Annotated in this window: 45 protein-coding genes and 1 tRNA gene (2 of these 46 cut by a window edge); 26 read left to right on the forward strand and 20 right to left on the reverse strand. The window is 61.4% G+C overall.

Annotation, left to right across the window (positions count from 1 at the left end):
* The 5 genes in view from EN885_RS01820 to EN885_RS01840 are tightly spaced (at most 56 nt apart) and all read right to left on the reverse strand, a layout consistent with a single transcriptional unit that may run on beyond the window.
* Positions 1–1172 carry the 5' portion of an ABC transporter substrate-binding protein gene (locus EN885_RS01820; protein WP_128242498.1) on the reverse strand. It extends 328 nt beyond the left edge of the window, so only the first 1172 of its 1500 coding nucleotides appear in the window; it begins with the start codon at positions 1170–1172; its stop codon lies off the left edge, out of view.
* Between the two features lie 49 nt (positions 1173–1221).
* A complete protein-coding gene (locus tag EN885_RS01825; RefSeq protein WP_128242427.1) occupies positions 1222–2898 on the reverse strand; it encodes an ABC transporter ATP-binding protein in 1677 nt (558 codons plus the stop codon).
* The gene (locus EN885_RS01830) at positions 2895–3680 is read right to left on the reverse strand and encodes an ABC transporter permease (RefSeq protein ID WP_245492990.1); all 786 of its coding nucleotides are present in this window, start codon (positions 3678–3680) and stop codon (positions 2895–2897) included. The genes EN885_RS01825 and EN885_RS01830 overlap by 4 nt, the downstream gene beginning before the upstream one ends.
* A gap of 56 nt (positions 3681–3736) precedes the next feature.
* Complete coding sequence (locus tag EN885_RS01835; protein ID WP_128242429.1) at positions 3737–4675, reverse strand: ABC transporter permease; 939 nt, start codon at positions 4673–4675, stop codon at positions 3737–3739.
* Positions 4676–4726: 51 nt separating this feature from the next.
* Positions 4727–5617: a proline iminopeptidase-family hydrolase gene (locus EN885_RS01840; protein ID WP_128242430.1), complete on the reverse strand. Its 891-nt coding sequence runs from the start codon at positions 5615–5617 to the stop codon at positions 4727–4729.
* A gap of 116 nt (positions 5618–5733) precedes the next feature.
* Here EN885_RS01840 and EN885_RS01845 point away from each other — a divergent pair, with 116 nt between their 5' ends.
* Entirely contained in the window at positions 5734–6495 is a 762-nt protein-coding gene (locus tag EN885_RS01845; protein ID WP_128242431.1) for a LuxR family transcriptional regulator, read from the forward strand.
* 54 nt (positions 6496–6549) lie between these two features.
* On the forward strand, positions 6550–7473 hold the full coding sequence (locus EN885_RS01850; RefSeq protein WP_128242499.1) for a proline iminopeptidase-family hydrolase: 924 nt from the start codon (positions 6550–6552) through the stop codon (positions 7471–7473).
* Between the two features lie 835 nt (positions 7474–8308).
* On the opposite strand, the gene EN885_RS01855 is transcribed toward EN885_RS01850, so the two are convergent.
* The 3 genes from EN885_RS01855 to EN885_RS01870 all read right to left on the reverse strand — a co-directional run bounded on the left by EN885_RS01855 (position 8309) and on the right by EN885_RS01870 (position 12394).
* The gene (locus EN885_RS01855; protein ID WP_128242500.1) at positions 8309–8752 is read right to left on the reverse strand and encodes a CopG family transcriptional regulator; all 444 of its coding nucleotides are present in this window, start codon (positions 8750–8752) and stop codon (positions 8309–8311) included.
* Between the two features lie 4 nt (positions 8753–8756).
* The gene (locus EN885_RS01860) at positions 8757–10748 is read right to left on the reverse strand and encodes a conjugal transfer protein TraG (RefSeq protein WP_128242432.1); all 1992 of its coding nucleotides are present in this window, start codon (positions 10746–10748) and stop codon (positions 8757–8759) included.
* Between the two features lie 212 nt (positions 10749–10960).
* Entirely contained in the window at positions 10961–12394 is a 1434-nt protein-coding gene (locus EN885_RS01870) for a site-specific integrase (RefSeq protein ID WP_164897758.1), read from the reverse strand.
* A 913-nt stretch (positions 12395–13307) separates the two neighbouring features.
* Here EN885_RS01870 and EN885_RS01875 point away from each other — a divergent pair.
* The 12 genes from EN885_RS01875 (at position 13308) to EN885_RS01935 (ending at position 29633) form a co-directional block, all read left to right on the forward strand.
* The gene (locus tag EN885_RS01875) at positions 13308–15431 is read left to right on the forward strand and encodes a ParB/RepB/Spo0J family partition protein (RefSeq protein ID WP_128335155.1); all 2124 of its coding nucleotides are present in this window, start codon (positions 13308–13310) and stop codon (positions 15429–15431) included.
* Between the two features lie 358 nt (positions 15432–15789).
* On the forward strand, positions 15790–20148 hold the full coding sequence (locus EN885_RS01880) for a strawberry notch family protein (RefSeq protein WP_128242434.1): 4359 nt from the start codon (positions 15790–15792) through the stop codon (positions 20146–20148).
* Positions 20148–21194, forward strand: coding sequence for a toprim domain-containing protein (locus tag EN885_RS01885; RefSeq protein WP_128242435.1), 1047 nt, complete (start codon positions 20148–20150; stop codon positions 21192–21194). The genes EN885_RS01880 and EN885_RS01885 overlap by 1 nt, the downstream gene beginning before the upstream one ends.
* 311 nt (positions 21195–21505) lie before the next feature.
* On the forward strand, positions 21506–22441 hold the full coding sequence (locus EN885_RS01890; protein WP_128242436.1) for a DUF2493 domain-containing protein: 936 nt from the start codon (positions 21506–21508) through the stop codon (positions 22439–22441).
* A gap of 817 nt (positions 22442–23258) precedes the next feature.
* Positions 23259–23591 carry a DUF736 domain-containing protein gene (locus EN885_RS01900; RefSeq protein WP_128242437.1) on the forward strand — a complete coding sequence of 111 codons (333 nt, stop codon included), beginning with the start codon at positions 23259–23261 and terminating at the stop codon, positions 23589–23591.
* Between the two features lie 350 nt (positions 23592–23941).
* Positions 23942–24619 (forward strand): DUF2285 domain-containing protein, encoded by a 678-nt coding sequence (locus EN885_RS01905; RefSeq protein ID WP_164897759.1) that lies wholly within the window; start codon positions 23942–23944, stop codon positions 24617–24619.
* A 136-nt stretch (positions 24620–24755) separates the two neighbouring features.
* Positions 24756–25046 (forward strand): helix-turn-helix domain-containing protein, encoded by a 291-nt coding sequence (locus tag EN885_RS01910; protein ID WP_128242439.1) that lies wholly within the window; start codon positions 24756–24758, stop codon positions 25044–25046.
* A 17-nt stretch (positions 25047–25063) separates the two neighbouring features.
* Complete coding sequence (locus EN885_RS01915; RefSeq protein ID WP_128242440.1) at positions 25064–25711, forward strand: DUF2840 domain-containing protein; 648 nt, start codon at positions 25064–25066, stop codon at positions 25709–25711.
* The gene (locus EN885_RS01920) at positions 25708–26268 is read left to right on the forward strand and encodes a S26 family signal peptidase (RefSeq protein ID WP_128242441.1); all 561 of its coding nucleotides are present in this window, start codon (positions 25708–25710) and stop codon (positions 26266–26268) included. Before EN885_RS01915 ends, EN885_RS01920 begins: the two co-directional genes overlap by 4 nt.
* A 45-nt stretch (positions 26269–26313) precedes the next feature.
* Positions 26314–26634, forward strand: coding sequence for a DUF736 domain-containing protein (locus EN885_RS01925; RefSeq protein WP_128242442.1), 321 nt, complete (start codon positions 26314–26316; stop codon positions 26632–26634).
* A 10-nt stretch (positions 26635–26644) separates the two neighbouring features.
* A complete protein-coding gene (locus EN885_RS01930; RefSeq protein ID WP_245492982.1) occupies positions 26645–27523 on the forward strand; it encodes a lytic transglycosylase domain-containing protein in 879 nt (292 codons plus the stop codon).
* A gap of 367 nt (positions 27524–27890) precedes the next feature.
* Positions 27891–29633, forward strand: coding sequence for a VirD2 family relaxase/mobilization nuclease (locus EN885_RS01935; protein WP_128242443.1), 1743 nt, complete (start codon positions 27891–27893; stop codon positions 29631–29633).
* 180 nt (positions 29634–29813) lie between these two features.
* On the opposite strand, the gene ppdK is transcribed toward EN885_RS01935, so the two are convergent.
* Positions 29814–32492: a pyruvate, phosphate dikinase gene (gene ppdK / locus EN885_RS01940; protein ID WP_128242444.1), complete on the reverse strand. Its 2679-nt coding sequence runs from the start codon at positions 32490–32492 to the stop codon at positions 29814–29816.
* Positions 32493–32702: 210 nt separating this feature from the next.
* Here ppdK and EN885_RS01945 point away from each other — a divergent pair, with 210 nt between their 5' ends.
* The 4 genes from EN885_RS01945 to EN885_RS01960 all read left to right on the forward strand — a co-directional run bounded on the left by EN885_RS01945 (position 32703) and on the right by EN885_RS01960 (position 36448).
* Complete coding sequence (locus EN885_RS01945; RefSeq protein ID WP_126103203.1) at positions 32703–33047, forward strand: VOC family protein; 345 nt, start codon at positions 32703–32705, stop codon at positions 33045–33047.
* 145 nt (positions 33048–33192) lie between these two features.
* A tRNA-Gln gene (locus EN885_RS01950) sits at positions 33193–33267 on the forward strand.
* Between the two features lie 232 nt (positions 33268–33499).
* Positions 33500–34651, forward strand: coding sequence for a nucleotidyltransferase family protein (locus EN885_RS01955; protein WP_128242445.1), 1152 nt, complete (start codon positions 33500–33502; stop codon positions 34649–34651).
* Between the two features lie 117 nt (positions 34652–34768).
* The gene (locus tag EN885_RS01960; RefSeq protein WP_128242446.1) at positions 34769–36448 is read left to right on the forward strand and encodes an ABC transporter ATP-binding protein; all 1680 of its coding nucleotides are present in this window, start codon (positions 34769–34771) and stop codon (positions 36446–36448) included.
* 204 nt (positions 36449–36652) lie between these two features.
* Here the strand turns inward: EN885_RS01960 and EN885_RS01965 are convergent, their stop codons facing one another.
* The 9 genes from EN885_RS01965 to EN885_RS02005 all read right to left on the reverse strand — a co-directional run bounded on the left by EN885_RS01965 (position 36653) and on the right by EN885_RS02005 (position 45525).
* Entirely contained in the window at positions 36653–36931 is a 279-nt protein-coding gene (locus EN885_RS01965) for a PqqD family protein (RefSeq protein WP_128242447.1), read from the reverse strand.
* On the reverse strand, positions 36928–37797 hold the full coding sequence (locus EN885_RS01970; RefSeq protein ID WP_128242448.1) for a hypothetical protein: 870 nt from the start codon (positions 37795–37797) through the stop codon (positions 36928–36930). The genes EN885_RS01965 and EN885_RS01970 overlap by 4 nt, the downstream gene beginning before the upstream one ends.
* The gene (locus EN885_RS01975; protein ID WP_128242449.1) at positions 37794–38924 is read right to left on the reverse strand and encodes a methyltransferase domain-containing protein; all 1131 of its coding nucleotides are present in this window, start codon (positions 38922–38924) and stop codon (positions 37794–37796) included. The genes EN885_RS01970 and EN885_RS01975 overlap by 4 nt, the downstream gene beginning before the upstream one ends.
* Before the next feature lie 13 nt (positions 38925–38937).
* Positions 38938–39357 carry a tail fiber domain-containing protein gene (locus EN885_RS01980; protein WP_126103209.1) on the reverse strand — a complete coding sequence of 140 codons (420 nt, stop codon included), beginning with the start codon at positions 39355–39357 and terminating at the stop codon, positions 38938–38940.
* Between the two features lie 241 nt (positions 39358–39598).
* Positions 39599–41488 carry an asparagine synthase (glutamine-hydrolyzing) gene (gene asnB / locus EN885_RS01985; protein ID WP_128242450.1) on the reverse strand — a complete coding sequence of 630 codons (1890 nt, stop codon included), beginning with the start codon at positions 41486–41488 and terminating at the stop codon, positions 39599–39601.
* Between the two features lie 15 nt (positions 41489–41503).
* Positions 41504–42040 carry a lasso peptide biosynthesis B2 protein gene (locus EN885_RS01990; RefSeq protein WP_206616794.1) on the reverse strand — a complete coding sequence of 179 codons (537 nt, stop codon included), beginning with the start codon at positions 42038–42040 and terminating at the stop codon, positions 41504–41506.
* 258 nt (positions 42041–42298) lie between these two features.
* Positions 42299–44071, reverse strand: a complete 1773-nt coding sequence (locus tag EN885_RS01995; protein WP_128242502.1) for an SLC13 family permease — start codon at positions 44069–44071, stop codon at positions 42299–42301.
* Between the two features lie 173 nt (positions 44072–44244).
* Entirely contained in the window at positions 44245–44481 is a 237-nt protein-coding gene (locus EN885_RS02000; RefSeq protein WP_127205514.1) for a hypothetical protein, read from the reverse strand.
* A 99-nt stretch (positions 44482–44580) separates the two neighbouring features.
* The gene (locus EN885_RS02005; RefSeq protein ID WP_127205515.1) at positions 44581–45525 is read right to left on the reverse strand and encodes a complex I NDUFA9 subunit family protein; all 945 of its coding nucleotides are present in this window, start codon (positions 45523–45525) and stop codon (positions 44581–44583) included.
* 374 nt (positions 45526–45899) lie between these two features.
* Here EN885_RS02005 and EN885_RS02010 point away from each other — a divergent pair, with 374 nt between their 5' ends.
* The 8 genes from EN885_RS02010 (at position 45900) to EN885_RS02045 (ending at position 53055) form a co-directional block, all read left to right on the forward strand.
* On the forward strand, positions 45900–46475 hold the full coding sequence (locus EN885_RS02010; RefSeq protein WP_245492983.1) for a cupin domain-containing protein: 576 nt from the start codon (positions 45900–45902) through the stop codon (positions 46473–46475).
* Positions 46476–46594: 119 nt separating this feature from the next.
* Positions 46595–47533, forward strand: a complete 939-nt coding sequence (locus EN885_RS02015) for a substrate-binding domain-containing protein (RefSeq protein WP_127205517.1) — start codon at positions 46595–46597, stop codon at positions 47531–47533.
* A gap of 74 nt (positions 47534–47607) precedes the next feature.
* Positions 47608–48405: an ATP-binding cassette domain-containing protein gene (locus tag EN885_RS02020; protein WP_126103216.1), complete on the forward strand. Its 798-nt coding sequence runs from the start codon at positions 47608–47610 to the stop codon at positions 48403–48405.
* Entirely contained in the window at positions 48402–49412 is a 1011-nt protein-coding gene (locus EN885_RS02025) for an ABC transporter permease (RefSeq protein WP_128242452.1), read from the forward strand. Before EN885_RS02020 ends, EN885_RS02025 begins: the two co-directional genes overlap by 4 nt.
* 4 nt (positions 49413–49416) lie before the next feature.
* A complete protein-coding gene (locus tag EN885_RS02030) occupies positions 49417–50508 on the forward strand; it encodes a phosphotriesterase (protein ID WP_128242453.1) in 1092 nt (363 codons plus the stop codon).
* Between the two features lie 37 nt (positions 50509–50545).
* Positions 50546–51316: a glutamine amidotransferase gene (locus EN885_RS02035; RefSeq protein WP_128242454.1), complete on the forward strand. Its 771-nt coding sequence runs from the start codon at positions 50546–50548 to the stop codon at positions 51314–51316.
* Between the two features lie 3 nt (positions 51317–51319).
* Positions 51320–52228: a PfkB family carbohydrate kinase gene (locus EN885_RS02040; protein ID WP_128242455.1), complete on the forward strand. Its 909-nt coding sequence runs from the start codon at positions 51320–51322 to the stop codon at positions 52226–52228.
* Complete coding sequence (locus tag EN885_RS02045; protein ID WP_128242456.1) at positions 52225–53055, forward strand: BtpA/SgcQ family protein; 831 nt, start codon at positions 52225–52227, stop codon at positions 53053–53055. Before EN885_RS02040 ends, EN885_RS02045 begins: the two co-directional genes overlap by 4 nt.
* Positions 53056–53133: 78 nt before the next feature.
* Here the strand turns inward: EN885_RS02045 and EN885_RS02050 are convergent, their stop codons facing one another.
* A complete protein-coding gene (locus tag EN885_RS02050; protein ID WP_128242457.1) occupies positions 53134–54120 on the reverse strand; it encodes an NAD-dependent epimerase/dehydratase family protein in 987 nt (328 codons plus the stop codon).
* Positions 54121–54292: 172 nt separating this feature from the next.
* Positions 54293–57671: the 3' portion of a chromosome segregation protein SMC gene (smc, locus tag EN885_RS02055; protein WP_128242458.1), read on the reverse strand. 80 nt of this gene lie beyond the right edge of the window; 3379 of the gene's 3459 nt are visible here — the last part of the coding sequence; its start codon lies off the right edge, out of view; its stop codon occupies positions 54293–54295.

Genomic DNA, 57671 nt, shown 5'->3' on the forward strand with positions numbered 1-57671 from the left:
TCGCCGGCCACCAGCATGTCCCATTCCTGGCTGGGGTCGACCTTCTGTATGTTGACGGTGACGCCGGCTTTGGCGAGCTGCTGCTGCAGCAGTACGGCCGTCTGCTCGACGATCTCGTCGCCGGCGCGCACGACGTAGTTGAGCGTCAGATCCGAAGCCCCGGCGTCGGCCAGCATCTGCTTGGCCTTTTCCGGATCGTAGGGCCGCTTCAGATTGTCGGCGTAGTAATAGAGCGCGCCCTTCGGGATGTAGGAGTTTGCGACCTCGCCGTAGCCGAACGTTACCGTGTCGACAACAGCCTGCTCGTCGATGGCCATGTCGAGGGCCTGCCGCACCTCCTTCTTCGCGAGCGCGCCATGCTCGTGGTTAATCAGCAGGTGATCCTCGCGGGTCGACGGGTCCAGATGGACGGTGAGGTTGGAATCCTTCTGCAGTTCGGCGACGCGCGAGAATGGCACGAAGATCGCGGTGTCGAGCTGGCCGGCCTGCACGTTCAGCATGCGGGTGTTGTCGTCCGGCACGGAGATCCACTCGATGCCATCGAGACTCACACGATCGGCCTCCCAGAAATGCGGGTTTTTCGCCAGGATGACACGGTCGCCGCGCCGCCATTCCGTGATAGTGAAGGCGCCGGAGCCGATAGGCGTTTCGGCATATTTCTCCGGGCCGAGCGTCTCGAAGGCCTTCTTGGAAAGCACTGAGGCGATCGGGAATGCCAGCGTCGCCAGGAATGGCGCGGTCGCCTGCTTGAGTTTGATCGTGACGGTCTTCGGATCGGTTGCCTCGACCGTATCCATCACCTTGAAGGGATCCGCCCACAGCGAGCCCTCGTCGTCCCTGATGCGGGTGAGGCTGAACACCACGTCCTCGGCCGTCAGGTCGGAGCCGTCCGAGAACTTCGCGTCGCGCAGCTTGAGCGTATAGGTGAGGCCGTCCGGGCTGACCTCCCAGCTCTCGGCGAGACCGGGCTCCAGTTCGGTGCCGGTCTTGTCGACGCGGATCAGCACGTCATAGACGTTTGCGAACACCCACAGGTCGATGTTTTGGGCGGTCTTGATCGGATCGAAGGTGGTCGAGTCCTCGCGCCGACCGATCGTCAGTACGCCGGCGGCTTCTGCGAGCGTCGCCCCCAGGGACAGGCTGGTCATAACGGTGACCAAGCCGATGCGCATCCATTTGCTTCTTAACATCCGTATTCCCCTTCTGGTTTGCCTCTGGTTTTCAGTTTGCGACCCCGTCGGCCTGCGCGGTCGCCATCTTCGAGGGAGCAAGCAGCGGCTTGTCCGGATCGATATGCGGAACGGCGGCGATCAGCGCGGCGGTGTAGGCATGCTTCGGCCGGGAGAACACCTCCTCCGACCGACCTTCCTCGACAATCGCGCCGCGGTGCATCACCACTACACGCTGGCAGAGATTACGCACGATGGCGAGATCGTGCGCGATGAATATCAGCGTGAGCGACATACGCTCCACCAGTTCGCGGAACAGCTCCACGATCTGCGCCTGGATGGTGACGTCGAGGGCGGCCACGCATTCGTCCGCGATGATCAGTTTCGGGTCGACGGCAAGCGCGCGAGCTATGCCGGCGCGCTGGCATTGGCCGCCGCTCATCGTGCGCGGCTTGCGGTCGAGGAACGCGCGCCCCAGGCCGACCAGGTCGAGCAGTTCGCCGCAGCGTGCTGGTATTTGCGCGGTCTCGATCTTGCCCTGTACCCGCAGGACCTCCGCCAGCATCTTGCCAACGGTAAGATGAGGGTTGAGGGCGTTGTAGGGGTCCTGGAAAACCATGGCGGTTTGGCGTCGCAGCCTGGCGAGGACTGCGCGACCCGAGGCGATGTCCGCACCATCGAAACGTATCGTGCCTGACGAGACCGGCGTAAGGCCAAGGACGGCGCGCGCCAGAGTGCTCTTGCCGCTTCCGGATTCGCCGACGATGCCGACCGTTTCGCCCGGCATGACACGGAGCGTGACCTCTTTGACGGCATCAACCGCGCCTCGCCGGAACAGGCCGCCGGTGGCGAAGCGTACATGCAGCTTCTCGATGTCGACCAGCGGCACCGCTCCGGGTGCTTGGCGCTTCCCAGTCTTTTCCGGCATGTCCTCCTCCGGCAGCGAGGGATGACTGGCTATCAGCGAACGGGTATAGGCGTGCGCCGGCGCCGCAAGCAGACCGCGCTTCTCTCCAACCTCCACCAATCGACCTTGCCTCATCACCGCGACGCGGTCGCAGACTTGGGCGACGATGCCGAGATCGTGGGTGACCAGGATCACCGAGAGTCCACGCCTCGCGCGGATGTCCATCAGAAGCCGCAGGATCTGCGCCTGTATCGTCACGTCGAGTGCCGTCGTCGGCTCGTCGGCGATCAGGATCCTGGGATTGCTCGATAGCGCCGCGCCGATCATGGCGCGCTGGCGCATGCCGCCGGAGAATTCGTGCGGATAGCTATCGTAATGCCGAGCCGGATTCGGAAACCCGACCTGGGCGAGGATATCCACTGCCGCGGCGCGCGCCGCCCTGGCGTCCAGCCGCTGGTGAAAGCGAATCCCCTCGGTGATTTGGTCGCCGATCCTCATGACCGGGTCGAGATGGCTGCTCGGATTTTGGAAGATCATGCCGATTTCGCCGCCGCGCACGGCGAGCATCTCGGCCTCCGGCGCAGTCGTCAGCTCACGCCCGGAAAGTGTGATCGAGCCGCCGCTGATCCTGAGCCGGCTCGATGGCAGCAGTCTAACGAGGGAGCGGCAGAGAAGGCTCTTGCCCGACCCGCTCTCGCCGACCAGCCCGAGCACTTCTCCCGGAGCGAGGTCGAGCGACACGGCGTCAAGCAGGGTACGCTCCCCGCCGTCACCGTCGTGGACGACCGTCAGGTCGGTGATTTTGAGCAGCGCCGCGATCATTCGTGAACCCCGAACAAATCGGCCAGCCCGTCGCCGATCATGCTAAAGGCAAAGGCGAGCGTCACGATCGAAAGCCCCGGGAACAGCGTGATCCACCACGCGGTGGTGACGAAGGCTTGGCCTTCCGCCACCATCACGCCCCACTCCGCGACTGGCGGCTGGACGCCGAGCCCGAGATAGCTGATGGCCGCGCCATTCAGCAGGACGAGGACCGCGTCGGACATCGCGAAGACGACCGAGCCGGCAGCGGCGTTGGGCAGGAGGTGCCGGAACATGATGCGCGTGCGGCTGAAGCCGAGGCTGACCGCGGCAACCGCGTAGTCGTGGTTCTTGAGCACGAGCATCTGGGCGCGGACGAGCCGCGCGTAGGACACCCAGCCGACGAGGGCCATGGCGATGTAGAAACTGGCCAGGCCCGGCCCCAGGATCGCAATGATCGATAGCATCAATACCAGGAACGGGAAGGCCAGGATGATGTCGACCAGCCGCATGAAGATGGCGTCGACTATCCCGCCGAAGAAGCCGGCTACCGTGCCCAGCGTGGTGCCGATGAGAAAGGGAAAGATGACGCCGATGACGGCGATCTTCAGGTCGATGCGCGTACCCCAGATGACGCGCGAGAGGATGTCGCGGCCGAAATTGTCCGTCCCGAACAGGTGCAGCCAGGACGGCCCCTGGAGCCGTGCTGTCGCGTCCTGTGCGATCGGATCGTAAGGCGCAATCAGCGGCGCGCCGAGCGCCAGGACGACGAACGCGCCAAGCAAAAAGATGCCAGCCGCCAGCGTGCCGCGGCGAGAGCGGCCGCTCCTGCCGAGCGCGGGGGCGGCAAAGGGCTCGCTCACAGCTTTACCCTCGGATCGAGAGCCACCGTGACGATGTCGGCCAGGAAGTTAATCAGCACGGTGGCGCAGGCGAAGACCATCGCCACGCCCTGCACGACCATGTAGTCGCGCGAGAAGATGGCGCGCACCAGCAGCTGGCCCATGCCGGGCAGCGCAAACACGGTCTCCACCACGACGGTGCCGCCTATCAGCCAACCTATGTTTACGGCGAGAAGGTTGACGGTCGGCACGAGCGAATTTGGCAGCACGTGGCGCCAGAACACGATGCTCTCCGGCATGCCGCGCGCGCGTGCGGCAGTCGCCACGTCGGACCTCAAGCCTTCGACCATCGCGGCACGCAAACTGCGCGCCAGAACGGTCGACAGCGACAGCGAGACAGTGAGGCTCGGTAGCACGAGATGCGCAAGCTTTTCAGATAGCGTGTTGCCGTAACCGGACACCGGGAGGATGGCGAGTTCGACGCTGAATAGGATGATCAGCATCAGGCCGAGCCAGAAGGGCGGGAAGCCGATGCCCAAGGTGGAAACGATGCGGATCACCTGGTCCGCCAGCCTGCCGTGATTGCGCGCCGCAATCGCCGCCACCGGCACGGCGATCAATACCGATAGCACCACGCTGCAAAGCACCAACATCAGAGTAGGCTCGATGCGCGTGGCGATCAACTTCAGCACATCGATCTTGTAGAGGATCGAGCGCCCCATCTCGCCGTCCGCGAGGTTGCGCAGGAAGTAGAAATACTGGGCGAGCAGGGGCTCATCGAGGCCGTACTGCGCGCGGATGCGGGCGATCGCTTCCGGGGTGGCGCGGGTGCCGAGCAGAACGCGAGCGGGGTCGCCAGGGATCAGCCGGACAAGGATGAACGTGATGACGCTGATGCCGAACAGCACCGGCAGGAACTGAAGCGGGCGGTATAGAACGAACCTATAGCGGTGCATGGCCCTGAGGGGTTTCCCCCTCCGCTCCCTTCCACCTGCATTCCGCCTGCATCAGCCTGCCTTGTTGCGCGAGAGGAACCCCAAGAGGATCGGATAGTATGCAACCGGGTTCTCGTAGAAGGGCATGTGACTCGCATTCGGGATGATGTGCAACTCCGACTGCGGCAGGCCAAGCTTCATGCGCAGACCACAGGCTGGCGTCAGTTCGTCGTGCTCGCCATGCGTGATCAGCACCGGCACCTTGATCCTGGGCAGGTCGGGCACCCGGTTCCAGTCCTTGAGATTGCCGATGTAGAGAAACTCGTTCGGACCTTGCATGGTCGCGTAGGGTCCCATGTTCCAGTCGTCTAGCGAGCGGCGCACCGGCGCCGGCCATTCGGGCAGGCGGCAGACATGGCGGTAGTTGAGGATCGTCACCGCCGCCATGTATTCCGGATGATCGTAGGTTCCCTGCGCCTCGTGCTTCTGCATCATCGATACGGTCTCGGGTCCCAGCGAGGCGCGCAGGCGTTCCAGTTCCAGCACAAGATGCGGCATGTCGGCGACGGTATCCTCGAGGATCAGCGTCTGCAGGTTCTCCTGGTAGGCAAGCGCATAGTCGATCGCCAGCCAGCCGCCCCAGGAATGACCCAACATGTGGACCTTGCCGAGCCCCAGCCTCTTGCGAACCGTCTCGGTCTCCTCGACGTAGCGCGCGATAGTCCACAACGAGGTGTCCGTCGGCCGGTCGGAGTCGCCGGTGCCAAGCTGGTCGAACGCCACGACCCTGTATCCCTGATCTACCAGGCAGGAGTGCGATTCGCGAAGGTAGTCGCAGGGCAGGCCAGGCCCGCCGTTGAGGCAGAACACCGCCTCGCTGCCGGAGCCGAAGCTGTAGGCGACGACTTTAAAGCCGTCGACGTTTACCTCGATGCGATCGTCGGCCGCCATCTCACGCCACATGATACGCTCCGAATGCACAGCTTTTAGGCATGCTCATATTTTAAGCGAAACGTTGTGAGTGCGTCAGCTATAAGAAGTGATAGGGTGGGTCCGGGAGGGTGTCGACGGAAGAGCTCATGCTGGACGAAATCACCACGATCAGGCGGCGTTTCGCTCGCCATGGCACCCTGGACGGTTGCATCGACGAGGCGTTCGTAGCGATGCGCGGACTCGGCTACGAGGCCTTGATCTACGACTATACGCCCGTGCCTTACGACCTCGACGGCTCGATCATGATCCCGTCGATGCTCAAGCTGCGCAACATCGATGACGACATGTACGACTATTGGTGCGATCGCGGCTACTTCCGCATCGATCCCGTGCAACTCGTCGCCGCGCACAGTTCCAGGCCCTTCGCTTGGAACTACGACGATGGAGCCGACACGGAAATACGCGCGCTACTCAACGAGACGACGGAGCCGGTGGCGCGATATCTGCGAGAGCGCGATCTCACCCGAGGCGTGACGATCCCCATTCATATGCCGCGCGGCGGCTATGCCACGGTCACCGGAGTACGTTTCGGCGCCGGAGAAGATGTTCCGCGCGATCCCGGAAGCATCGCCCAGTTCGGCCTGCTCGCGCATGTTTTCCATGACGCGGCCTATGCCTACTACAACCGCTCGACCCTCAGTCCGCGACTGCCGGCGCTGACCGAGCGTGAGCGCGAGTGTCTCCGCCATTCGGCACATGGCCTCTCTGCCAAGGAGATCGCGCGCATCATCGGGCGCTCGGTTCCCACGGTCGTCATGCACCTCACGGCCGCCGCCAGGAAGCTGGGCGCCAGGAACCGCACGCAGGCCGTCATTCGCGCCGCGCATTTCCGCCTGCTCGACAACTGACGGAGAGACCCTATCACTTTTCATAGCTGCCGCCTCGGGCAGGCTCGCCCTATGATGCCTGCCGCAACGAGGAGAGCCGCCGTGACGGAAGCGAAGGAAGGCCATGTCGCGTTTCGCGGCTACCGCACCTGGTACCGCATCGCCGGCAACCTAGATTCGCCGAGGCTCCCCCTAGTGGTCGCCCATGGGGGACCAGGCTGCACCTACGACTATGTCGACGCTTTCAAGGACATCGCGGTTCTCGATGGCCGGGCCGTGATACACTACGACCAGCTTGGAAATGGCAACTCCACTCGGCTGCCGGAGAAGGGATCGGACTTCTGGACCGTCGACCTGTTCCTAGACGAACTCGATACGGTGTTGCGGTCGCTTGGGATCGAGCAGCGCTACGCCTTCCTTGGCCAGTCTTGGGGCGGTATGCTCGGCGCCGAGCATGCCGTGCGCCGGCCGGAGGGCCTCAAGGCCCTGGTGATCGCCAACTCGCCGGCCAACATGCGCACCTGGGTGTCCGAGGCCAATCGGCTGCGCCGTGAACTGCCTGCCGACGTCCAGGCTACGCTCACACGGCACGAGTGCGCCGGCACGATCACCGATCCTGAATATGTAGCAGCCTCGCGCGTGTTCTACGACCGACATGTCTGCCGGGTCGTGCCATGGCCGCCGGAGGTGGCGCGCACCTTCGCCATCATGGACGAGGACAACACGGTCTACCGCAACATGAACGGCCCTACCGAATTCCACGTCATCGGCACGATGAGGGACTGGACCATCGAGGACCGGCTGCCCCACATCGCGGTGGCGACACTGCTGATTTCGGGCCGCCACGACGAGGCCACGCCCGAGGTAGTCCGACCCTATGTGGAGGGCGTTCCGGGTATTCGATGGGTCCTTTTCGAGCATTCGAGCCACATGCCGCATGTCGAGGAGCGGGAACTCTGCATGCGAACTGTCTCGGACTTCCTCAAGACGCAGGACTGAGGAGCAACCGGCAAGCTTCGGGACGCGGGATGCACCTTTCTCACCTCCCCGAGGTCAGCGCCAGACTTCTCCATCTGATGCGTCGGCTCCAAGGCCTCCACGCGAGGGCAGCGCAATCCTCAACAGGCCGGCTCGAAGCAGTGAGAGATAGTTTGGCGACCACCGCCTCGGGTCCCTCGAACGACGGCTAGCGTAGACCACACAGCGCGCTTCCGGATCGGCACCAAGTGGCACAAGAAGGCTTGAAGGAGCTGAGCCGGCACGCGTCGCGCAGCGGCGCGCGGCGCTCAACATCAAGCCGCATCAAGGATGCCGGATACACGTCAGCAGTCGTGACCATGAACCGGGATTCAGCTAGCCTGTTGCTATCGAGCGGGTTCATATACGTACCCCCACATGAGCATCCGAGCGACCGGATCGAAGAGCTGCTGCTATGAAACGAGAGGCTCGTCCGTTCGCCGGTGCACGACGGACTTGTCGAGTGCCTGCACCTCGCCGCCGCCACCTCTGGCTTGAGGTAAGCTTACCTCGAGCACGTTGTCCTACACGACGCCCGACGTGGTTCTTGAGATCACCGCCCCTCATAACGTTCGGCCTGTTAGCGCGGACGTTTTTTGCCGAGAGCCGTGTGTTCAATCAAATCGTCTGTCTGTCGTTCGCGGTCATCGTCATAGATGGCGACAACGCGCCGTATGCCAGAACTACGTCGCGGATACGGCTTCGCTTAAGGGGGCTTTGGACTTGCGAAACTCGCTTGATGCTATCCTGAAACAGCAGCCAATCACAAAAGGATCTGTCAATTAACAGGCTCAGCTCCTGGGCTTGGCGCTACCATCTACCCCGCTGGCAAATTATCCGAGTCAGCAGGCGGGCCGTCCTCGGCAATCTCCTGCCTGAGTTTTGGCCCTTTGCTCAGTCTGCGGCCAAGTGCGTCGACGAACCCGTCATAGCGCTGCAGTCCCTTGGCGCGGGCTTCAGCCTGAGCGGATTCCGGCAAAGCCGGTGTCGAGCTGAGCCAGAAACGCACGAACAGCGCCAGCGTCTCGATCGCGATCCCGACATCACGCTCGACGCGCTGCACACGTCGGTCGATCTGGTCCAGGCGCCTTGTGATAGCCGCCTCCTTCCGCTCTTCGGCGTCCGGTGAGAAAAAGGAAGCGATTGCAGCCTCGGCTATCAATGACAGGGAGACCTCGCGCCGCGCCGCGTAGTCGGCTAGCGCGTTCATGACATCAGGGTCGAGATAGGCCGAGAGACGTTTTTTCTTTGCGTTCTTCATGGACTCAAAGTTCGATGCCGTCATTGGGATCGAGAGCGGCTTGCCGTGCCGTACGCCGCATGACCTGATCGACCGAGCGCCGACGGACCGCATCATCGTCGGGCTCGTCCCGGTCGAGATCAAATTCGTTGTCGCGCTGTGCTGTTCGCTCCGGCGCGATATCCTCATGTTGGGGAATTTCAGGCTGGCGGCGAATGCCGCCATTTGCCGGATCCTCGTCCTGCCAATCCGTCGAGGGCTGGAGAGGATTATCTTCCAATGCCACGACAACCGTTGCAGCGGTCCAGTCGTCGGGATGTGAAGCCCCTTCAGTGCTTCCGGGTTTCGGCGGCGCCACGACTCTTTCGGCAAGGCGCGGATCGGTGAAGTAGCGTGCTTTCTTTGCCCTGATCGGAAACAGGCCCGACACCATGACGATGGCGTCGGTTGGAGGCAGGTGCATGATCTCGCCGGGTGTCATTAGGGCGCGGGCCGTCTCCTGCCGGGAGACCATCAGGTGTCCGAGCCAAGGCGACAATCTGTGGCCGGCATAATTCTTCATGGCTCGCAATTCGGTTGCGGTTCCAAGCGAGTCGGAAACGCGCTTGGCCGTGCGCTCGTCATTGGTAGCGAAGCTCACGCGTACATGACAGTTGTCGAGGATGGAGTTGTTCGGCCCGTAGGCCTTCTCGATCTGATTGAGCGACTGCGCGATCAGAAAAGACTTGATGCCGTAGCCCGCCATAAAGGCGAGCGCGCTTTCAAAGAAATCGAGACGACCGAGAGCCGGGAATTCATCGAGCATCATCAGCAGCTGCTGTCGTCGCTCCTTCGCATGTAGATCCTCCGTCAGCCTGCGGCCGATCTGATTGAGCACCAATCTGATTAGCGGCTTAGTGCGACTGATATCGGATGGCGGGACAACCAGGTAGAGTGTCGTCGGCTGCTCGCTCTGGACAAGGTCGGCAATCCGCCAGGCGCAGCGTGATGTCACCTTTGCCACGACCGGGTCGCGATAAAGCCCCAGAAAACTCATGGCCGTCGAGAGCACGCCGGATCGTTCATTCTCCGACTTGTTGAGCAGTTCCCGTGCAGCCGATGCCACAACGGGATGCGGACCGCCCTCGCCCAGGTGCCGCGTCAGCATCATGGTGCGCAACGTTGTCTCGATCGGCCGTTGCGGATCGGAAAGGAAGTTGGCGACGCCGGCAAGCGTCTTGTCCCTCTCAGCGTAAAGAACATGCAGGATGGCGCCGACCAGCAGAGCGTGACTGGTCTTCTCCCAGTGGTTTCGACGCTCTAGCGAACCTTCGGGATCGACCAGCACGTCAGCGACGTTCTGGACATCGCGCACTTCCCATTCACCACGGCGGACTTCCAATAGAGGATTGTACGCGGCAGAAGCTGCATTGGTCGGATCGAATAGAACCACGCGGCCGAAGCGCGCTCGCCACCCAGCCGTCAGTTCCCAGTTTTCGCCCTTGATGTCGTGCACGATCGCGGAACCCGGCCATGTCAACAACGACGGAACGACCAGGCCGACACCCTTGCCGCTCCGGGTCGGCGCGAAACACAACACGTGCTCTGGACCGTCGTGCCGCAGATAATCCGCATCGAGCTTGCCTAGCACTACGCCATCTGGACCGATCATGCCTTCGGCCCTGATTTCGTCACGCATCGCCCAGCGCGCCGAGCCGTAGGTTGCCGTATCCTTTGCCTCCCGTGCCCGCCATACCGACATCCCTATAGACACAGCGATCGCGATGAGGCTGCCGCTTCCCGCGATCGCAGCGCCCTCTAGGAACACCTCCGGCGCGTAGGCATCATAGAAAAACCACCACCAGAAAAATGCAGGCGGTGGATAGATGGGCTGTCCTACCAGTTCGAACCATGGTGGACCGAGTTGGCTCTGAAAGCCAAGATGCCATGCCGTCCACTGCGTCGCGCCCCATGTCGTCGACAGCACAATCAGAAAGATAGCAAGAACTTGATCCCATAATACCTTGGTCGCCGGCACTTGTCGTTTCCCCGAACTGATTGATCGGATGCAAACAGAAAAGGGTCGAGTATCCAGATCTGCAAGGCTGACGGAGCGATCAAAAGCAACGGTGCGTAGCCGGAAGTGGAAAGACTTGCCGAATACGATCTCGGATTTCCCTGGGGATCAGATTTGGACGCATCTGTCTCGACCATACGAAGACCAATCTCAGCCTCGTCATAGCCGTCAGCCTAGGTCGAGGATCGTATCCGGCTGTTACCTATGTCTCTGGGTCGGACATGTTTTCTGGTCGGAGTGGCAGGATTTGAACCTGCGACCCCATCGTCCCGAACGATGGAGATTGCCAGTAAAGCCGCAGATTCCTGGGCTCTTTCGTCACCTTCGCTTGCCAATGATCGTGTTTCGTCTTGGTCTTTCTGTGGGGAAGCTGTTGGGCGATGGCCCGGCGTTCGTGCTTTCCTCACCACAGTGAGAACGGTCTTCGGCGCTTTGGTAACAACGTATTTCTGCGTGATCTTCTCGACTGCATCCGCCTGAAAATCGGGGTGGTGGTGACCGTAAGTGTCGATTAGGACATCCACGGTGATGCCGAGAAAGCCCGCCGCCTGCCACACGTCGGCGCCAGCCTGCATCAACCAAGTCGCCGCGGTATGGCGGAAGATGTGCGGTGTGACATCGGGACCGAGGCCAGCGGCTTTTCGCGCCGTCCTAAAGCTCTTGTTGATCGTTTCCACAGGCTTTCCATTCCACTCGACGACAAAATCCTGCGATATCTTGCGGCCTATATTCTCGCTCTTGCCGCGCCCCTTCGTCTTGATATCGAGATCCGTGCACGCCCAGCGACGCAGATGCGTCAGCAGCCGGTTAGGCAGGCGCACGGGCGGCTGGCGCTTCTTGGTCTTCTTGGCACCATCAGCGCGGCGGTAAAAGACGCCGCGGTCGAGATCCACATAACCATGCCCTTCCGTTAGACGGATGGCGGCACCGCAGATCGCGGCCGAGCGCGTCCCCGTATAGAGCGCGACGAGCATGAAGCGGGCGAGATGGCGTCCGGTGCGCCGGCTGCTCTCCTGGCCCTTCCATTTCTGCTTCATGCGCCACGCAGCCCAGATGAGGGCGGCCGCTTCACTGCGCGTCAGCCAGCGCTCGCGTGGCCCAGGCTTCTCAGGCAACGGAATCGTCGGTGCGACTGTCGTATAACCTTCCTTCCAGTAATAGTTGATGGCCGCACGAAGATCCTCAAGTTGACGGCGTGCCGCGGCCTTGGTCGGCCTGGACGCGACGTAGTCACGGCAGAGTTTGCCGTTGATATCGGCGAGCGTTTTTTCGCCAAAGAAATCGAGGATCTTATCCAGCCTGGCCGCCGTCTCTTCTGGCGCGGCATGCTTCGGCGCAACCTCGTCCAGATATACGTTGACCACATCGGCGATCAAGACGTGATCGGCACCACGTCCACGCTCGCGAGCTGGGTGGTATTTGTTGGCGATATGGACCGCGAGCGCCTTTTCATTTTCAATTCCTGGACGGCCTTTTTCGCCGCCGCCAGCGCTGATGAAGGTTGCGCTGTCCCGGACGAACCATCCGGCCTTGTTTCGGAGCGTACCGTTCTTTTTCCAGCTTTCGTCCCTCCAGACGAGGCGTGGCCCTTTCGACGTCCGCGGCATAGTTCCCTCATTCTGGCGATCGCCACCAAGGTGACGTACTCCTTTCCCGCGATTAACTCCGTTTCAAGTCGACCGGCATCGCGTTCCTTGCGCAAGCCCGCAGCGCCCATCGAGCCGTCGGGAAAGGCAATTTGCGCAGCAATCTCAATGCGTAGAGGCGTGGTATCGTCAAATTGGTCTGGGATTTTCAATGCGGAGCCTCAGGCAATCTCAATACTCCGATCGCTTCGCTCGAGAAGAGACGGATCATCTGTATCGTTGAGCGCGCTTCTTCTCTGTCTCGCCGCTCTGGACACCCTGCCACATGAGATTTCTCCTAAATTCAGGGCTGCGAAAAGCGGCACCTGGAGATGCTACGGCAAAGATGCTTCTTTGACCTGCTAATGGGAAAGGTCGCATTCCTAACCATTTGGGAAATGCAGGTTCTACGCCCCTTCTCGCGTCCGAATCTGCGGATCGTCTCGGATCGTTAGACTAGAGGTGTGCCGCACCTGAGTAGGAATGAAGCGCCTTCCTCCGTTCCGAGGCGGTCTTCTTCATCCCCCACGCTGAACCGGACGTGCAATTTTCCAAGCATCCGGCTCTCCATATGCGGCCTACCCTCCTTGGGATGAAAAGCATGCCCACACGACGTCCGGCCGGGCGCATTTTTCCGCTATCAGGATAGTTGAAGCCTTCCTGCGTATCGGCAATCCTGCATCGACGCTCCCATGCACAATCCCTCTTGAGGAACTTGTCTCCCGCTCACTTTTCGCCCCACGCTGCACCGTTTGGGGTCGTACCCTTCAGGGCTGGTCGGCCTCACCCGGAATCCTTGCTTCTGGTTCCGAGAGCTAGAGGGCTGCGCTTGGCCCACTGACGGGTTGGAGGTCGAGAGAGAGGCTCCCGGCCGCCCGTCGCGGAGTACATCCCTATGGCTACTGCCGTTCAGAAGATCACCCTGTCGTCCTCGCGCGACATCCCCTTCAACAAACTGGTGCTTTCCCAGTCCAACATCCGGCGTGTGAAGGCCGGCGTCTCGATCGAGGATCTGGCGTCCTCGATCGCCCGTCGCGGCCTGATCCAGAGCCTCAGTGTCCAGCCCGTCTTCGATGCTGATGGCAACGAAACCGGCATGTTCGAGGTACCGGCGGGTGGGCGGCGCTTCCGCGCACTCGAGCTGCTGGTGAAGAGCAAACGCCTCGCCAAGACCGCGCCCGTCCCATGCATTGTCCGGGACCGTGAGAGCGACATTTTAGCCGAGGAAGTCTCGCTTGCCGAAAATATCGAGCGCGCGCCGCTTCATCCTCTCGATCAATTCCGCTCCTTCCAGGACATGCTGGTCAAAGGCATGACCGAGGAGGAGATCGCCGCGGCGTTCTTCTTGCCCGTCAACGTGGTGAAGCAGCGACTGCGCCTGGCGTCCGTTTCTCCTGCGCTCCTCGACGTTTATGCCGACGACGGCATGACGCTGGAGCAACTCATGGCCTTCACAGTCTCCGGCGACCACGATCGTCAGGCGCAGGTCTGGAATGCGATCAAGGACGCGTGGTCGAAAGAGCCGTACCAGATTCGCCGCATGCTCACCGAGACGACGGTACGCGCCTCCGACAAGCGGGCCGTCTTTCTCGGCGTCGAGGCCTATGTGGCGGCCGGCGGCATCGTCATGCACGACCTGTTCCAGTCCGATGACGGCGGCTGGCTGCAGGACGCGGCATTGCTCGACCGCCTTGTCGCGGAGAAGCTCAAGGCCGACGCCGAAGCAATCGCCGCTGAAGGCTGGAAGTGGATCGAGGTCGCGGTCAGCTTTCCCTTCGACGCCATGCGCGGCTTGCGTGAGGTTTCCGGCACGCCACTCGACCTGACTGCCGAGGAACAGGCAACAATCGAGGCGCTCAACGCCGAGTACGCCAAGCTCGAAGCGGCTTATGAGGATGCCGACGAACTGCCCGACGAGGTGGATCTGCGGCTCGGAGAGATCGAGACCGCGCTCGCGAACTTCGACGAACGCCCGGTACAATTCGATGCGGCCGATATCGCCATCGCCGGCGTCTTCATCAGCATCAACGCCGACGGATCGCTCTCAGTCAATCGCGGCTTTGTTCGGCCCGAGGACGTCCCGGCGGTATCGGTCGACGGCGCGGATGGATCGGAGATTGACGACGGTGGCTCGGTCGATCCTGGCAACCCGACGGTGCAGCGTGCCGTTGTCACCATCGGCGGCCAGATGGTCGGCTCCGAGGAAGACGAAGACAACGCTATCAAGCCGTTGCCGGATCGTCTGGTGACGGAGCTGACGGCCCACCAGACGCTGGCGTTGCGCGATGCTCTCGCCGGCAATCCGCATGTCGCCATGACCGCGCTGCTGCACAAACTGGTCACCGACACCTTTCAGCATCACTCCACGACCGGTTGCCTGGAGGCCTCGGTCCGTCACATCTTCTTGCCCGTCCAGCCGGACGAGTTGAAGAACAGCCCCTCGGCGACGTCGGCGGTCCAACGGCATGAGGCGTGGAAATCGGTCCTGCCGGCCAGTGACGACGGACTCTGGGACTGGATCGCTGCGCTCGACGATAACAGCCGCGCAGCGTTGCTTGCCCATTGCGTCAGCTTCGGCGTCAACGCGCTTTACGAGAAGGCAGATCGCTATGGTGGTGGCGCCGTCTCGGCGCATGGCGTCCAGCAGCGGATAGCCCAAGCTCACCGGTTGGCGCGCGCCGTCGGTCTCGACATGGTAAAGGCAGGTTGGGCGCCGACCGTTGGGAACTATCTCGGTCGCGTCACTAAATCTCGAATTCTCGAGGCGGTGCGCGAGGCGAAGGGTGAACAGGCCTCGCAGCTCATAGACCATCTCAAAAAGGACGACATGGCGAAGGAAGCCGAGCGCCTGCTGGCTGACACCGGCTGGCTGCCCGAACCGCTGCGCCTCGCTGACCTTGATGGCGGCAGTGCCGGCATGGATAGCGCTTCTGCAGCCGAAGGTGATGAGGATTCACTTCCTGAGTTCCTCACAGGCGAGGTCGAAGACAGCGAGCCGCACATGGTCGTCGCTGAATAGATCGCCTCGATCGGAGCGGCTTCGGCCGCTCCGCTTCCGCCTCTGATCACCGACAGACGCCCGCGCCTGCTGCCGCTGGCGTCTCGCTTGGCGCTAGGACGGCCGCAGCACGAATCCGATGCGAACCGGATCAACAGGCCCTCGCTCCGACGATAACGACCGTATTTCCCCCAATGCCATGCCCTTCCGCCCGGTCAGGCGTCTCAGTCGAGAAGCGCGCGGGCCACCCGGCACCGGAAAATAATCCTATCGCCAAGCGATCCCAGAGGAAGAGATCGGCCAGGACGGGTTTGAGCCGGTTCGGTCGAGAGAGAGAGCACCGACGGTTCGTCCCCTCCGCTCTCCCGAGGTTTTTTCCATGCTTGACATATCTGCTTTTGCTGCTGTTCCGGCCTCGCCGCTTCCCTCTGTTTCATCCCCGGTCGTGGATTCCGCCGCCGCCGTCCATCGCGCGGCCCAGCTCCTTCTTCCCCATCTCGAACGCGGCCAGCGCATAGACATCTCGATCCTGCGCGCAGCCATGGAAGCCGCCTTCGGCGCCTCCGATGCATCGGGCGCCTGGGACTGGAAGACAGCCTATGACGCCTGCGAAGTCGCAACCGTGCTGTTCTTGCGCAAGTACGGAAAGTCGCTCTTCCGCAAAGTCGGTTCTTCGGCCAGGGCACTTCCGATGCTCAACAAGGTCGTCGGTCTCTTTCCCACTCACACGCGCCGCACCGAGGAGAGCGAGGCGCTTCAGCAGTTCAGCACCCCCATTCCTCTCGGACTGGCGGCGCTGACGGCTGCGGCGATCACGCCGGCCGACCGGGTGCTGGAGCCTTCCGCCGGCACCGGGTTACTCGCGATCCTCGCCGAGATCGGCGGCGGAGAATTGGTGCTCAACGAACTGGCGGAGACCCGCGCGATACTTCTCTCCCTCCTCTTTCCGGCAATTCCCGTCGCCCGCTTCGACGCGGCACAGATCGATGACCATCTCGATCCCAACATCGTGCCCAGCGTCGTGCTGATGAACCCGCCATTTTCGGTGCTTGCCAACGTCTCTGGCCGCATTGCCGACGCTGCGTTCCGCCATGTCGCATCCGCACTGGCCCGGCTGGCCGATCATGGGCGACTTGTGGCGATCACCGGCGCTAATTTGTCGCCTGAGTTGCCGGCCTGGCGTGAGGCGTTCGTCCGGCTGCAGGAGCGCGGCCGCGTTGTGTTCACCGCAGCGATCGACGGCAGTGTCTACGCCAAGCACGGCACGACCGTCGATACGAGGCTCACCGTCATCGACAAGCTGCCTGTCGACGACCCGGGTACATTTCCGGCATCCCCTGGCATTGCGCCCGACGTCGCCACCCTGATCGCCTGGATCGGCGAGCATGTGCCCGCGCGACTGCCGGTCGCCGCGTCTGCCCTTGTGCCCGCCGTCTCTGCGCCGACCGCCACCGTGCGCACCAAGCGCGGCCATCTCGCGCGATCGGCCGTTTCATCTCCCGCACGCAGCTTCGCCGAGCCGGAAGGCGCCGAGCTTGCCTACGACACCTTGGATTGGACGCCCGCGCAAAGCAGCCGGATCACAGATGCGATATATGAAGAATACGGGTTGCAGACGATCCGCATTCCCGGCGCTCATCCGCATCCGACCAAGCTGGTCCAATCAGCAGCCATGGCCTCGGTCGCACCGCCGAAGCCAAGCTACCGACCCCTCCTTCCCACCAACATCGTCCCCGACGGGCTCTTGTCAGACGCCCAGCTCGAGACAGTCATCTATGCCGGTGAAGCCCATTCGGACTTCCTCGCCGGATCGTGGACAGTCGACGCTACCTACGACCTCGTCTCGGTCGCACGTGAGGATTCAGCGAACGCAGTACGCTTTCGCCGCGGCTTCATGCTCGGCGATGGAACCGGCGCCGGCAAAGGCCGCCAGTCGGCCGGCATCATCTTGGACAACTGGATGCAGGGACGCCGCAAGGCGGTCTGGATCTCCAAATCCGACAAGCTGATCGAGGACGCCCAGCGCGACTGGTCGGCACTCGGCATGGAGCGCCTGCTGGTCACGCCGCTGTCGCGGTTCTCGCAGGGCAAGGACATCCGACTCGATCAAGGCGTCCTATTCACCACCTATGCCACGCTACGCTCCGACGACCGTGGCGAAAAGGTTTCGCGCGTCCAACAGATCGTCGAATGGTTGGGCTCCGACTTCGACGGAGTGATCATTTTCGACGAGAGCCACGCGATGCAGAATGCCGCTGGCGGCAAGGGAGAACGCGGCGATGTCGCTGCCTCGCAGCAGGGACGCGCCGGGCTCCGCCTGCAGCACGCCCTGCCGAACGCCCGCGTCGTCTACGTCTCGGCGACAGGTGCGACCACCGTCCATAATCTCGCCTACGCGCAACGTTTGGGCTTGTGGGGTGGAGAGGATTTCCCGTTCACGACCAGAGCGGAATTCGTCGAGGCGATCGAGGCCGGTGGCGTCGCTGCCATGGAAGTGTTGGCTCGCGATCTTCGCGCACTCGGTCTCTACACCGCCCGGTCGCTCTCCTACGATGGTGTCGAGTACGAGCTGGTCGAGCACCAACTTACCTCCGAGCAGATCCGTATCTACGACGCTTACGCCTGCGCGTTCAGCGTCATCCATAACAATCTCGACGCCGCGATGCGGGCCGCCAATGTCACTGGCGAGACCGGCACGCTGAACCGTCAGGCGAAATCCGCGGCACGTTCGGCTTTCGAGAGCACGAAACAGCGCTTCTTCGGACATCTGCTGACCAGCATGAAGACGCCGACCGTGATCCGCTCGATCGAACGGGACCTGGCTGACGGCCATGCCGCCGTCATCCAGATCGTCTCGACCGGGGAGGCGCTGATGGAACGCCGCCTGGCAGAAATTCCAACCGAGGAATGGAACGACGTCCGGGTCGATATCACGCCGCGCGAATATGTCCTGTCCTATCTTCAGCATGCCTTCCCTGTGCAGCTCTATGAGCCATTCACCGACAGCGAGGGGAATCTGTCGTCACGCCCGGTCTATCGTGACGGCCAGCCCGTGGAGAGCCGCGAGGCCGTTGGCCGTCGCGATCGGTTGATCGAACAGCTCGCCTCTCTCCCGCCTGTTCCCGGAGCACTCGACCAGATCGTCCAGCGCTTCGGCACCGACATCGTGGCGGAAGTGACGGGTCGGTCGCGCCGCATTGTCCGCAAGACCAGCACCAGCGGCATCGATCGCCTTGTCGTCGAGAACCGCGCCGGCTCGGCCAATCTCGCCGAGACACAGGCGTTCATGGATGACCTGAAGCGCATATTAGTGTTTTCTGACGCAGGCGGCACGGGTCGCAGCTATCACGCCGACCTCACGGCGAAGAACCGTCGTCTTCGGGTTCACTATCTGCTCGAACCGGGTTGGAAGGCGGACGCGGCGATCCAAGGCCTCGGCCGTACCAACCGCACGAACCAGGCGCAACCGCCGCTATTCCGTCCGATCGCGACCGACGTGAAGGCAGAGAAGCGCTTCCTCTCGACCATCGCCCGGCGCCTCGACACCCTAGGCGCCATCACACGCGGCCAGCGCCAGACCGGCGGTCAGGGCCTGTTCCGGCCTGAGGACAATCTGGAATCGCACTATGGCCGCGACGCGCTGCGGCAGCTCTATCTGCTGCTGGTGCGCGGCAAGGTCGAAGGCTGCTCGCTCCAGATGTTTGAGGATGCGACTGGCCTCACACTGATGGATTCAACTGGCATCAAGGACGAGTTGCCGCCGATCACGACCTTCCTCAATCGGCTGCTCGCGCTCACCATCGATCTTCAAGCTATCCTTTTCACCGTCTTCGAGCAGTTGCTCAACGCGAAGATCGAAGGCGCCATCGCGACCGGTGTCTACGACCTTGGGCTGGAAACACTGCAGGCGGAAAGCTTCCTCGTCACCGATCGACGCACTATCCATGTCCATGCCGCCACCGGCGCGGAGACACGGCTGCTGACCATCGCGCAACGCGAGAGCAACAAGCCCGTCTCGCTTGCCGACGCGCTTGCGCAGCTTGACGATCCACGCGCCAGGCTGTTGCTCAACGAACGCTCCGGCCGCGCCGCTGTGCAGGTTCCGGTGCCCGCGGTGATGCTCGACGATGGCGAAATCGAACGGCGTGTCCGGTTGATCCGGCCGATGGAGCATCATCATGCCTCGCTGAAGATGATGGCGCAGAGTCACTGGGTCGAGACTGAACAGGCTGCATTTGCTGAGACCTGGAATGCCGAAGTGGCTGCCGTACCGGAGTTCACGGACAGCACCATCCATGTCGTTGCTGGGCTTCTGCTGCCGATCTGGAAACGCCTGCCCAACGAGTCGTCACGGGTCTATCGACTTCAGACCGATTATGGCGAACGTATCATTGGGCGTCGGGTCTCGCCGGCTTGGGCCGCCAGCGCCCTGGCGACGGGCTCTTCTTCGATCACAGCACGCGATGCCTTCACCGGGCTGATCGACGGCCGGACGATACTCGACCTTGCAGAGGGCCTGCAACTTCGGCGAAGCCGCGTCATGGGCGTCAACCGCATCGAACTGTCGGGATTCACCGACACGATGCGCGACCGCCTTTCAGCCTACGGTCTTTTTCACGAGATCATATCCTGGAAGCTGCGCATGTTCGTGCCAACTGATGCATCCGGGCCCACGATCCTCGCCAAGGTGCTGGAGCGCTATCCAATCCAGCGCATCGGCGAGCGGGAGGCTACGTGATGACCCGCCACGACGCGTCCGAACTGGCACAGCGTCTCGGCAAGCAGGCAGAGGCAGTGTGCCGCCATTATCTTTCGAACGGGCATCGTGAGGGTCGTTACTGGCTGGTCGGCGATGTGCGTAACACGCCGGGGCGCTCGATGTTCGTGCGCCTGAAAGGTAGCGAATCCGGCAAAGGCGCCGCCGGCAAATGGACCGACGCCGCCACCGGCGAGCATGGCGATCTCCTCGACGTCATCCGCGAAAGCTGCGGCTTGGTCGACTTCAAGGATGTGACCGACGAGGCACGAACGTTCCTGAGCTTGCCGCATCCGGAGCCGGAACAAACCTCGTCCCGGTCGAAATCCACTCCGGCACCATCGGGATCGCCTGAAGCAGCGCGGCGGCTGCTCGCTGTGTCGCAGCCGATTTCGAGCACAATCGTAGAGACGTATCTACGCAATCGCGGGATTACGTATCTGCACGGAACTGGAAGCCTGCGTTTTCACCCGCACTGTTACTATCGACCGGACGACTATTCGCCCACCGAGAGTTGGCCGGCGATGATCGCGTCCGTTACGGACCTTGACGGTCATCTGACCGGCGCGCATCGCACCTGGCTTGACCTATCCGGCAAGGACAAGGCGCCTATCAGTACACCACGGCGTGCTATGGGTGAGCTCCTCGGGCACGCGGTCCGCTTTGGTGTTCCCGGCGAAGTCATGGCGGCGGGCGAAGGCATCGAGACGATCCTGTCGCTTCGATGCGTTTTGCCCGCCATGTCAATGGCTGCGGCACTTTCGGCAGCCCATCTTGCAGCCATCCTGTTCCCCGACACGCTGAGAAGGCTCTACATCGTGCGCGACGACGATCCAGCCGGCGACGGCGCGCGCGATACTTTGATCGAGCGAGCAAACGCAGTCGGGATCGAGGCGATCGTGCTGTCGCCGGCGTTCGGGGACTTCAATGAGGATCTCCGCACCCTCGGCATCGAGGCTCTCCGGGCGCAGGCTCGGATGCAGGTCGCACCGCAGGACGTCGCACGCTTCATGGCACGGGCGGTATAGACCGGAACGAAGAACGCGTAGCAGGCCCGCTGTCGCAGGCATCTCTCGGATGACCTCAGGTCGGAGAGAACCGCGCCCCGGCCTTCGAGAGGGCGATCGGCCAGCAAACGGCCCGGACCGGCAATGTCTGCGGCCGACTATTTTCCGGCGGCCCTGCGGGCCTTTCCATCGCGAGGCAAAATAGCCGGCCTTAGGCATCCTCCGCTGACGCTTCGGCCCTCCGCTTCGCTGCGGGTGCAGGTCCAGTCCGCCCGCCGGCTTTCGTCGCCATGAAGGCCGCGAGGGTCGCGGTCGAACCGACGGAGCATCCCATGAGCGAGCACGACGACCACGAACCGCACCACGCCTCTTCCCCCACCGATCACCTCCTCACTGAACTTCAGCTCTATGGCTATCGTCCCTTCGCGCACGAACCCGATCCCCGGCCGCTTCCGGAAGGTCACATGGTGGCCGGCGCCGTCGCCGACATCTTCGACGCCCTGATCGTCACCCTGGAAAGCACACGCCTCGAGCCCGACCTGGACGATCTGCTCTGGTCGACCGTCAACGTCTTCCATCGCGCCACCGGCCGGATCGAGCGGGAACTCGACGACAACGAGCAGGCACAGCGCCGCAGCCAACGCGAACAGGACGGCAGCGAGGTGAAATCCGTCGAGCTGGAGCGCCTGACGGCCGAGGGGCAGACGCTGATCGAGCGTCAGAACGCCTTCGAGCTGATGCGCGACCAGGCCGCCGAGCACTACGAGCGTTACACTGGATCAAGCTGGAAACCGCGCAGCGGCTCGATGATCAACCACAACGCGATGACCTCTGCGATGATCGACAGCCGCGATTTTCTGGCTGCGAAAAAGCGTGCCACGAACGAAGTCCTTCTGCCACCCGGCCCGAAGATCGCCTTTACCGGCGGGCTCGACTTCAACGACCACCGCCTGATCTGGGCGAAGCTCGATCAGGTCCACACCAAGCACCCAGACATGGTGCTGATGCATGGTAAGTCGCCGAAGGGCGCCGAGAAGATCGCGTCGCGCTGGGCCGATCATCGCAAGGTACCGCAGATCGGCTTCGCGCCCGACTGGACGAAGCACGCCAAGGCAGCTCCGTTCAAGCGCAACGACGCCATGCTGGACGTGCTTCCGATCGGGGTCATCGTCTTCCCCGGCACGGGCATCCAGGACAATCTCGCCGACAAGGCCAGAAAGCTCGGCATCCCGGTCTTCGACTTCCGCCCGAAAGGCGGCGGCGCGTGAGCGCTGCGTCCTTGCCCCCGTAGTTGGCCAATTCCTGCTCGTTCGTCCGACCGGTCTAGGCACGCATCTCCATCGCGTTCGCTTTGGTCGCGCCCGCCGCGCTACCACTAGGCCCATGGAATCGAGACTCGCTTTCCCGTTGCGGACGCAATCACCCGCGGGTCACGGCACTGATGCGAATGGTGACGCCCGGTCCGACCAGACCGGGACTTGCGCGAGGCTCAACACACCGAGACGACCGGAGCAGACTAGACACTGGATTTGCCCAGCCGCCAGCATCGCCGCGACATTGGCGGGCACAGGATTGACGCGGACGAACCGTTCAGCCCGACCACGGTGAGTCCGTTCATTGCGGCGATAGATGAGGTTCGGTCCACGCACATGCCAAGCTGACGCTGGGCTGTCGGTGTCCAGGTCTTGAGCGCGCCATAAGGTATCAGATTCCGAATTCTCGAATGCCTGTGTAAGGGAGCATCGACGGCGATGCCGTCACAACCGAGATCTCGGCGGTATCGACCGTGTCGCCAAGTTCTCTCTTGATCTCCGTCCGAGCGACCGCTCCAAAACGGCCTCTTCAGTTGGCTGATCTGGCCGAAGGTCGGCTGCGCCTCGATCGCCTATGCCGCAATGGCGCGGACGCGACTTTCTTCCCCTGCGGGCTGCGCCGTCATTCCTCGCGAAACAAGAAACTCGCTCTCGCGCCATCCTCCGCTGACGCTGCGGTCGCAAGCGATGCCGCGTCGATCGCCTGCGGCCCACTGATCGCCATCGAGGCCGCAATGGTGCGGGCTCGGAACAAAGTTCAAGGAGAACTATCATGGCGACTATTGGTACCTTCAAGAAGACCGGCAACAACGAGTTCACCGGCGAAATCGTCACCCTCTCGCTCCAGACCAAGAACGTCCGCGTCGTGCCCGAGGCCAACGGCTCCAGCGACAACGCCCCCAGCCATCGCGTCTTCGTCGGCCGAGTCGAGATCGGCGCCGCCTGGTCTAAGCGCTCCAATGAGGGCCGCGAGTATCTCGGCCTGAAGCTGGACGATCCGAGCTTCACCGCTCCGATCTACGCCAATCTCTTCGATGACGAGGAAGGCGAAGGCTACAGCCTCATCTGGTCCCGCCCTAACGGTCGCCGCAACGGGAGTAAGTAACTCGCGGAGCTTCCGCTCGGCGGGTCCGGGCGGAAGCTTCGCTTTGCTCATCGGTTAACCCAAAATAGCGAGGCTAGTGACGGGCGGTACGCTAACTGATCGCCGTTGCCCGTTCGTCACGCTTTGCTGAATCAGCACAACGGTTTGCCGACTCTCCAACTACCCAACGCCCTCATCGCCCTGAATGTTGATGCCGAAGCCGCAGACGCGGGCACGCGGAGAACTCTGAACGTTGCAGGGTAATTGGACCGATCCGGCAGCCTACGCGCACATGCGCGACTACGAAGCTGCACAGTTCGCTTCCGAATATCTGATCCGGAACGGTGCCTTTGTCGCCGAGTGCAGCCAGCTTGCATCGCGGCACGCAGATTCCGGAGACCTTGTCGGTTCACCCGACTTCGCTGCTCGTTGGGGCGCGCGATTTCACAGTTACAGGTGACGGTCCGCCGGTAGCCGAGAACATCGTCTGGACTGAGCGGGCTTTCCCGCGTGTAATCCGAGCCACGAAGACGCCTGCCTGGGTCGGCCCATCGCACCAGACAGTTCAATTTTCCGAACTCGACAACGCCCGCTTATGGAAGTCGATCGACGAGTTTCAGGTGCTTTGGCCGGCCCGGATATCGAGACATACGCTGATTGCCCAAAGTCGCGGCGGTTCACCTAGCGTTGATGCCATTGTTCTGCCGCTCGACAGCGCTTTTGAGACAAGGCTCGACGCAGCGCGCCAGTTCTGGCGGACACTGAACGGTCGACCACCCGCTCCAGCATACGGCATGCTGCCGCAACAGACCAAGATCAGGCATATCCTCAATTTACGCGCTCATGACGCCCGCCGCGCAGAAGCAGCCTATCGCCGAATTGCAGAGGTTTTGCTTTCCCGCGAACCCGTCGCGCCACGTGATTGGCGCGACCATCACCTCAGGCACAAGGTGCGCGCAATCCTGCGAAGGGCGGATCGCATAGTCGCTGGCGGCTATCGCGACCTTCTCTTCTATCCCCATAGCCGCAGCCGGAAATCCGACCGATGAGGCCGCTTCTTCGGACGGGTAGCAAAAACGCGGCTACCTATCTTTGCCCTCCCCCGCCGTATCTCATTTCGGCCATCGTCCGTATCGCGCGTCCCGGCAGGCCAGGACGACAGCAGAACCGAATGGAGATCGAGCGATGTCGAAGGGTCCCGCGGACGCGCCCAAAAGATACCTGCGGACGAAGGAGGCAGCACCGATCGTCGGTCTTTGCGCTCGCACGCTGGAAAAGCACCGAACCTATGGCACAGGTCCTAAGTATCGCAAAGTCGGCGGCCGTGTGCTGTACGACATCGACGACCTTCACGCCTGGATCGAACTCGGCGCGCGCACCTCCACAAGTGATGCGAATGCGACCTTTGTTCCGCCGGCCAAACCGCATGCCGCCCGCGCACCTGCCTATGCCGGCAGACGCGATCGCATCTCCTGATCTGCGGTGCAAAGACAATGCGGCATGGCTGGACCGATCGGCAGCAGTTTGCTCTGCTTCATGCACACTCCAGTGAGATCGTGCCACACCACACACGGGATCTCATGTCGTGGCCGTTTTTCTCATTAGCCAAATGCTGCCGCATGACCCCGACTGATTTTCGCGTGGGTGAGGCATTGATCCCCGTCGGGGCGACCCCCGAGTTTGCCAGGGCGACCTGGGATGCTGGCATTCCAATCTCAGCCGCATTGCAAATCATCGATGCTGGTGACAGGGAACTCCACACGTCCAGCCTGATGGCGGCACCGCACGAAATCCTTGCTCTCGGCGGTATCTTCACCTTCGTTCCTTGGGCCACGAATGATTTCGGCGGAGTCGCTTCGCGCTTCGACATCCTGCGCGCCGTCACTACCCACGAACGCTATTCGACCGCCGCCTATGTGCGGCCCGGCGCTGACATCCTGCTTGCGGCTATTGGATGGCCGGACGTCGAAATGGTGCTGAAGATTTTCGACGCCGCCGAAGCGATCGGTATCGACGCGATAGAGGTATCATCGGGCCACTGGCGGCATGCCCACCGCCGCCTCGCTGCGCAAGAGACGCCCGGGCCCTACATCCGCCAGCGCCACGAGGCTTGGCTTCTGCTCTGCCGGATCGAGCTATGAGCGCGCGCCGAACGATCATCGCTATGATGCTCGGCGGTGCGACCTTGGTCGCCGCACCAGTTTGGGCAAGCCATCGGCCTCGCTTCATCTGGAACGCATCAGCGAGCGTTCCCATCGGGCTCTACCGGGTTGAGCCGGCCGACAGAATCGACGTTGCCGATATCGCCGTCGTCATGTCGCCCGAACCATTGGCGGACTTCCTCGCCGCGCGCGGATATCTGCCGAAAGGGGTGCCTCTTCTGAAGTACGTGGTGGCACTTGCAGGTGCCTCGGTCTGCCGACAAGACGCAGACATCATTGCTGACGGCGTGACCTTCGGACATGCGCGCGGGCGTGACAGCAGCGGGCGGCCCTTACCCGTCTGGCAGGGCTGCCGCGTGATCGCCGACGACGAAGTCTTTCTCATGAACCGGGACGCGGCCGACAGTTTTGACAGCCGGTATTTCGGTGCGCTGCCGCTCACTTCGATTGTCGGTCGAGCGGTCCCTGTCTGGGTCACCGACGGCACCTCTCCAACGCCGAATGTTTCCAACAATTCCCTTCCCGGCGAGCCGTGAACGCTCGCGTCAATCATCGTCAACGCTCATGAAAGGAGAACCGCAATGGCTCAGATCGGCACCTTCACCCGTAACGATGATGGCTTCTTTGGCAACATCTGCACGCTGACACTTGACACCAAACTGGCCATCCTGCCTGCCGAGAAATCAGATGCCGAAAACGCGCCGGATCATCGGGTCTTCTGCGAAGGCATGGAGATTGGCGCGGCTTGGAATCGCACCGGCGGGAAGGCTGGCGCCTATCTCTCTGTTTCCATAGACGACCCGTCCTTCACGCAGCCGATTCGCGCCAATCTGTTTCAGTCCAATGCTGAGAAAAGCGTCTGGGGCCTGCACTGGAGCCGTCCGTCGAAGCGCGACGAGTGAGGTCGATCTAATGCACAGATTGCGCCGCAGCGAGCCTCTCCAGTCAAACCCTTTGATCGACCAGGCGCATGTCAAACCCTTCGACCCGATTGCCCCTCGGGCAACTGGCGCGCGGAGCGGAGGTCAAGGGCGGCCGTACGATTGCCAATCGCTGCGAACGCTCACCAGCCGGCAATTTGCGGCAAGCAAGTTCGGCTGGCCAAGCCTTTCCCTTGACGGAATTGAGCACGGCGGCAGGCTAGTGGCGCATCGCGACAGCGGTGTGCTCGCTGTCATTCGCCGAGGCATGATGCTGCTGTGCGCATGCGTTATGCTCATCGCTTCTGCATCGGTTGTTTGTGCGGAACCTCCTGCGTATGGTGAGCGGCCGGCGCGCTCTAACGGCAAAACCTCGCCCTGGTCGACGTATATCCGGGAAGCATCGAAACGTTTTGGCATTCCTGAGAAGCTGCTGCGCGCCGTTATGCATGTCGAGAGCTTTGGTGATGTTCGCGCGATGTCGAGCAAGGGCGCGATGAGCTTGATGCAGATCATGCCGGGTACTTGGGAGGAACTGCGCATCAGGTACCGGCTCGGCCGCGATCCTTATCAGCCGCGCGACAATATTCTTGCCGGTGCAGCCTACCTCCGCGAGATGCTCGACCGTTTCGGCAGGAATGGTTTTCTCGCCGCCTACAATGCCGGTCCAATGCGCTATCAAGAGTATCTTACGCGAGGTCGACCGCTGCCACGCGAGACGATCGACTACGTCAGGAAACTCGCTCCGTTGATCAACGGTGCGGTCCCCATTTCGACGCGTGCACGGCAAAGAGCAGGTACAGCGAGCGCACTTCATTCGTCGGTTTTCGCGCACACTGGCCGCATCCGGAATGCCGCGGCATCGCTATGACACGGATGTTGATGATGAAACGATATTCTCAGCGATCCGGTTCGTCCCATGGGGATGCATCTTCTCCGAAAACCGCTGCGAATAGCCTGTTTATCCAGCGCTCTGCCGTGACAGCGCGATGAGCCCAGCATTCTTGGTCAATCGTATTTTGACCTGCTGCGCCGCAGAAAATGCGGTGGGAGGGCTGGCCCCAGGGAATACGGGGAGAGATGGCAGGATAAAGGGCCGCGATGTGCAACTCGGTCATTCGGCTGTTTTTCTTACGGTTTTCGCCTCGCTTTGCGATGTGCGTCGGAATTTGTGATGTGCGTTATCGCCATTTTCTCGATCTCTTCAAGAGACGCCGCACATCGCGGGAAAAGCGGCCATGAACCGGGACGATGATTTTCGTGTCCGGCCTGGCCGCATTCGTTCCCGCGCCGGACAGCGGGCACGGCCATTCATTTTCCAGGCGCTCGCGGCCGCACAGCGGGCCGGCGGACATGTCTCGCGCAAGGGCCAAGTCATCTCCCCACGCGCCTCGACGTTCGGCCGAGGCCGGGCGGCGAGCATCCGTGCCAATCGCCTCATCACCGGGCACTCGCGCGGTGCCGTCGTCAAGGCGCGTGTCGTCCGTCAGTTCAGGAACTCGGCACCTCTCTCTGGCCATCTCAAATATCTCCGACGTGAGGGTGTCACGCGCGACGGCGAGAAGGCGAAGATGTTTGGGCCGGACACGGACGATGCCGACCACGGCGCCTTTGCCGAGCGATGCAAGGACGACCGGCACCATTTCCGTTTCATTGTCTCGCCGGACAATGCCATCGAGTTGGGTGACCTAAGGAGCCTAGCCCGTGACCTCATGGTCGACATGCAGCGCGATCTCGGAACCAAGCTCGACTGGCTCGGCGTCGACCATTGGAACACGGAACATCCGCATATCCATATCGTGGTTCGTGGCGTCGCCGACGATGGTGAGAACCTCGTCATTTCGCGTGACTACATTCGCAAGGGCCTGCGCGACCGGGCAAGCGATATCCTCACCCAGACATTAGGACTTCGAACCGACCAAGGTATCCGTCGGACCGTAGATCGGCAGATCGGCACCGAGCGCTGGACTCAGCTCGACCGCCAGCTAGTTCGCGATGCCAATGACCATGGCGTCATCGATGTGGCGCCGCATCCCGATCGTCAGCCGGAAGAGCTCTTGACCGCCAAGGTTGGACGGCTCCGCAAGCTTGAGAAACTTGGCCTCGCCAACCAGGTCCGCCCCGGCCAATGGGTCATGGTCGCCGAAGCGGAGTCCAGCTTGCGCGCGCTCGGCGATCGTGGCGACATTATCAAACGCGTGCACCGCAGCCTTACTAGCCACGGCATTGACAAAGCAGCGGGCGCGTATGTGTTAGCCGCCGAGGAAATCGACACGTCAGTTATCGGCCGGCTGCTGGAACGCGGCTTGGACGATAAACTGCGTGGCTCGGCTTATGCCATTGTCGACGGTATCGACGGACGTACGCATCACATTCGCTTCCACGATCTCGACGCCACCGGAGACTCCGCGCCGGGCTCAATCGTAGAGTTGCGTCGTTACGAGGGTGCGAAAGGTCGTGGCCGTGTCGCACTCGTCGTCCGCTCGGACCTCTCGATCGAAGAACAGATCCATGCTTCCGGCGCGACCTGGCTCGACCGGCAACTCATCGCGCGCGAGCCATTCGAGCTCGGCGAGGGCGGGTTTGGCAGGGAAGTGAGGCGGGCATTGAAGAGCCGCACCGAGCACTTCGTCAATCAGGGTTTCGCACGGCGCGATGGTCAGCGCATCATCTTCGCTCCCAACTTGATCGAAGCACTGCGCGCTCGCGAAGTGGACTCGCTCGGCGGGCGGCTCGCCGTTGAAACCGGTATGTCATTCACGAAAGCTACCAATGGCGATCATGTGGCCGGCATCTACCGGCGGCGTTTCTCACTCGCTTCCGGCCGTTTCGCGATGATTGATGATGGGCTGGGCTTTAGGCTCGTGCCTTGGTCACCGTCGCTCGAAAAACGCTTCGGCAATCAAGTCTCTGGGGTTGCGCATGCCAATGGGGGCGGCGTGGATTGGAACTTAGGAAGGAAGTGCGGCGTCGGGTTGTGAATCAGCACGATTTACTCAGGCGGTTGGGGAACTTCGCATCAGTGACGAGGCGACAACGGTCGCTGACTTGCGCAGCAGGGCGAACTTTCGCCAGGAGGCGAGCGGCGAGCCACGCTGAACGGCCTTAAGTATAGTTGTTTGTTGGCATGTCCCTCTAAGGCGTAAAATGTTGGGATGAAGTTACCTTCCGCCATTCTTCGCAACCTGCACCGCCGCCTGAGCAGCAGCCAGCCTGGCGATCGGCACGCGGTAGGGCGAGCACGACACATAGTCGAGGCCGACCTTTTCGCAGAAATGGATAGATGCCGGATCACCGCCATGTTCGCCGCAAATGCCGAGCTTGATGTCCGGCCGTGTCGCCCTGCCCTTTTCGGCCGCCATCCGGACCAGTTCGCCGACGCCCTCGATGTCGAGCGACACGAACGGATCCTGCTCAATGATGCCCTTCTGACGATAGGTCTCCAGGAACGAGGCCGCATCGTCGCGTGAGATGCCGAAGGTGGTCTGGGTCAGATCGTTGGTGCCGAAAGAGAAGAATTCGGCCGCCTCGGCGATGACATGGGCGCGGATCGCCGCGCGCGGCAGCTCGATCATCGTGCCGGTAAGATAGGTGATCTTGACGCCGGTTTCCTCCATCACGCTCTTGGCGACGGCATCAATCCGCGCCTTGACGTAGTCGAGTTCCTTCACCAGGCCGACCAGCGGCACCATGATTTCCGGAACCACCAGCGCGCCGGCCTTCCTGCCGGCCTCGACGGCGGCCTCGAAAATGGCGCGCGCCTGCATCTCGGCGATTTCGGGATAGGAAACCGCAAGCCGGCAGCCGCGATGGCCAAGCATCGGATTGAATTCGTGCAGGGCTTCGGTGCGCTGCCGGAGCTTGTCGGGCGACACGTTCATGGCGGCGGCGACTTCGGCCACCTCTTCCTCGGTCTTGGGCAGGAATTCGTGCAGTGGCGGATCGAGCAGCCGGATCGTCACCGGCAGGCCGGCCATGATCTCGAACAGTTCGAGGAAATCCGAGCGCTGCATGGGCAAGAGTTTTGCGAGCGCCGTTCGCCGGCCCTTTTCCGTATCGGCCAGGATCATCTCACGCATGGCGACGATCCGGTCGCCATCGAAGAACATGTGCTCGGTGCGGCAAAGCCCGATGCCTTCGGCGCCGAAGGAACGCGCCATACGCGCGTCGAGCGGCGTTTCGGCGTTGGTGCGCACCTTCATACGGCGCACGGAATCGGCCCATTCCATGATAGCGGCGAAATCGCCCGAGAGCTCCGGCTGCAGCATCGGCACGGCGCCTTTCAGCACCTGGCCGTTACCGCCGTCGATGGTGATGATGTCGCCCTTGCGCAACGTCGACCCCATCGCCATCAGCGTGCCGGCCCTGTAGTCGACGCGCAGCGAGCCCGCGCCCGAAACACAAGGCTTGCCCATGCCGCGCGCGACCACCGCGGCGTGGCTGGTCATGCCGCCACGCGTAGTCAGGATACCTTCTGCCGCATGCATGCCGTGGATGTCTTCGGGACTGGTCTCGATGCGCACGAGGATCGCCTTGCGGCCTTGCGTCTTGAGCTCCTCGGCGTCGTTGGAGGAAAAGACGATCTCGCCGGTGGCAGCACCCGGAGAAGCCGGCAGGCCGATGCCGATCACATCGCGCGTGGCCTCCGGATCGATCGTCGGATGCAGCAATTGATCGAGCGAGGCCGGATCGATGCGGGCCACGGCCTCTTCTTTCGAAATGAGCTTGTCCTGCGCCATTTCGACGGCGATTCTGAGCGCGGCCTTGGCGGTACGCTTGCCGGATCTCGTCTGCAGCATCCATAATTTGCCGCGCTCGATGGTGAATTCGAGATCCTGCATGTCGCGGTAGTGCTTTTCCAGACGGTCGGAAATGGTGACGAAAGACTGGAACGCATCCGGCATCAGCTTCTGCAGCGACGGCTTGTCGGAGCCGGCGGCAATGCGCGCCGCCTCGGTGATGTTTTGCGGTGTGCGGATGCCGGCAACGACATCCTCGCCCTGCGCATTCACCAGGAACTCGCCATAGAGCATCTTTTCGCCGGTCGACGGATTGCGGGTGAAGGCGACGCCAGTGGCCGAAGTCTCGCCCATGTTGCCGAAGACCATGGCCTGGACGTTGACCGCCGTGCCCCAGCTTTCGGGGATGTCATGCAGGCGCCGATAGGTGATGGCGCGGTTGTTCATCCAGCTCGAAAACACGGCGCCGATCGCGCCCCAGAGCTGCTCGTTCGGATCCTGCGGAAACGGCTTACCGAGTTCCTCCTCGACCTTGGCCTTATAGAGTGCAATCACGCCCTGCCATTCGATGGCGGTCAGTTCGGTGTCGAGCTCATGGCCGAGCCCACCTTTCTGGTCTTCGAGGATTTCCTCGAACACCTCATGGTCGAGGCCCATGACGACATCGGAATACATCTGGATGAAACGCCTATAGCTGTCATAGGCAAAGCGCGCATCGCCTGAATCGGCGGCCAGCGCCTCGACCGTCTCGTCGTTCAGACCGAGATTGAGCACGGTGTCCATCATGCCGGGCATGGAAGCGCGGGCACCGGAACGCACCGACACCAAAAGCAATTTCGAGGGATCGCCGAAACGGCGCCCGGTCAGCCGACCGATATGATCGAGGGCGACCGCGACATCCGCTTCCAGCGAGGCCGGATAGCAGCGCTCATTGGCGTAGTAGGCGTTGCAGACCTCCGTGGTGATGGTGAATCCCGGCGGCACGGGCAGGCCCAGGCTGCACATTTCGGCGAGATTAGCACCCTTGCCGCCCAGGAGGTTCCTGTCGCCGGCACGGCCTTCTGCGGCGCCGTCGCCAAAGGTGTAGACCCATTTGGTCATGCTTGCTCTCCGGTTGCAGGAGATTGAAAAGATTGACGAAGCCGAAGTTTCGCCGTGTCGCTACCCGAGCGATATGATGCTGCAGTGCGAAAGGCAAGGCGTCGGCAAAGCCACCCGGCTTCTACAATCGATTAAGAAAAAGCCATGCCAAAAAGACTTGCGGCTTATCGGCCACCAAAGTAGAACATAATAGGAACATGAGGTGGCGCCATGAGACTGACCGGAAAACTCGATTATCTGGAAATGCCGGCAACTGGTGGAACGCTGGACAGGCTGAAGGCTTTCTACAGCGCCGCCTTTTCCTGGTCGTTCACCGACTATGGGCCGACCTATTCGGCCTTTTCGGAAGGTCTTGATGGAGGCTTCCAGGCTGATGCCGGCGAAGCGCCCGCCAAGCCCCTTCCGGTGCTTTATTCCGAGGACCTGGAAAAAATCCTGGGCGCCGTCGAAAATGCCGGCGGCACGATCGTCAAGCCGATCTTTTCGTTCCCTGGTGGCAGGCGGTTCCATTTCGTCGATCCGGCCGGCAACGAAATGGCCGTCTGGGGCGAGTAGACGCCATGGCCTGACAGCAGGGGATAATGTCCGAACTCCTATCTGCGGGAACCGATGGATCAGTTCCGCGCACCGCTATTCTCGGCATTGAGCTTTCCGTCGGCTCGTCCTATAAGGCCGCGCGCAACGGGCATGTTCCCGCTGCTGGGGCGTAGCCAAGTGGTAAGGCATCGGTTTTTGGTACCGACAATCCCAGGTTCGAATCCTGGCGCCCCAGCCATCGCTCACAGGTCCATTCTGGACACATGTGCAGCAGCCACTTCGTAATGCCGGCACGCTACGTCGATGCCAACTTGACAGCCCCGTCGCCAATGCCCATCAGGACCATGTCACGACCAAAGCTTGCGATGAACGCAGCAGCGAACAGATGGCTAGGCCCGAACGAATGACAACAATCTGCCAGAGCGCCGGGCTCAAGGGCGCTGTTGGATCTCTGCAACGGAGCTCTAGTCATGCAGGGAATTGAAGAGCTGCTTTGTGCTACCTTACGTGGCGAAAATCCGACTTGGCCGGAATACGGCGACAATAATTTCGCGGCCCGCTTCATCGAGCGAAGTGCTTATCACGGGGTACAGGCGTTACTTCATCACTATATTGCAGATCGCGAACGCGTTGACATGGGTTGGCCGGAAGTTATCCTGGCTACTTGTCGTCAGCAGGCCACTGCTCAAGCATTGTGGGAGATGCGCCACCAGTACATGCTGAAACAAGTACTGGAGCGGCTAGCGGCTATTGGGATCCATCCAATTCTGTTCAAAGGCACGGCCTTAGCCTACAGTGTCTATCCGACGTCTTTCCTTCGTACAAGAGGTGACACGGACCTCCTCGTACCGTCGGACACGCGTGATCGGGTAGCCAAAGCGTTAGAGACCCTGGGGTTTCGTGAACTGGGAACAAGAGCGGATGTCATCCGCGGCCAGACGAGCTATAGCTGGACAGACCCCGCCTCCAATCAGGAACACACCCTCGATTTGCATTGGCGGATCACCAATTCCACACTCTTGTCAAATCTGTTCTCGTATGAAGAATTGCGCTCCGTGGCCCGGCCACTGCCGAACTTGAGCGCGAATGCCCTCGCAGCTGATCCAGTGCACGCGCTCGTGCTCGCCTGCATGCATCGAGCGGTCCACAAACACGCTTTGTATTATGTCGATGGCGTGGAATATTATGGCGGCGATCGACTGATCTGGCTTTACGATATTCAGCTTCTGTTTTCGATGCTATCGCCGTCACAACGCAATGAGTTTGTGAAATTTGCCGAGCGTAAAGGACTGCGGGCGGCCTGCCTGGACGGCATCGAGGCGACCCGAGCCCGTTTTCATACCACTATACCCGAAGCCATGTCTGGCGCGCTTTCCCGTCCTGGGCCGACAGAAACCGCTTCGTGCTATCTTAGCGGATCCAGGGTGAACCGAATATGGATGGACTTCCAGGCCGCGAGAGGCGTACGGAACAAGTCCGGTTTTCTGGCCGAACTCCTCTTCCCGCCCGCAATTCATATGCGGCAAAAATATCGCCAGGCAAACACATCCTGGCTACCTTGGCTCTACTTACGCCGGGCCACGACCGGGTTTTTAAAGTACTTACACACCCCGAACAGGTGACTGCTATCTGCGGGTATGATCCCGCAAAATCGTAAGAAAATCTACCGCGATTGATGATGCAGCCTGACTATTGGTGCCTGCTCTAGCAGATCATATCGATCTATCTCTTGTGGAACTATGAACAGATTATCGAAAATTAGTGAGACGAACATTCTGCTGAATTTAGCGGCACCTTATCGCCTGGCGTTGGCCGCTGGTCTGGTATTAATGCTATGCGAAAGCGCTGCTTTATTGGTTATGCCTTGGCTTGGTGGCAGGCTTGCTGAAACGTTTCTCCAAGAACGCGCAAGCAGCAGCACGATCGACATTCAGGTACTTTTTCTAGGAGCACTGGCGCTGTTCGCGGTTCAGGCTGTTTTAAAATTCAGCAATATATACCTGATTGGTGGGACGACTACACAAATACTGGCGGACTTGAAAATTCGAATTTACGACCACCTTCAGGCCTTACCGCTTGCTTTCTCCCATCGGCGGCGTCACGGCGATACGCTCGCGCTACTCACCCATGATGTGCACGTCGTGAGCGATTACATCAGCGGCACCGCACTTGCTGCCCTGCCGCTCTTTTTCACCGTCAGTGGGGCATTGGCTTTAATGTTCCGAATTGATTCTCTTCTCGCCATGTCCGCTGCAATCATGATTCCTTTGCTCTATCTCCTGCTTAAAATTTTCGGACGGCGCATGCGGCCATTGGCGCTCCAACTTCAGGAGGAGCACGCCATTGCCATCGCCATTGCTGAGGAAAACCTCGGCATGCTTCCCGCCATCAAGACCTTCACGCGCGAACAGCAAGAATCGCAACGATATCGGAGCCAAATCGAGCGCGTCGTCAGCCTGAGCGCCAAGGAGCGCGCTATCCATGCCGCATTAGGGCCGGGGGTTCAGCTTGTGACGGCGACCGCGGTCGTTCTTATGCTTTGGTTGGCCCAAGGGCAAATTGGCGATGGGGCTCTCACCGTGCCTCAATTGGTTAGTTTTCTCCTCTACGCCCAGGTAATGGCGCGACCCATGGCCGGGCTCGCAGACGTCTATGGACAGACCCAGCGCGCGCGCGGAGCGCTGAGCCGGCTCGCAACAGCCTTGGCCGAAGAGCCTGAGCCGAGCTGGCATGCGGGCAAGCAGATGGGAGAAATAAACGGCAACATCGAATTCCGTGGTGTCACGTTCAGTTACCCGGGGCGTGAGCCTGCACTGAGGTGCCTCGATCTATCTGTCGCCGCGGGCGAGACGATAGCAATCATAGGTCCCAACGGCGCAGGAAAGAGCACGGTGGCGCATTTGCTTATGCGGTTGCATGAGCCTTCCAAGGGAAGCATCTTCATCGACGGCGTGGATATTTCCACGGTTTCCTTGCATAGCCTGCGCAGCCAGATAGGGGTTGTGCCTCAGCACGTGTTACTGTTCAATGCCACCGTCCGCGACAATATCGCATATGGGCGGCCTGAGCCCACACAGGATGAGATTGAGGCTGCAGCACGGTCGGCCCGCGCGCATGATTTCATCATCCAATTGCCGCAGGGTTACCAGACGCCAATCGGCGATCGGGGCGTGCGGCTGTCGGGAGGGCAACAGCAGCGGTTGGCGTTGGCTCGGGCGCTGTTGAAAGATCCGCCGATTCTAATACTCGATGAAGCTACCGCTATGTTCGACCCGGAGGGGGAGCGCGAGTTCTTGCAGGCATGCGTCGATGTGCTGCGACAGAGGACGGTGCTTTTGATAACCCACCGACCTGCGAGCCTGGAGCTAGCTGATCGGGTGTTCAAGCTGGATGATGGCATTATGACAAGCGCCGGGTAAGTCCAGCCGCACCGTCACCCAGGCTGGCTCAACTGCGCCCGGTGCTTCGGATCAGACCTATCGTATCGCGCGCGCGCCTGCGCCGAAGCGCGCCGATCTACGCGTCGCAGCGCGTGAAACAGTAGCGATCATAGACGCGCGGGAAAGAGCACGCTGGCTTAAATTCCATACGAGCGACAAAAATTCAAAGGTTGCTGGATACGCTCATGCCTCTTCAATCTTGACCAGCCCCTGGCGTTCGAGCGTTTGCAACAAGCTGAATACGTCTTTCTCCAAGGGCGCAGGCTCGACCTCGTACTCGTCGAGCATGGTTCGGCAGATTTCACCGATGGTTTTTCCTTCGGACAGTAGTGTCCAGATACGTGCTCCGACCGTGTCCAGCCCAAAATACGTTCCGCTGGCGAGGTCCAGGATCACTGTCTCATTGCCCACCTGTCGCGCCATCACTTGCGCCGGAATCGCCACTCTGTCAGTCAAATTCATGCCTGTTCACCTACCTTAAACGCGTGTTTCACAATGGCCTGCCTGACCCGCGGCAGGTCTTCAAAGCGACGGGGATAATCCAGGCGGTAAAAAATTGGTTGCCCAGCCAGGCTGGATAATTCATCGAAATGGGCGGCAAGCAATTCGTGTGCCTCAATTTCAAGTAAGAAAGAATGCTTCATTAGTTCCATCAGAGCTTCGCGCCCGGTCATACCCTCGAACACCGCTTCCTGCTGAACACCCTCGCCAAGAAAATACACGTGGCGCAAGCGCCGGGGTTGCCCGCAGAAGGCGATCTCATCGCCCGCAAGAAAACGCGCCTTCGATGTGAACTGCACCGGGGGCGCTTTCCGCACACCATCCTTGCCGACCAAGGCCTCCTCACTGTCTTCCCATAAGCGGATCGAAGGATGGCTCGGCATAATCTGAAACCCACCGTCGCAAGGCTCTACTAGCAGCCCGTCATCCGTCAGGAAGCGGAACCCGTCGGTTGCAAAGCTTGCCGCCAGCGTGGACTTGCCTCGGCCTGACTCGCCGATAAATGCGATGCCCTCGCCGCTGATTTCGACCGCGCTGCCGTGCAAAACCAGCTTCCCCTGTTTGCTGAGCGCCAGGGGCAAAACCTGATTCAGATAAAGATGCTGAATGGTCGCGCCGGAGACTCCCTGCACCGGCCATGCTTGGATCTGTCCGCCATCTTGACTCAGCTGGAAATCCGCCAGTTCGGGAAAACGCAGCAGGTAGGCTCCCCCGATGCGGTAGAAATCCGTCCACAAAGTTCCGTCTGGGAAAACCCACTGGTGAAACAAGGTGGCGTCAAGTGGCATTTGAGGGCGGGCGTCCGCCACCTGAAAGTCCACCGTCATTCCGTGTCCTTGCCCAGCACCTGGGCGACAAATCGCGCTGTTTCTTCCACGGAAGGGAACAAGCCGGGGTGTTCGCGCAGCACGGCTTCTTCAACCTGCCTGACCGTCCTTTGACCGTCGCAAAGTCCTAGCACGATCATTCTTGCCTGCCCCTGGCAATTGGGTCGGGGCACATGCGCGGGATTCCGTGTGATGATCTCGGCCGGCGTCCGCAACTCGCCCTGCCAGGTCGAATGGCTGAATTTCCGCCCTCCGGACGCGATTTCAACTTCCCACGCGATAACCGAATCCGTCGGGCGCGCCATCACCTTCGCCCTCACCACATCGCCGGATTTTACCTCGACGGCTTCGCCGATGGGCAGGAAAGCCTGAGAGCGTTTGATTGGACGATCGGCAAGCGGCGAGTTCGTCAACCACACCCCTTCGGCCAACTCACAATCGAACCAGCCGCCGAGTCCGTGCACAACGCCATCGCGCTCTATGCGCAACTCCGCATCCCAGGAGAAAAAGTCCGGATTGTCTTCACGAAAATCGATGCCGCCCAGTTCAGCGGGGGCGCCAAGCAATTCTTCCCGCTGAAGATTGACCGCATACTTGGTGTTGACGGCGTATTGGCCCACCCAATGGAATTCGCTGGGTACGCCCTCTCGTCGCCACCCGTCGGCCAAGCCGTAACTGGTTTCCGATTCCACTGCGGCGAGTTGAAGCCTGAGCCTGGCGGGAATCAATGCCCCCCCTGGCTTCAGGAAACGCCGCCTGGCGTCCGCGAGGTATTCGATGATACCGGCATCAAAGCCGAAGTAGCCGACTTGATCGCAGATCACCACATCAACCCGTTCGGGCAGGTTGGCCCGCGCAGAGTAGTCCCCCATGAAAATCGCCTGGCCACCCCATCCCGCGCGAACGAAGGATTCCCGCGCGACCTCGATCATGGCGGTTGAGTCGATGGCGTAGACACGGGACGCGCCCGCCTGCAAGCACAACAGCCCCAGGATCCCGGTGCCACAACCGAGATCCGTGATGTAATCCCCATGTTTGACGACTTGGGCGACAGCGGACTTGAACTGTTCAAGCCTTACCGAATCGGCGACATACCCCAAGTGTTCCTGCAGCGCGGAACTCGACATTCCCCCGCAAGGCTCAGTGAATAGAGGAGTGCCGTATCCTCAGCATCCCGTAGTCCACCCTCTTGTAACCGTCAGGATGAACGCTTACGGCTTCCGGCATCACCGTCTCGACCTCGTCGGCCATTACACCAAACTGCCTGCCAAGGCCCCACTGCTCGCGGTATTCAGGCTTGTAGTCGAACAGATAGAGGCCGATTCCAAGCGAATGGGTGCCAATACGGACGACGTTCTCTTTGGCGCGCGGGTCGGACACCATACTCATACCGGCGGGGCCCCCATCTAGCCCGCTTCCGGTACCGCCTCTTGTTATCGCGCTTACGGAACCGTAGATCTGCAGTGTGGGAGTCGAATAGGGCGCCTTGTTTACCTCAGCAGCTTTGTTTTCAACGGTGAGGTGGGATGGCGTCTGCTGGTCGTTCAGATTGCTTTTCATTAACTCGGCCCTTTACGCTGACTGGGAAATCTCTCAGGAAACCGTCAGATGAACTATCTGGACGTTCTCGGTGGCTTTTGAACAAGATCGTACCTTGCCACCAAGCGAAAACGGGCGCAACCCTGACGGGCAGCATTCGTCGAAAATTTAACCGATGTGACGATCAAGTTATCTAACGGTACGCTACACGGCTTCAACGATACGTTACATGGCATCGATTAACAGTACGTTATATGACCCATTAACAGTCCCCTATATACGTTACATGACATCCATAAATTCCCCACAAAATCCATTTCGGCATGCCGGCCTGCGGATTGTCTCGATAAGCCCGGAATAGCCGGGCCATCCCGTCCCGATCAACCCAGGTGCTACGCTCATCGGGAATCGTCTCGGTCAATATGGCTTGCATCCGGTCCAGATGCTCACGGAGCACTATTGAAAATTCTGCCTTGCTTTTCCGTTCGAGAATCCGCTTCGGCAGGAGATTCTTCAAAGCCTGGATATGGATATATTTGGTTCTGTCTCCACGCAGACGCAGCCTCTCGGGTAGCGAAAACGCATACTGAACGAGTTTGGGGTCGTCGAGCGGGTATCGCATTTCGATCCCGCAATGGGCGCTCATGCAATCAAGGTCCTCCATCGCCTGGGCATCATAAGCATCGTATAGAGCCTCAAGTAGCGCCCTCTGGCCGACGCTGCGCACTCGCCGATGGTGTGATGGGGGAATAAGCTCGCGACGCATCCGGATCACTTCCCCCATCCGCGGCGAGAGCCAGTAGCAGGCTTTGCTGGTCCCGCTCCCGCGCATCCTACGAACCAGGCGGCGGAGACCCTCCTGGAGAGCGATTGGCAGTAGCGGGAAAAACCCCTGCCGTATGAGCCAACTCACCGCCTGTCGCGCGCCGAATGCCGTCGCGTCGGTTTTGAGGCAGTCATAGAGCGTACGCAAATGCACTTGCGCCAGTGCCTCTGCGTAATACGCCCGGGAACCTTCCAGCCATTGATCTCCTCCGTGACCGCCTAGCGTCACGCGGCTCCCGTGCGCAACGGTTTGCTGCCATAGGCCAGCCTGCATTGACAGGTTCGGAAACCCCGGAAACTGCCGGCCGGACCGGGCGCGTTCCGCAAACCATGAAAGAGGCATCCTGGAAGGGGGAGTCTCATGAATCCGGAGCCCTAAATACCCGCCCACGGCCCGTGCGTAGGGGAGTTCGCTGGCATCGCCTTCCTCCTCCGTGAAGCCAAGCGTGTAGCCATTTATGCCGTGCGTGAGCAGTCTGTTCGAGCGGCGCAGGTGTTCCGCCACACAAAACACCGCCGAGGAGTCGAGCCCGCCGCTCACCTCAATGGCGACCGGCCGATGCGACCGGGATGAACGCCTGACGCACTCGAACAGTAATTCGCGATAATGCTCAATGTATTCTTCGTCCTTGCGAAACGGCAACATCGCCCAAAGATTCGGTTCCCAGTATTGTTCGAGTCGCGGCCCCTGGTTCCCGGCTACCATTTGATGTGCTGCAATCAAGCGCAGGATACCGTTCCATAGAGTCTCGTCCCTGGAATACCATTCCGCCGCCAGCATTTCGGCCAACATGCCTTCATTGGGTTCCTGCTTCACCCAAGGCAGCGCAAGGATCGCTTTCAACTCTGAGGCGAAGGCCAGTGATTTGCCGTCCCAATGGTAATAGAAAGACTTGTTGCCCATGCGGTCGCGGGCGCAAAAGGCCTCTTGTCGCCGCGCATCCCAGATTACCAGTGCGAAATCGCCGTCGATATGCGGCAAACATTCCCGCCCCCAAATCTGGTAGGCTCTCAGCACCAGTTCAGCATCCGAGCGATCTCGAAGTACGGCGCCGCGCCCCAGCAGTTCCCCCCGCAGTTCCTCCCAGTTGTCCACCCGCCCGTCCATGACCAGGACAAGGCTTGCATCCTCATTCGTCAGCGGCTGGGTTTCTTCCAGCGACTCTGGCGTGGTGCGAAGCATGCATTGGCCGAGCCCGATGGAGCCCTTCACCCAATGGTGGATGCCATCCGGGCCCCGGTGCGCCATGGCCGTGGTCATTTTTTCCACTAACCCGGGTTCGACCGGCTTACCGTCAAAATGAATTATCCCGGCGATGCCGCTCATATCATCCCCATGGCATCAACCAAAATTGCGCTTGAATGCGGCAAAGCGCTCGCCAACATCGACCGTATCGTTAAGAACCTTGCCCCGGTATTCGACCCAGGCATGGGCTTCAAATTTGCCATCAGCCTTACGCGTGCCGATGCGCAGTTCTCCTTCGATGCCTTGCCGGCGCAGCAAAAACCAAAGCGTCATTGAGCGCTTCAGGCAGTTGCCGGAATAGGAACCACGATACGCGGCGATGGATACCAGACGAGCGGTCTCTTGTGCCTGCCCATAAAAATCGGTCTCCCCGCCCATTGATTGAAGCCGGTCGGGGTTGCAAACCGCAACCGGAACGTTTGAAGGCGGCGGCGATTCACGAAGCGTGAGTGACGGATTTGCAACTCCCCTCACGCTTCGAAGGTCGCAAATCCAGATCAGTATAATTCTTGCACGTCGGAAACCAAACATCTGCAATACCATTGCAGTGAATGGCAGCAGCAACATTGCAGCGATCACTGTCCTGCGTTGTGCGGCCTTGAGGGCCAGAAATTTTTTCAATCGATTGGTCACTAGCGCCTGCGTTCGGTTGATAACTGATCTGATCGCTACTTGTAACCGCTTGCGCTCGGGTGACTACCCTCTATCGAGATATGCTCATCACGCCATTTGATCGGTCAAGCACACCTCTGGCAGTGTTGTGCTTCCGGTGTGGTTAACAATCCGTCGCCGGCGCGCGAAGTCCATGTTCGCTGTGCTGATGTGCCAACCTTCTCGATTCGGCAGCGAGGGTTGTTTTCGTCGGCCGGCGAAAGGTCGCTGTATCGCATATCAGTCCATTGGCCATACGATCATAAGCATCGGCACAGCAACAATGACGACGAGGAACGACAGCGGCAGTCCCAGACGTGGATAATCGCTGAAACGGTAGCCACCCGGCCCCATGACGAGCGTGTTGCACTGGTGGCCTATCGGGGTGAGAAAATCGCAGCCGGCGCCAATGGCGACTGCCATCAGAAATGCTTCCGGCCTGTAGCCCAGATCGCCGGCAAATTCGGCGGCGATAGGCGCCATGACAAGAACGGTGGCGGCATTGTTGAGGAATGGCGTAACGGCCATGGCGGCGACAAGGATGAGCATCAGCGCGCCGGACGCCGGAAGAATGGTTCCCAATTTGGCAAGCTCGCCGGCAATTACTCCCGTCCCCCCTGTGCTGTGTAGCGAATCGCTCACAGGAATGAGAACGGCGAGCATGAGGAGGATTGGGCCATCCAGCGATTGGTAGACCTCCCGGACCGGGATGACCTTGAAAAGCACCATCCCGACCGCGGCGGCAAAGAAAGCGACGGAGACCGGGAGCAGCCCAAACGCTGTCGCCACAATGGCGAGAGCAAGGATCATTACCGGCACGATCCCCTTGCGGACACTACCAAGCAGGATAGCCCTTTCTGCCAGCGGCAGGCAGCCGAGTTCACGCAGTATCTCGGGTATCGTCGCTGCATTGCCCTGCAGCACGACGACGTCGCCGAGCCTTAGCTCGATTTCGGCCAGCCTGCGGTCGAGGCGCTCGCCGCGACGGCTGACGGCCAGGAGGTTGACGTTGAACCGGTCGTAAAGGGCAAGGCGCTGGGCTGTCCAGCCGATCAAGGAGGAGCTTTCACCGATTACGGCTTCGATGGCTACCATCTCGCTGGTGGTGTCGCCACCGCCGACCCTATTGCCCGTGACGCTGAGCTTGCCCTGGGAGACAAGGCGATCCAGCGCCTCTGGGTCGCCTTCGAGCAGCAGAATGTCGTTCACCTTGAGGACAGCATCGGGCAGCGGCGTCATCCGCATAGTCCGATTGCGCAGAATCGACGTCACGATAGCATCGCCGCCGGAAAGCTTCATGAGGTCTGCGACGGTTTTCCCGAGCACCGTGGAATCGCTGACAATTCGAGCCTCTGTCAGGTAATTCTTGATGTCGATGGCTTCATTCAGCGACCCGCCGAGCTTTTCGCGCACCGGTAACAGCCAATAGAAAAACAGCAGGAAGATCGTTCCGGCGGCGGCCAGGGCAGCTCCAACAGGTGTGAAGTCGAACATCGTGAAGGCGGTTCCGGTCAGTTCCTCCCGCACACGGGACACAACGATATTGGGAGATGTCCCCACCTGCGTCATGAGTCCGCCGAGCAGTGACCCGAACGCCATAGGCATCAGGAATATCGAGGGTGAAATACTCGACCGGCGCGCGAACTGGAAGGCGATCGGAATCATGATAGCGAGCGCACCGATATTCTTAACAAAGGCAGACAGGATCGTGACCACGATCACCAACAGCGCCAGTTGCGACCGAACGCCCGATAAATTCGGAGCAAAGCGCTTGATGGCGACTTCCATGATGCCCGAGCGTGCTATGCCCGCGCTCACCAACAGGGCACTGCCGACAATGACCACGATATCGTCGCTGAACCCGCTGAAGGCTTCGTCAAAAGGCACAATGCCAACCGCGAGTGCAAGCAACAGTGCCGCGGCTGCGACCAGATCATATCGATATCGACCCCAAACGAACGCTGCCATCATCACGAAGGTAACGGCGAACGACAGAATTTGCGGCGTAGTCATGTCTTCGGATGCCCCGCCGCTAATACGGCTGATCAGAACGGCCAATCCGCCCTTTAGTTGCTTTCGCTGATCACGGCTTTGCTAGCACGCTTCTGAATGCTGAACTTCCATGCTTGCCGATAAGCCCGTGCCGAGTCCTGGCTCTTGGGGGCCATGATCCCGGTTGCGTTGCATCATGGTGCGCGATCGGTCAGCGCGCTCGCACCTTCCTCCGCGGCGCAATGGGCGCAACAGTAGATGATGTCATCTTGTTCGACGCCATGTCCGATGATCCGGCATCCGCAATGCGGGCACATCGGAGCGAGTTTCTGGATCGCGCATTCGAAGCTGTCGAACGTATAGGTTTCCTCCGCTAGCTTCACTTCGAAAGCCTTGTCATAGTCATTCCCGCACTGGTCGCATCTGGCCATAGCTCTTTTCCTTCTTCATTGGCTCAAGCTCGACCAACCCGCCGCATCGCGATAGGTTCCCGTCAGGGTCGTAGAGCAGGAGACGAGCGCGCGCCGGCATCACGCGCGCCGTTCGATCAAGCGGATCACCTCGTCGATGTCCCGCGGCTCGATGTCGAGTTCCTTCAGGCCCGGCGCGCCAATTGCTGCCACATTGTCGTGCCGCATAAGATCGACCTGGTTGCGCGTTATGGGCGCGGCCGGAAGGAGTTCCGCGAGGCCAGCCAAGGCGTCCCACGCCGCAAAGGGGACCGGCATCAGCCTGATGTGGGTGTCGAGTTGCCGGGCGACCTCCCGCAGCAGCTCCGTATAGGTGTAGATGCGCGGGCCACCGAATTCGAATATGAATGAACCCTTGTGGTTTCGCCCGTCGATCAGCCGGCTCACTGCTTCCGCGACGTCTGCCACATAGACCGGCTGAAGCCGTGTGCCGCCGTCGCCGAACAGCGGATAGACCGGCAGGAGGCGTATCAGCCTCACAATCGTCGTGAGGAAAACGTCGTCAGGTCCGGTCATGACGGCGGGACGCACAATGAAAGCGCCGGGAAATGCGCTCGCCACGGCAATTTCTCCCTGCCCACGTGCCCGAATATAATTCGAATCCGATTGAGGATCGGAGCCAATCCCCGAAATCTGGACGAACTGGTCGACCTCGCCATCGCGCGACGCGGCGGCGAGATCAGCGGCGGCTTCCACATGCACCCGTTCAAACGTCTGGGCGCCCTGTTCGACATAAAGACTGACAGCATTCACAATGGCCTGTGATCCGGCAATGGCCGAGCCGATCGAGGACGCATCCAATACATCCGCCTCGACGGCTTCGGGCATCATTGCAGTCGAGGAAAAAACTTGGCTTACGCGAGCCGGCTGGCGGGATGCGGCGCGGACCGTAAAACCCCTTTCCAGGAGCCGCTTCACGATCCTTCGCCCGAGAAAGCCTGTTCCGCCGAACACGGTGACGATCCGTTTTGTGTTGAGATCGTCGGGATCCATTTGCCTCGCCATCCCTTCTTCGCGTGCCTGCCGCGAGGATTGTCCTTGGCCGGCGTATGAACCAGCCTCATCGAACGTCAGGACGGTTGGAGAACAACGCAGGAAAGCTTTTTGTTCCAGTCAGCGCTGGTTTGTCGAGGCACGGCCGATATCGCTGTGGCGCCTCGCGCATCACCGTCCGTTCGCCCGTTGGCGAGTGTTTTTGACGCTGAGTTGCTTTATCCGTGTTATCAAAACCTGGTCGCGGCACTGCAGCGTCGAAATTGACAGATCACCACTTGCAAATCGGTCGCCGCTGTCTTTTGCTCGCGCGACAGTTGTCCAATGACTGTTGAATGGTTGGCGAACGGATGAACAAAATCGATCGGCGACGGCCAGAGTCCGAAATGGACGCCACCGTAAATGCTGCGCGGCTTGGAACGCGGTTGCGCCTCGCCCGCCAGACACGTGGCATGACGCTGAAGACGCTGGCGGCAGCTGCCAACTGCTCTGAAAGCCTTTTGTCCAAGATCGAGAACGGCAAGGCTTCGCCATCCCTGCCTATGCTTCACCGCCTGGTCGAAGTTCTCGAGACCAATATCGGCTGGATGTTCGAACAGGTCGACGACGACGAGGCGATCGTGTTTCGCGCAGGCGCGCGGCCATTGATCTCGCTCGACGCGCTAAGGCGCGGCGAGGGTATCTCGCTCGAACGCATTATTCCGTATTCGCCCGGTCACCTGCTGCAGTGCAATATCCATCATATCGAGGCAGACGGCGAGAGCGAAGGTCCCATCCAGCATGTCGGCGAGGAAGTCGGCTATGTGCTCGCCGGCCGGATCAAGCTGATCGTCGATGGCAAGAGCCATGATCTCGCCACTGGCGATGCATTCGTGTTCAGGTCGGAGTTGCCGCACCATTACCGCAACATCGGCAAGGAGAGAGCCAGCATTTTCTGGGTCAACACGCCGGCGACCTTCTGACCTGCGCACGAGTTCAAAGGAGTTGACAATCATTCAAGTCTCTTGAATGTTTGTCTCGTGCCTGTAGCACCAATGGGACCAGCCGAACAGGTTTGGCCCGCAAGCAAGGGGAACCGTAAATGCGTCCGTTCAAACTTCTCGTCCGTTGCGCCGCCGTCATCGCCATTTGCTCGACGGCAATGGGATCGGCGTTCGCCGATACGTTCGCTCTCGTCAACATCAACCAGCAGGCCCTCTTCTTCAACCAGATCAACGAGGGCGCGCAGAAAGCGGCCGACGCCGCCGGCGCCAAGCTGGTCATCTTCAATGCCAACAACGTGCCGAGCGCGCAAAATGACGCGATCGAGAACTACATCACACAGAAAGTCGACGGCATCATTTTGGTCGCCATCGACGTGAACGGCGTCAAGCCTGCAATCACCGCCGCGAAGGCGGCCGGCATCCCCGTGATCGCCATCGACGCGCAGATCCCCGACGGCGACAACGTTGCGTTCATCGGAGTCGACAACGCCAAGGCCGGCGAAGATATCGGCAAGTTCTACGCCGACTATGTGAAGTCCGAGATGGGCGGCACCGCGAAGATCGGTATTGTCGGCGCGCTCAATTCGTTCATCCAGAACCAGCGGCTCGACGGTTTCAAGAAGGCGGTCACGGACAGCGGCTTGGCGATCACGTTCCTCGACACGGTCGACGGCCAGAACGTTCAGGAGACCGCGATGAGCGCTTCGGAGAATTTGATGACCGCCAATCCGGACATGACGACGCTATATGCGACCGGCGAGCCGGCGTTGCTCGGCGCTGTTTCGGCCGTAACCAGCCAAGGCCGCACCGGCGACGTCAAGGTGTTCGGCTGGGACCTGACCAAGCAGGTCATTCAGGGCATTGACGATGGTTGGGTGGCGGCGGTCGTCCAGCAGGATCCAGCCGGTGAAGGCAAGGCCGCTGTCGAAGCATTGACCAAGCTCAAGAAGGGCGAAACGGTCGAGCCGATCATCAATATTCCGGTGACGATCGTGACCAAGGACAATGTCGAGCAATACCGCGCGATGTTCCAGTAAACTGCATCGATGACCGGTCCGCGGCGCCGCTTGAGGCTACGCCGCGGACGCTTTGCAAATCCGGTGGATCCAAGATGAGCAGTGGCGAGACCTATCGGGTGCGGATGAGCGGTATCTCAAAGCGCTACAACGCCATCCAGACGCTCGATGACGTGTCGCTGGTGCTGAGGCCGGGCGAAGTCCTGGGGCTGGTCGGCGACAATGGCGCGGGAAAGTCAACGTTGAGCAAGGTGCTGTCGGGGGCGGTGGTTCCCGATGCCGGCACGATCGAGATCGATGGCATGCCGGTGACCTTCAACTCGCCAGCAGACTCGCGCGCAGCGCGCGTCGAGATGGTCTATCAGGATCTGTCACTCTGCGACACGGTCGATGTCGCCGGCAATCTCTTTCTCGGCCGCGAGCCGCGCCGCCGCATCGCCGGCATTTCCTTTCTCGACAAGAAGCGCATGCACGAGCAAACGCGCCAGATGCTCGACCGACTCGGCATCGTTATCGCCGACACGCGGCTCAAGGTCGAAAACCTGTCCGGCGGACAGCGGCAGTCGATCGCGATCGGCCGCGCCGCCTCGTTCGAGCCGTCCGTGCTGATTATGGATGAGCCAACGGCAGCGCTTGCCGTCGCCGAGGTCGAGGCTGTGCTGGACCTGATCCGCACCGTGAGCGCCCGCGGCGTCAGCGTCATTCTGATCACCCACCGCCTGCAGGATCTGTTCCTCGTATGCGACCGCATTCAGGTCATGTACGAAGGACGCAACGTCGCCGAGCGGCTGATCGGCGAAACCAATATCGAGGATGTCGTCAACCTGATCGTGGGCCGCAAGTTCAACGCTCGTTCCGCCAACAACGCCCATCGCGATGGAGCATCAGCATGAGCGAGGTGACTTCGACCCACTCCGCTCAGTCTCGGAGGGTCCGCGAAGGCACATGGCGAGATGCGGTGCTCGCCAATGGCAGTGTCGTGTCGATTGCGCTGTTCTTTCTGGCCGTTTGCGTCATCTTCTCGGTGGCGACGGACGCCTTTTTGACGTCGCCCAATCTGCTGAACATCCTGCGTCAGTCGGCGCCATTGCTGATCGTCGCCGCAGCGATGACCTTCGTCATCACCACGGGTGGCATCGACCTTTCGGTCGGCTCCGTGCTGGCACTGGTGGCAACGTTGTCGGCAACACTGCTGCAGCTGGGCTTGCCATGGCCTGTGGTCATCATCGCCATGCTTGCGCTGGGCGCCTTGCTTGGCGCGATACAAGGCTATTTCGTGGCTTATGAGGGCATCCCGGCCTTCATCGTCACGCTTGCCGGGCTTTCGGTGATCCGTGGCGTGGCGCTGCTGATCACCGGCGGCTACTCCATCCCTATCGAGCCGGGAAGCCCTTTCACGGTGCTGGGCCGCGCCTGGCTCCTTGGCGTGCCGGCGCCGGCGCTGATCGCGCTGGCGATCCTCGCGATCGCCTATATCGCCTTCAACGAGACGCCGTTCGGCCGCTACGTGACCGGCATCGGCGCCAACGCCGAAGCGGTTAGGCGCGCCGGCGTGAACACGCGGCTGACGACGCTTTTCGTTTACGTGATCTCCGCCGCCTCGGCAGCACTTGCGGGGATCATCATTGCTGCCCGGCTCGGATCCGGGTCCTCGAATGCCGGGCAAGGCTTTGAGCTCGAGGTGATCGCTGCCGTCGTGCTTGGCGGCACCAGCCTGTTCGGCGGCCGCGGAACGATCGTCGGCACGGTGCTCGGCGCGCTTACCGTGGCCGTCATCGGCAACGGCCTGATCCTGGCGCATCTGTCGCCCTTCCTGACGCCGATCGTGACCGGAACGATCATCCTGATCGCCATCTGGCTGAACTTCCGCCTGTTCCGCGGCGCCGTGCGGAGCCGTTGAGCCCATGAGTGATCTCTTCGATGACGCGGCTCCCAGGCAGCGGCTGGCGATCGGGGTCGAAACCGGCCATGTGATGACCGTGCTCGGCCCCGTTCCGGTCGAAGAAATGGGCATTACGCTGATGCACGAGCACATATTGCTCGACGGCGCGCGCACCTGGAAATGTCCCTGTCATCCCGACGACCTGGCGCTCGCCGAGCAGCCGGTTAACATCGAGATCATCGGCGAATTGCGCATGAACCCTTACGTCAACCGCGACAATGTTTCGCTCGACGACAGTGATCTCGCGCTATCGGAGCTGCAGCGCTATCGTGCGCTCGGCGGGCACACCGTCGTCGACGCGACCAATATCGGCATCGGCCGCGAGCCGGAAAAACTCGCCCGCATCGGCCGCATGTCCGGACTGAAGATCGTCATGGGCACCGGCTTCTATCTTGAGCACACCCATCCCGAATGGCTGAAGACCATGGATGTCGACGCAGTGACCGAGTTCATCGTCGACGACGTCGGCGGCGGCGAGACGCAGCCGCCGATCCTGGCCGGCCTGATCGGCGAGGTCGGCGTCAGCAAGGATTTTACCGCCGAGGAACGAAAGTCGCTGCGCGCTTCGGCGCGGGCCTCGCGCATCACGGGCGTGCCACTATCGATCCACCTGCCGGGCTGGGAGCGGCTGGCGCACGAGGTCCTCGATGTCGTCGAGGCCGAGGGCGCCGATCTCCGCCACACCGTGCTGTGCCATATGAATCCGAGCCACAACGATCTCGACTACCAGACAAGCCTCGCCCGGCGCGGCGCGTTCCTTGAATACGATATGATCGGCATGGACTATTATTATGCCGATCAGGACGCCCAATCGCCCTCCGACGAAGAGAACGCGCGAGCAATTGCGGCACTTATCGAGGCCGGCTTCGGCGACCGCCTGCTGTTGTCGCAGGATGTGTTCCTCAAGATCATGCTGACCCGCTTCGGCGGTTTCGGCTACGGCTATATCCTGAAGCATTTCATACCGCGCCTGAAACGGCATGGCGTCGAGCAGCCAGCCATCGACCGCATGCTGATCGCCAATCCGAAGGCCGTGTTCTCGCGGCAGAATTAAGCGCAGACTTACGGCTTACACTTACGACGGAGTTCAAATGTCCAAGAAAAAGATCCTGCTTGCCGGTGAATCCTGGGTGTCGACCGCGACCCATATCAAGGGTTTCGACCAGTTTCCGACGGTCACCTATCACACCGGCGCGGACGAATTGCTGACGGCCCTGAAGGCGACCGACTTCGACGTGACCTTCATGCCGGCGCATGAGGCACAGCGCAGCTTTCCGCAAACGATGGAGGCGCTTTCGGCCTATGACGCGGTGGTGCTCTCCGACATCGGCGCCAATACGCTGCTTCTGCATCCCGACACCTGGGTCCACTCGAAGCCGACGCCGAACCGCTTGCGCCTGCTGCGCGACTACGTGCGCGATGGCGGCGGGCTTTTGATGTTCGGCGGCTACTATAGCTTCCAAGGCATCAATGGCGGCGCGCGTTACCGCAAGACGCCGGTCGAGGAGGTCCTGCCGGTGAACTGCCTCGCGTTCGACGACCGCGTCGAGGTGCCGGAAGGTTTTTCGCCTATGCCACAAGCCTCGTCCAGCCATCCCATCCTGAAGGGTCTCGGTGCGGATTGGCCGATCCTGCTCGGCTTCAACGAGGTGACGCTGAAGGACGGGGCGGAAGTTCTGGCGACCGTGTCGTCGGACTACGGATCGCTGCCGCTGCTCGTCACCGGCCACTATGGCAGGGGCCGCACTGTGGCCTGGACATCCGATGTCGGGCCGCATTGGCTGCCACCGGAGTTCATCGCTTGGAAAGGCTACAAAACCCTATTCGAACAGATGCTTAGCTGGGCGACCGGTGAGAACTGAGCGATGCACGTCCACGTCGTGGGCAATGCCTGTGTCGACACGATGTTTCGCGTCGGCCGCTTCCCTGCCGCCGGCGAGACTTTAAACGCCAGCAGCTACGCCGACTGCCTCGGCGGCAAGGGCGCAAACCAGGCTGTTGCGGCCGCGCGCACGGGTGCTGCGGTTACGTTTTGGACGGCGCTCGGCAAGGACCGCGCAGGCGCATGGATCAGGAGCCGCCTCGACAGGGAGTTGTCTGACTTCGAGGCGAGCGAATTCGACCTGCCGAGCGATCGCTCGACTATCGTCATTGAGGTTGGCGGCGAGAATTTCATCGTCAGCGGCGTCGCCTGCAGCCAAGCGTTCGATCCGATCGCGCAAACCGCACTTGCCCGCCGGATCGCATTTGGCGACATCCTTGTCTGCCAAGGAAACCTGCGGGGCGACGCGATAAATGCCTGCCTGCGGGCAGCACAGGAAAACGGCGCGCGCACCGTTCTGAACGCCAGCCCTATCGATGCGGCTGCTCTGCCTGACTTCGGTCTGGCACAGGTGTTGGTGGTGAATCAATCAGAGGCGAAGGCACTGACCGGCCAGGTTGATATGGCAGCCGCGGCCGACGCGCTCGCGGCCAAGGGCGCTGGGACAGTCGTGGTCACGCTTGGCGCTGAAGGTTGTCTCGTGCTTGGCCCGGACCAGGCAGGATCGCTTCGTTTACCGGCGCCACGCGTCGAGGCGCTCGACACCAGCGGTGCCGGCGATGTGTTTTGCGGTTGTCTGGCCGGCGGGCTTGCCAAGGGCATGCCGGTTACCTCAGCGCTGAAGTTCGCGCTCGCGGCCGCGGCAATTGCGGTGACTCGCCCAGGTACACTGATATCCTGTCCTTCCGCGTCTGAAATGGCGGCGCTCATCGATCAAACGGAGCTCTCATGACTCAACTCGGCCAATCAGGCGGCGACGCGCTCGTAGAACTTTTCGGCCGCACCAAGGTGGTGATCGGCGTTGTTCACCTTGCGCCGCTTCCTGGCGCGCCGCGCTATGACGGCGAAGCGGTCGAGGCGATCTATCAGCGCGGCCTCGATGATGCGAGATCCTATCTCGATGGCGGATGTGACGGCGTGATCGTCGAGAATCATGGCGACATCCCCTTTGCCAAACCCGACGATATTGGGCCGGAGACAGCGGCCTATATGGCTGTTATCTCCGATCGTATCCGCCGCGAACTCGGCAAGCCGGTCGGCATCAATGTGCTCGCTAACGCCGCGATCCCGGCCCTTGCCATCGCCAGTGCCGCTGGCGCGGGCTTCATCCGCGTCAATCAATGGGCGAATGCCTATGTCGCCAACGAGGGTTTTGTCGAGGGGGAATCGGGTCGCGCAGCACGCTACCGCGCCAAGCTGCGCGCCAACGGCATCCGCATTTTCGCTGATGCTCATGTCAAGCATGGCGCACACGCGATCGTTGCCGATCGCCCGGTAGAGGAACTGGTCAAGGATCTGGTCTTCTTCGACGCCGACGCCATCATTGCAACCGGTCAGCGCACCGGGCACGCTGCGGATCTGAGCTACATCCGCATGATCAAAGAGGCTGCCGGCCTACCCACACTGGTTGGCAGCGGCGTGACGCCCGACAATGCAAACGATATTCTTGGCATCGTCGATGGCGTCATCATCGCCAGCGCGCTGAAGCATGACGGCGTCTGGTGGAACCAGGTCGATCCCGCCCGAGTAAAGACCTTCATGGCCGGGCTGAGGCGATGATCGAGCGGCGACTGGAGCGAAGTCGCGGCCTCGGGCTGCAAACGCGGATCCCCACAGGCAACGACACTCAGGCCGCAGTCACCTTGTCGTTGATCCCGCAGTCCATTCCGACCGGTACCAGTCGACAAATTTCTTCAGCCCGTCTTCGATCGAAACGCTCGGCTTAAAGCCGAAATCGCGCTCCATGGCGGTCATGTCGGCATAGGTCCGCTCGACGTCGCTGTTTTGCATCGGCTCGCTGTGGCGGATCGCCTTCACACCGAGCAGTTTTTCCAGAGTGTCGATGAAATCGCCCAGCCGCACCGGCCGGTTATTGCCGACATTGTAAATCCTGCTGGGTGGAACCTCGGCCACGGGCGGCTGGTCGAGCACGGCAACGACCGCCCTCACCACATCGTCCACATAAGTGAAATCCCGCCACATCTCGCCGTTGTTGAACACCCGGATCGGCTTGCCCTCGAGCATCGCCTTGGTGAATATCCAATAGGCCATATCGGGCCGGCCCCAGGGACCGTAGACGGTGAAAAACCGCAAGCCGGTCTGCGGCACCCCGAAGAGATGGGCGTAGGTATGGCTCATCAATTCATCTGACTTCTTGGTGGCGGCGTAGAGCGAGACGGGCCTGTCGACCTGATCGGTCTCGCTGAACGGCACCTTGCGGTTGCCCCCATAGACCGAGCTCGACGAGGCATAGACCAGATGCTCGAATGCGGGCTGCGCGCGACAGAATTCGAGCACTTCGAGATGGCCGACGACATTGGAACGGACATAGAGGCGCGGATTGTCGAGCGAATGGCGCACACCCGCCTGAGCAGCGAGATGGACAATCCTGGTTATGCCTTGCCCGGCCAAAGCGGTGGCGAGCGCGCCCTGTTCGGCGATCTCGATCTGATGAAATGAAAAATTCTTGTCAGGCTGAAGGCGGGCGAGCCGTCCTTTTTTCAGCGCCAGGTCGTAGTAGTCGTTCATGTTGTCGACGCCGACGACTGCTTCCCCCCTGTTCAGGAGGTAGTGGCAAACATGGCTGCCAATGAATCCCGCGGCTCCAGTGACAAGTATAGGCAACAAGGTTCTCCACGCATATGCCGGCACATGATCGCAAAATCGAGATCGATTTCGGAAAGGATCATGCACAACATCAAAATGCTACATCCGAATGAACGGAACCGACCGTTTCAGTTCGTGCTACAACCGAGAGTCCCTATAAGCGCTACCGACAAGCGGTCTAGTCGACGCGTCAGCTCGCCTCGCGCAGGGCCTCTGCAGCCTGCAGGTCGACCGACACGAGCTGGCTCACGCCCTGCTCGGCCATGGTCACCCCGAACAGCCGGTTCATGCGGGCCATGGTGATCGGGTTGTGCGTGATGATGACGAAGCGCGTCTCGGTGGTGGCTGCCATTTCATCCATCAGATTGCAGAAACGCTCGACATTGTGATCGTCTAGCGGCGCGTCGACCTCGTCGAGCACGCAGATCGGCGCGGGATTGGTCAGGAACACGGCGAAGATCAGCGACATCGCCGTCAACGCCTGCTCGCCGCCGGAAAGCAGCGTCATCGTCTGCGGCTTCTTGCCGGGCGGCCGCGCAAGGATTTCGAGACCAGCCTCGAGCGGATCGTCGGACTCGATCAGTTGCAGTTCCGCCGTGCCGCCGCCGAACAGATGCGAAAACAGCCGCTGGAAATGGCCATTGACCACGTCGAAGGCAGCCAGCAGCCGTTCGCGGCCTTCGCGATTCAGGCTCTGGATCGCCTGCCGCAGCTTGCGAATGGCCTCGATGATGTCCTCGCGTTCGGAAACGATGGTCTCCAGCCGGTCGGACAGTTCCTTCTGTTCTTCCTCGGCGCGCAGATTGACGGCGCCCAGCCGTTCGCGCTCGATCTTCAGCCGGTCGAGCTGGCGCTCGATCTCGGTCATCTCCGGCATCGGGCTGTCGGCCTCCAGGCCGGTGTGGCGGATGACCAGATGCGGCGGCGTGTTCAGCGTCTCCTGGATGCGGGCCTCGACCTCGAGCCGTCTTTCGTCGGCTGCGGTCAACCGCTCTTCGGCGCGGACGCGCGTTTCGCGCGCTTCGGCCAACGACTGGATTGCTGATGTCGCGGCCTTGTCCAGTTCGGACTGCCGGTTCTCCGCCTCCTGCAAACGATCGCCGGCTGCCTGGCGCAGGCTTTCGGCTTCGGCAAGCTGCGACAGCAAAGCGCGCCGCTTGGCGTCGATCTCATCGGGTGCGTCGGCCAGTCTTTCACGCTCGGCCTCGGCCTCGGCCTTGCGTTCACCGAGTGCGGCGATCTGCGTCGAGGCGTTTTCGGCACGCTCCAGCCAGTTGCGGCGTTCCGCGCCGATGGCCTCAAGGCGGCGCGTTCGCGCTTCGGCTTCCCCCCTCAAGCCTTCATGGACGGCGCGTGCATCGGCAAGGGTGGCGCGGTCGCGAGCAACGTTGGCGGCCGACTGTTCGAGCTGCAACTGGAGATCACCGAGATCGGGGGCGCTTTGCAGCAACATCTCCGCCTCGACGAAGGCCGCCGCCGTCTCCTCATGGCTGTCGACGATGCGCGCGCGCGCCTCGTCAAGTGCTGCGCGTCGGCTCGACAGCTCGCCGCCGGCCTTCTCGGCCTCGGCCAGCGCGTTGCGGGCGGCGTCCAGCCCATGCTGGGCATCACGCCCGGCTTGACGGGCGTAGCGCTCGGCCTCACTCGCCTGGGCAAGCGCCTGCTCGGCATAGGCAAGAGCCTCTTCGGCTTGGCGCAGGATGCGCGTTGCGTGGACCGCCTCAGCGTCGAGCTCAGCCAGCCGGTTTTTCTGCGCCAGCCGCTGCGCGGCAGCGGTCGGCGCGTCGGCGCTGGCGGTGAACCCATCCCAACGCCAGAGCGCTCCTTCGCGGCTTACCAGCCGCTGCCCGGGGGCGAGCAGCGCCTGTAGCCGCTTTCCGTCGCCGGCCTCGACGATGCCGATCTGCGCCAATCGGCGAGCCAGTTGCGTCGGCGCGCGCACCACACTGGCAAGGCTCTTGATGCCTTCGGGCAGAGCGGCGTCGCCGGGCTGGATCTCGCTTTGGCCCCAATGCACCGGCGCGCTGCGATCGAGCGGCACGTCGAGATCCTCGCCAAGGGCCGCTCCCAGCGCCGTCTCGTAGCCGCGTTCGACGCTGATCTGCTCCAGGACGGAGGGGAAGAGGTCGCCGCTGGCGGCATTCAGGATCTTGGTCAGCGTGCGGGCCTCGGTTTCGATCCGCGCCAGCTCGGCCTTTGCATCCTGAACCGGCGGGCGGGCGGCGCTTTCCGCCGTACGCGCCTCGGCGACAGCCTGTTCGGCGGCAATCGCCGCGGCTTCGGTCTCCTCCAGCAGCGCCAGCGCCTGTTCGACCAGAAGCTGCTTTTCGGCGGGATCCGGCAGGCCGGCGACCCTGGAGGCGATGTCGGACAATTCCCGGTCGACATCGGCGAGCTGGCGGGCGAAACGGTCGCGGCGCTCAGCGGTATCGCGCAGCGTTCGCTCGATCTGGTTGCGGGAGGCGGCGGCCTCCGCCCGTTCGGCCGTCAGCCCGGCGAGTTTGGCTTCGCTCGCGGCAAGCGTCGACGCCGCCTGTTCGACCGCAGCGCGGGTGCTGGTCTCGCGCTCGGCAGCGCCGGCGTTCTCGGCATTGAGCGTAGCTTCTTCGGTGGCGAGGCGTTCGAGGATATCCGCATTGTCGCGGACCATCCGCTCCTCGCGGGTGATGTCGCCGTCGAGCTGCTGGAGGCGGCGGTCGAGTTCCACTTGGCGGGCGCGGATGCGGCCCGCTTCCTCCTCGATCTGCGTCTTGGCGATCGACAGGCGCTGGAAGGCGGCCGCGGCCGCGGCTTCCGCATCGCGCAGGTCCGGCAACCGGTGCGCGCCGATCCCTTGCTCCCTGGCGGCAGCCATCTGGGCGGCGGCGCGGTCGCCGACCAGCGCCGTGGCGATCGCCAGCGCCGAGCGCGCCTCGCCTTCCTGCGTCTTGGCCAGCGTCCAGCGCAGGTGCAGCAGCGTGGCTTCGGCCTTGCGGATATCGGCCGACAGGTTCTTGAAGCGCGACGCCTGGCGGGCTTGGCGCTTAAGGCTTTCGATCTGGCTTTCCAGTTCGCCGACGACGTCGTCCAGCCGTTCCAGATTCTGTTCGGCCGCCTTCAGCCGCAGCTCGGCCTCGTGGCGGCGTGTGTGAAGGCCCGAAATGCCGGCCGCCTCTTCCAGAAGCGCGCGGCGCGCCTGCGGCTTTGCCTGGATCAGCTCGCCGATGCGGCCCTGCCCGACCATCGAAGGCGAGCGCGCGCCGGTAGACTGGTCGGCGAAAAGCAGCTGCACGTCCTTGGCGCGGGCTTCCTTGCCATTGATGCGGTAGAGCGAACCGGCCTCGCGCTCGATGCGGCGCGAAACCTGCAACTCGTCTGCGTCATTGAAAGCCGAAGGCGCGGTACGGTCGCTGTTGTCGAGGAAAAGCGTGACTTCAGCGGTGTTGCGGGCCGGACGTGTTCCGGAACCGGAAAAGATGACGTCGTCCATGCCGGACGCGCGCATGTTCTTGTACGAGCTTTCGCCCATCACCCAGCGCAAAGCCTCGACAAGGTTCGACTTGCCGCAGCCGTTCGGCCCGACGATGCCG

The sequence above is a fragment of the Mesorhizobium sp. M6A.T.Cr.TU.014.01.1.1 genome, assembly GCF_004022765.1.
In the GTDB taxonomy this organism is placed as follows: Bacteria; Pseudomonadota; Alphaproteobacteria; order Rhizobiales; family Rhizobiaceae; genus Mesorhizobium; species Mesorhizobium mediterraneum.

Coding starts and splice junctions, on each gene's coding strand:
- EN885_RS01825 (WP_128242427.1), bottom strand. CDS start 2,898: ATGATCGCGGCGCTGCTCAAAATCACCGACCTGACGGTCGTCCACGAC.
- EN885_RS01835 (WP_128242429.1), bottom strand. CDS start 4,675: ATGCACCGCTATAGGTTCGTTCTATACCGCCCGCTTCAGTTCCTGCCG.
- EN885_RS01840 (WP_128242430.1), bottom strand. CDS start 5,617: ATGTGGCGTGAGATGGCGGCCGACGATCGCATCGAGGTAAACGTCGAC.
- EN885_RS01845 (WP_128242431.1), top strand. CDS start 5,734: ATGCTGGACGAAATCACCACGATCAGGCGGCGTTTCGCTCGCCATGGC.
- EN885_RS01850 (WP_128242499.1), top strand. CDS start 6,550: ATGCCTGCCGCAACGAGGAGAGCCGCCGTGACGGAAGCGAAGGAAGGC.
- EN885_RS01855 (WP_128242500.1), bottom strand. CDS start 8,752: ATGAAGAACGCAAAGAAAAAACGTCTCTCGGCCTATCTCGACCCTGAT.
- EN885_RS01870 (WP_164897758.1), bottom strand. CDS start 12,394: ATGCCGCGGACGTCGAAAGGGCCACGCCTCGTCTGGAGGGACGAAAGC.
- EN885_RS01875 (WP_128335155.1), top strand. CDS start 13,308: ATGGCTACTGCCGTTCAGAAGATCACCCTGTCGTCCTCGCGCGACATC.
- EN885_RS01880 (WP_128242434.1), top strand. CDS start 15,790: ATGCTTGACATATCTGCTTTTGCTGCTGTTCCGGCCTCGCCGCTTCCC.
- EN885_RS01885 (WP_128242435.1), top strand. CDS start 20,148: ATGACCCGCCACGACGCGTCCGAACTGGCACAGCGTCTCGGCAAGCAG.
- EN885_RS01890 (WP_128242436.1), top strand. CDS start 21,506: ATGAGCGAGCACGACGACCACGAACCGCACCACGCCTCTTCCCCCACC.
- EN885_RS01900 (WP_128242437.1), top strand. CDS start 23,259: ATGGCGACTATTGGTACCTTCAAGAAGACCGGCAACAACGAGTTCACC.
- EN885_RS01910 (WP_128242439.1), top strand. CDS start 24,756: ATGTCGAAGGGTCCCGCGGACGCGCCCAAAAGATACCTGCGGACGAAG.
- EN885_RS01915 (WP_128242440.1), top strand. CDS start 25,064: ATGCGGCATGGCTGGACCGATCGGCAGCAGTTTGCTCTGCTTCATGCA.
- EN885_RS01920 (WP_128242441.1), top strand. CDS start 25,708: ATGAGCGCGCGCCGAACGATCATCGCTATGATGCTCGGCGGTGCGACC.
- EN885_RS01925 (WP_128242442.1), top strand. CDS start 26,314: ATGGCTCAGATCGGCACCTTCACCCGTAACGATGATGGCTTCTTTGGC.
- EN885_RS01930 (WP_245492982.1), top strand. CDS start 26,645: ATGCACAGATTGCGCCGCAGCGAGCCTCTCCAGTCAAACCCTTTGATC.
- EN885_RS01935 (WP_128242443.1), top strand. CDS start 27,891: ATGAACCGGGACGATGATTTTCGTGTCCGGCCTGGCCGCATTCGTTCC.
- ppdK (WP_128242444.1), bottom strand. CDS start 32,492: ATGACCAAATGGGTCTACACCTTTGGCGACGGCGCCGCAGAAGGCCGT.
- EN885_RS01945 (WP_126103203.1), top strand. CDS start 32,703: ATGAGACTGACCGGAAAACTCGATTATCTGGAAATGCCGGCAACTGGT.
- EN885_RS01955 (WP_128242445.1), top strand. CDS start 33,500: ATGCAGGGAATTGAAGAGCTGCTTTGTGCTACCTTACGTGGCGAAAAT.
- EN885_RS01960 (WP_128242446.1), top strand. CDS start 34,769: ATGAACAGATTATCGAAAATTAGTGAGACGAACATTCTGCTGAATTTA.
- EN885_RS01965 (WP_128242447.1), bottom strand. CDS start 36,931: ATGAATTTGACTGACAGAGTGGCGATTCCGGCGCAAGTGATGGCGCGA.
- EN885_RS01970 (WP_128242448.1), bottom strand. CDS start 37,797: ATGACGGTGGACTTTCAGGTGGCGGACGCCCGCCCTCAAATGCCACTT.
- EN885_RS01975 (WP_128242449.1), bottom strand. CDS start 38,924: ATGTCGAGTTCCGCGCTGCAGGAACACTTGGGGTATGTCGCCGATTCG.
- EN885_RS01980 (WP_126103209.1), bottom strand. CDS start 39,357: ATGAAAAGCAATCTGAACGACCAGCAGACGCCATCCCACCTCACCGTT.
- asnB (WP_128242450.1), bottom strand. CDS start 41,488: ATGAGCGGCATCGCCGGGATAATTCATTTTGACGGTAAGCCGGTCGAA.
- EN885_RS01995 (WP_128242502.1), bottom strand. CDS start 44,071: ATGACTACGCCGCAAATTCTGTCGTTCGCCGTTACCTTCGTGATGATG.
- EN885_RS02000 (WP_127205514.1), bottom strand. CDS start 44,481: ATGGCCAGATGCGACCAGTGCGGGAATGACTATGACAAGGCTTTCGAA.
- EN885_RS02005 (WP_127205515.1), bottom strand. CDS start 45,525: ATGGCGAGGCAAATGGATCCCGACGATCTCAACACAAAACGGATCGTC.
- EN885_RS02010 (WP_245492983.1), top strand. CDS start 45,900: ATGGACGCCACCGTAAATGCTGCGCGGCTTGGAACGCGGTTGCGCCTC.
- EN885_RS02015 (WP_127205517.1), top strand. CDS start 46,595: ATGCGTCCGTTCAAACTTCTCGTCCGTTGCGCCGCCGTCATCGCCATT.
- EN885_RS02020 (WP_126103216.1), top strand. CDS start 47,608: ATGAGCAGTGGCGAGACCTATCGGGTGCGGATGAGCGGTATCTCAAAG.
- EN885_RS02025 (WP_128242452.1), top strand. CDS start 48,402: ATGAGCGAGGTGACTTCGACCCACTCCGCTCAGTCTCGGAGGGTCCGC.
- EN885_RS02030 (WP_128242453.1), top strand. CDS start 49,417: ATGAGTGATCTCTTCGATGACGCGGCTCCCAGGCAGCGGCTGGCGATC.
- EN885_RS02035 (WP_128242454.1), top strand. CDS start 50,546: ATGTCCAAGAAAAAGATCCTGCTTGCCGGTGAATCCTGGGTGTCGACC.
- EN885_RS02040 (WP_128242455.1), top strand. CDS start 51,320: ATGCACGTCCACGTCGTGGGCAATGCCTGTGTCGACACGATGTTTCGC.
- EN885_RS02045 (WP_128242456.1), top strand. CDS start 52,225: ATGACTCAACTCGGCCAATCAGGCGGCGACGCGCTCGTAGAACTTTTC.